The 57,671-nt window shown below is 60.4% G+C and carries 51 protein-coding genes, 2 tRNA genes and 1 pseudogene (1 of these 54 running past the window's edge); 47 read left to right on the forward strand and 7 right to left on the reverse strand.

Features of this window, described 5'->3' with window-relative positions:
• The 11 genes from ACGHEN_RS04420 to ACGHEN_RS04470 all read left to right on the forward strand — a co-directional run.
• Positions 1–459 carry the end of a nucleotidyltransferase gene (locus ACGHEN_RS04420; protein WP_390397553.1) on the forward strand. It extends 843 nt beyond the left edge of the window, so only the last 459 of its 1,302 coding nucleotides appear in the window; its start codon lies beyond the left edge, outside the window; the stop codon is at positions 457–459.
• 354 nt (positions 460–813) lie between these two features.
• The gene (locus ACGHEN_RS04425) at positions 814–1,086 is read left to right on the forward strand and encodes a hypothetical protein (protein ID WP_271737844.1); all 273 of its coding nucleotides are present in this window, start codon (positions 814–816) and stop codon (positions 1,084–1,086) included.
• 440 nt (positions 1,087–1,526) lie between these two features.
• Complete coding sequence (locus ACGHEN_RS04430) at positions 1,527–2,534, forward strand: retron St85 family effector protein (RefSeq protein ID WP_390397556.1); 1,008 nt, start codon at positions 1,527–1,529, stop codon at positions 2,532–2,534.
• On the forward strand, positions 2,518–3,459 hold the full coding sequence (locus ACGHEN_RS04435) for a reverse transcriptase domain-containing protein (protein ID WP_390397559.1): 942 nt from the start codon (positions 2,518–2,520) through the stop codon (positions 3,457–3,459). The genes ACGHEN_RS04430 and ACGHEN_RS04435 overlap by 17 nt, the downstream gene beginning before the upstream one ends.
• Before the next feature lie 345 nt (positions 3,460–3,804).
• Positions 3,805–5,022 (forward strand): ATP/GTP-binding protein, encoded by a 1,218-nt coding sequence (locus ACGHEN_RS04440; protein WP_390397561.1) that lies wholly within the window; start codon positions 3,805–3,807, stop codon positions 5,020–5,022.
• A gap of 1 nt (position 5,023) precedes the next feature.
• Positions 5,024–5,689: an RloB family protein gene (locus ACGHEN_RS04445; RefSeq protein WP_349088065.1), complete on the forward strand. Its 666-nt coding sequence runs from the start codon at positions 5,024–5,026 to the stop codon at positions 5,687–5,689.
• Positions 5,690–5,918: 229 nt separating this feature from the next.
• Positions 5,919–6,065 carry a hypothetical protein gene (locus tag ACGHEN_RS04450; protein WP_271730412.1) on the forward strand — a complete coding sequence of 49 codons (147 nt, stop codon included), beginning with the start codon at positions 5,919–5,921 and terminating at the stop codon, positions 6,063–6,065.
• Between the two features lie 534 nt (positions 6,066–6,599).
• Positions 6,600–7,007, forward strand: coding sequence for a hypothetical protein (locus ACGHEN_RS04455; RefSeq protein ID WP_390397563.1), 408 nt, complete (start codon positions 6,600–6,602; stop codon positions 7,005–7,007).
• Positions 7,008–7,046: 39 nt separating this feature from the next.
• A complete protein-coding gene (locus tag ACGHEN_RS04460) occupies positions 7,047–7,439 on the forward strand; it encodes a helix-turn-helix transcriptional regulator (protein ID WP_055251172.1) in 393 nt (130 codons plus the stop codon).
• Complete coding sequence (locus ACGHEN_RS04465; RefSeq protein ID WP_055251170.1) at positions 7,436–7,885, forward strand: hypothetical protein; 450 nt, start codon at positions 7,436–7,438, stop codon at positions 7,883–7,885. Before ACGHEN_RS04460 ends, ACGHEN_RS04465 begins: the two co-directional genes overlap by 4 nt.
• Positions 7,886–8,115: 230 nt before the next feature.
• Positions 8,116–8,214 (forward strand): LacI family DNA-binding transcriptional regulator, encoded by a 99-nt coding sequence (locus ACGHEN_RS04470; RefSeq protein ID WP_226814296.1) that lies wholly within the window; start codon positions 8,116–8,118, stop codon positions 8,212–8,214.
• Positions 8,215–8,737: 523 nt separating this feature from the next.
• Here ACGHEN_RS04470 and ACGHEN_RS04475 read toward each other — a convergent pair.
• Both ACGHEN_RS04475 and ACGHEN_RS04480 read right to left on the reverse strand, forming a co-directional pair.
• Positions 8,738–10,000: an IS30 family transposase gene (locus tag ACGHEN_RS04475; RefSeq protein ID WP_390397345.1), complete on the reverse strand. Its 1,263-nt coding sequence runs from the start codon at positions 9,998–10,000 to the stop codon at positions 8,738–8,740.
• Between the two features lie 371 nt (positions 10,001–10,371).
• On the reverse strand, positions 10,372–11,634 hold the full coding sequence (locus tag ACGHEN_RS04480; protein WP_390397345.1) for an IS30 family transposase: 1,263 nt from the start codon (positions 11,632–11,634) through the stop codon (positions 10,372–10,374).
• A 493-nt stretch (positions 11,635–12,127) separates the two neighbouring features.
• Here ACGHEN_RS04480 and tet(W) point away from each other — a divergent pair.
• The 3 genes and pseudogenes from tet(W) to ACGHEN_RS04495 all read left to right on the forward strand — a co-directional run bounded on the left by tet(W) (position 12,128) and on the right by ACGHEN_RS04495 (position 15,438).
• Positions 12,128–14,048, forward strand: a pseudogene (tet(W), locus tag ACGHEN_RS04485) (tetracycline resistance ribosomal protection protein Tet(W)).
• A 65-nt stretch (positions 14,049–14,113) separates the two neighbouring features.
• The gene (locus ACGHEN_RS04490; RefSeq protein ID WP_390397565.1) at positions 14,114–14,317 is read left to right on the forward strand and encodes a hypothetical protein; all 204 of its coding nucleotides are present in this window, start codon (positions 14,114–14,116) and stop codon (positions 14,315–14,317) included.
• Between the two features lie 128 nt (positions 14,318–14,445).
• The gene (locus ACGHEN_RS04495; protein ID WP_390397568.1) at positions 14,446–15,438 is read left to right on the forward strand and encodes a PLP-dependent transferase; all 993 of its coding nucleotides are present in this window, start codon (positions 14,446–14,448) and stop codon (positions 15,436–15,438) included.
• On the opposite strand, the gene ACGHEN_RS04500 is transcribed toward ACGHEN_RS04495, so the two are convergent.
• The gene (locus ACGHEN_RS04500) at positions 15,428–15,772 is read right to left on the reverse strand and encodes a winged helix-turn-helix domain-containing protein (RefSeq protein WP_390397571.1); all 345 of its coding nucleotides are present in this window, start codon (positions 15,770–15,772) and stop codon (positions 15,428–15,430) included. The two genes, ACGHEN_RS04495 and ACGHEN_RS04500, sit on opposite strands and share 11 nt — an antisense overlap.
• Positions 15,773–15,965: 193 nt before the next feature.
• Between ACGHEN_RS04500 and ACGHEN_RS04505 the strand changes: the two genes are divergently transcribed.
• Entirely contained in the window at positions 15,966–17,477 is a 1,512-nt protein-coding gene (locus ACGHEN_RS04505) for an IMP dehydrogenase (RefSeq protein WP_099431630.1), read from the forward strand.
• 370 nt (positions 17,478–17,847) lie between these two features.
• Positions 17,848–20,424 carry a leucine--tRNA ligase gene (leuS, locus tag ACGHEN_RS04510; protein WP_390397574.1) on the forward strand — a complete coding sequence of 859 codons (2,577 nt, stop codon included), beginning with the start codon at positions 17,848–17,850 and terminating at the stop codon, positions 20,422–20,424.
• Positions 20,425–20,528: 104 nt separating this feature from the next.
• Here leuS and ACGHEN_RS04515 read toward each other — a convergent pair whose 3' ends face one another.
• A complete protein-coding gene (locus tag ACGHEN_RS04515; RefSeq protein WP_390397576.1) occupies positions 20,529–21,101 on the reverse strand; it encodes a hypothetical protein in 573 nt (190 codons plus the stop codon).
• Between the two features lie 369 nt (positions 21,102–21,470).
• On the opposite strand from ACGHEN_RS04515, the gene rimP reads away from it, so the two are divergent.
• From rimP to ffh, 25 genes are all read left to right on the forward strand, one after another.
• Positions 21,471–21,965 (forward strand): ribosome maturation factor RimP, encoded by a 495-nt coding sequence (rimP, locus tag ACGHEN_RS04520; protein WP_390397578.1) that lies wholly within the window; start codon positions 21,471–21,473, stop codon positions 21,963–21,965.
• A 1-nt stretch (position 21,966) separates the two neighbouring features.
• Positions 21,967–23,211 carry a transcription termination factor NusA gene (gene nusA, locus ACGHEN_RS04525; RefSeq protein WP_055251151.1) on the forward strand — a complete coding sequence of 415 codons (1,245 nt, stop codon included), beginning with the start codon at positions 21,967–21,969 and terminating at the stop codon, positions 23,209–23,211.
• Positions 23,212–23,302: 91 nt separating this feature from the next.
• Positions 23,303–25,990, forward strand: coding sequence for a translation initiation factor IF-2 (gene infB, locus ACGHEN_RS04530; protein ID WP_390397581.1), 2,688 nt, complete (start codon positions 23,303–23,305; stop codon positions 25,988–25,990).
• A gap of 11 nt (positions 25,991–26,001) precedes the next feature.
• On the forward strand, positions 26,002–26,412 hold the full coding sequence (gene rbfA, locus ACGHEN_RS04535; protein ID WP_006234038.1) for a 30S ribosome-binding factor RbfA: 411 nt from the start codon (positions 26,002–26,004) through the stop codon (positions 26,410–26,412).
• Positions 26,405–27,448, forward strand: coding sequence for a bifunctional oligoribonuclease/PAP phosphatase NrnA (locus ACGHEN_RS04540; protein ID WP_390397584.1), 1,044 nt, complete (start codon positions 26,405–26,407; stop codon positions 27,446–27,448). Before rbfA ends, ACGHEN_RS04540 begins: the two co-directional genes overlap by 8 nt.
• Before the next feature lie 15 nt (positions 27,449–27,463).
• Positions 27,464–28,396 (forward strand): tRNA pseudouridine(55) synthase TruB, encoded by a 933-nt coding sequence (gene truB, locus ACGHEN_RS04545; RefSeq protein WP_390397587.1) that lies wholly within the window; start codon positions 27,464–27,466, stop codon positions 28,394–28,396.
• Positions 28,393–29,400 (forward strand): riboflavin biosynthesis protein RibF, encoded by a 1,008-nt coding sequence (gene ribF, locus ACGHEN_RS04550; protein ID WP_390397590.1) that lies wholly within the window; start codon positions 28,393–28,395, stop codon positions 29,398–29,400. The genes truB and ribF overlap by 4 nt, the downstream gene beginning before the upstream one ends.
• The gene (gene dnaG / locus ACGHEN_RS04555; RefSeq protein ID WP_390397592.1) at positions 29,393–31,507 is read left to right on the forward strand and encodes a DNA primase; all 2,115 of its coding nucleotides are present in this window, start codon (positions 29,393–29,395) and stop codon (positions 31,505–31,507) included. Before ribF ends, dnaG begins: the two co-directional genes overlap by 8 nt.
• Positions 31,508–31,617: 110 nt before the next feature.
• Positions 31,618–32,964 carry an RNA polymerase sigma factor RpoD gene (gene rpoD, locus ACGHEN_RS04560; RefSeq protein ID WP_118080532.1) on the forward strand — a complete coding sequence of 449 codons (1,347 nt, stop codon included), beginning with the start codon at positions 31,618–31,620 and terminating at the stop codon, positions 32,962–32,964.
• A gap of 160 nt (positions 32,965–33,124) precedes the next feature.
• Positions 33,125–33,199 (forward strand) — tRNA-Asn (locus ACGHEN_RS04565).
• Between the two features lie 32 nt (positions 33,200–33,231).
• Positions 33,232–33,306: transfer RNA gene (locus tag ACGHEN_RS04570), tRNA-Asn, on the forward strand.
• Positions 33,307–33,500: 194 nt separating this feature from the next.
• Complete coding sequence (locus ACGHEN_RS04575; RefSeq protein WP_022093773.1) at positions 33,501–33,857, forward strand: Asp23/Gls24 family envelope stress response protein; 357 nt, start codon at positions 33,501–33,503, stop codon at positions 33,855–33,857.
• A gap of 27 nt (positions 33,858–33,884) precedes the next feature.
• On the forward strand, positions 33,885–35,546 hold the full coding sequence (locus ACGHEN_RS04580) for a DAK2 domain-containing protein (protein WP_390397594.1): 1,662 nt from the start codon (positions 33,885–33,887) through the stop codon (positions 35,544–35,546).
• 10 nt (positions 35,547–35,556) lie between these two features.
• Positions 35,557–37,734 carry an ATP-dependent DNA helicase RecG gene (gene recG / locus ACGHEN_RS04585; RefSeq protein WP_390397596.1) on the forward strand — a complete coding sequence of 726 codons (2,178 nt, stop codon included), beginning with the start codon at positions 35,557–35,559 and terminating at the stop codon, positions 37,732–37,734.
• Positions 37,731–38,375 (forward strand): 16S rRNA (guanine(966)-N(2))-methyltransferase RsmD, encoded by a 645-nt coding sequence (gene rsmD / locus ACGHEN_RS04590; RefSeq protein WP_349089578.1) that lies wholly within the window; start codon positions 37,731–37,733, stop codon positions 38,373–38,375. Before recG ends, rsmD begins: the two co-directional genes overlap by 4 nt.
• Positions 38,368–38,865 (forward strand): pantetheine-phosphate adenylyltransferase, encoded by a 498-nt coding sequence (gene coaD / locus ACGHEN_RS04595; RefSeq protein WP_349089577.1) that lies wholly within the window; start codon positions 38,368–38,370, stop codon positions 38,863–38,865. The genes rsmD and coaD overlap by 8 nt, the downstream gene beginning before the upstream one ends.
• Positions 38,866–38,933: 68 nt before the next feature.
• The gene (locus ACGHEN_RS04600) at positions 38,934–39,431 is read left to right on the forward strand and encodes an ATPase (protein ID WP_390397598.1); all 498 of its coding nucleotides are present in this window, start codon (positions 38,934–38,936) and stop codon (positions 39,429–39,431) included.
• Positions 39,431–39,985 carry a DUF177 domain-containing protein gene (locus ACGHEN_RS04605; RefSeq protein WP_195404673.1) on the forward strand — a complete coding sequence of 185 codons (555 nt, stop codon included), beginning with the start codon at positions 39,431–39,433 and terminating at the stop codon, positions 39,983–39,985. The genes ACGHEN_RS04600 and ACGHEN_RS04605 overlap by 1 nt, the downstream gene beginning before the upstream one ends.
• A 64-nt stretch (positions 39,986–40,049) precedes the next feature.
• Complete coding sequence (gene rpmF / locus ACGHEN_RS04610; protein WP_022094017.1) at positions 40,050–40,229, forward strand: 50S ribosomal protein L32; 180 nt, start codon at positions 40,050–40,052, stop codon at positions 40,227–40,229.
• Positions 40,230–40,317: 88 nt separating this feature from the next.
• Positions 40,318–41,337, forward strand: a complete 1,020-nt coding sequence (gene plsX / locus ACGHEN_RS04615) for a phosphate acyltransferase PlsX (protein ID WP_195404672.1) — start codon at positions 40,318–40,320, stop codon at positions 41,335–41,337.
• A gap of 114 nt (positions 41,338–41,451) precedes the next feature.
• The gene (locus ACGHEN_RS04620) at positions 41,452–41,694 is read left to right on the forward strand and encodes an acyl carrier protein (protein WP_035138134.1); all 243 of its coding nucleotides are present in this window, start codon (positions 41,452–41,454) and stop codon (positions 41,692–41,694) included.
• 3 nt (positions 41,695–41,697) lie between these two features.
• Positions 41,698–42,423, forward strand: coding sequence for a ribonuclease III (gene rnc / locus ACGHEN_RS04625; protein WP_390397601.1), 726 nt, complete (start codon positions 41,698–41,700; stop codon positions 42,421–42,423).
• Between the two features lie 10 nt (positions 42,424–42,433).
• Positions 42,434–45,970, forward strand: coding sequence for a chromosome segregation protein SMC (gene smc, locus ACGHEN_RS04630; RefSeq protein WP_390397604.1), 3,537 nt, complete (start codon positions 42,434–42,436; stop codon positions 45,968–45,970).
• Complete coding sequence (gene ftsY / locus ACGHEN_RS04635; RefSeq protein WP_390397606.1) at positions 45,970–46,887, forward strand: signal recognition particle-docking protein FtsY; 918 nt, start codon at positions 45,970–45,972, stop codon at positions 46,885–46,887. The genes smc and ftsY overlap by 1 nt, the downstream gene beginning before the upstream one ends.
• 10 nt (positions 46,888–46,897) lie before the next feature.
• Positions 46,898–48,382 carry a signal recognition particle protein gene (gene ffh / locus ACGHEN_RS04640; protein ID WP_118328489.1) on the forward strand — a complete coding sequence of 495 codons (1,485 nt, stop codon included), beginning with the start codon at positions 46,898–46,900 and terminating at the stop codon, positions 48,380–48,382.
• A 116-nt stretch (positions 48,383–48,498) separates the two neighbouring features.
• Here the strand turns inward: ffh and ACGHEN_RS04645 are convergent, their stop codons facing one another.
• Positions 48,499–49,263 carry a DUF134 domain-containing protein gene (locus tag ACGHEN_RS04645; RefSeq protein WP_390397608.1) on the reverse strand — a complete coding sequence of 255 codons (765 nt, stop codon included), beginning with the start codon at positions 49,261–49,263 and terminating at the stop codon, positions 48,499–48,501.
• Positions 49,264–49,429: 166 nt separating this feature from the next.
• Here ACGHEN_RS04645 and thyA point away from each other — a divergent pair, with 166 nt between their 5' ends.
• The 4 genes from thyA (at position 49,430) to ACGHEN_RS04665 (ending at position 53,304) form a co-directional block, all read left to right on the forward strand.
• Complete coding sequence (gene thyA / locus ACGHEN_RS04650; RefSeq protein ID WP_390397611.1) at positions 49,430–50,278, forward strand: thymidylate synthase; 849 nt, start codon at positions 49,430–49,432, stop codon at positions 50,276–50,278.
• Positions 50,279–50,287: 9 nt separating this feature from the next.
• The gene (locus tag ACGHEN_RS04655) at positions 50,288–50,806 is read left to right on the forward strand and encodes a dihydrofolate reductase (RefSeq protein WP_390397614.1); all 519 of its coding nucleotides are present in this window, start codon (positions 50,288–50,290) and stop codon (positions 50,804–50,806) included.
• A gap of 109 nt (positions 50,807–50,915) precedes the next feature.
• Entirely contained in the window at positions 50,916–51,830 is a 915-nt protein-coding gene (locus ACGHEN_RS04660; protein WP_390397617.1) for a TrmH family RNA methyltransferase, read from the forward strand.
• Positions 51,831–51,954: 124 nt separating this feature from the next.
• Positions 51,955–53,304, forward strand: a complete 1,350-nt coding sequence (locus ACGHEN_RS04665) for an MATE family efflux transporter (RefSeq protein ID WP_390397620.1) — start codon at positions 51,955–51,957, stop codon at positions 53,302–53,304.
• A gap of 84 nt (positions 53,305–53,388) precedes the next feature.
• On the opposite strand, the gene ACGHEN_RS04670 is transcribed toward ACGHEN_RS04665, so the two are convergent.
• Positions 53,389–53,874, reverse strand: coding sequence for a cob(I)yrinic acid a,c-diamide adenosyltransferase (locus ACGHEN_RS04670; RefSeq protein WP_390397623.1), 486 nt, complete (start codon positions 53,872–53,874; stop codon positions 53,389–53,391).
• Between the two features lie 92 nt (positions 53,875–53,966).
• Between ACGHEN_RS04670 and ftsH the strand changes: the two genes are divergently transcribed.
• Positions 53,967–55,856 (forward strand): ATP-dependent zinc metalloprotease FtsH, encoded by a 1,890-nt coding sequence (gene ftsH / locus ACGHEN_RS04675; protein WP_172674603.1) that lies wholly within the window; start codon positions 53,967–53,969, stop codon positions 55,854–55,856.
• Between the two features lie 81 nt (positions 55,857–55,937).
• Complete coding sequence (locus ACGHEN_RS04680) at positions 55,938–56,393, forward strand: DUF523 domain-containing protein (protein WP_390397626.1); 456 nt, start codon at positions 55,938–55,940, stop codon at positions 56,391–56,393.
• A 50-nt stretch (positions 56,394–56,443) separates the two neighbouring features.
• Here ACGHEN_RS04680 and ACGHEN_RS04685 read toward each other — a convergent pair whose 3' ends face one another.
• Complete coding sequence (locus ACGHEN_RS04685) at positions 56,444–57,526, reverse strand: iron-containing alcohol dehydrogenase family protein (protein WP_390397629.1); 1,083 nt, start codon at positions 57,524–57,526, stop codon at positions 56,444–56,446.
• Positions 57,527–57,671: the final 145 nt, after the last annotated feature.

Below are 57,671 nucleotides of genomic sequence, written 5' to 3' on the forward strand. Positions count from 1 at the left end.
TTTTCCGAAGCTGTTGTCGATGGTTCTTCCGATAGTGAAGAAGCCCAATTTGCTTCCAAGTATGGCGTGGCCATTGATGAGCGATTTGTCGAGGACCAATTTAAGGTTGATATTCGTCGTTCGATGGAAATCGATTGCCAAGTTATACAACATGGTTTTAGGCCCTCATTACTTAGGGATATGTTGTCTAGACATTGTCCTTTACTACGAAAGCGCTCGCTTCATTTCTTTGTTGTCAATGCTGCTTCTTTTAGGGATTGCTCTTTTTACTGGAAAGTTCGCAACCGCGGTGAAGCGGCATTTCAGAGAAACTGCATCCGAGGCGAAATTCAACGTGGCAATAAAGATGGCTTCCATGACGAGAAGACTGATTTTGTTGGCCCACATTATGTCGAGTGCTATGCGGTTAGGAACGGCGTTTGTATAGCACGATCTAGAATTGAAGTTCCTATCAGTTAGCTCAAAGCACGAATTGCGTTCTTTGATCTGGTTTGATTATCGCCCAGCTGGGTCGATAAGCGTCGCTGTAAGATGTTCTCAGTGATATAGCCGTCGTGGACTCTACGTGAGGCGATGACAAAGAAGGGTCGTTGTTCGGTTTTCCGGCAACGGCCCTTTGACGTTTCTGCGACAACTGGATGTTGTCGCGGGCTATCCGCAATCACTTTGCGCCATTTTACGGGGACTATTGTGGAACGAGATTGCTTAATGCTGACCGCGTCTTTTGCGATGTTCTGGAATTTGAGGAAAGGCAGCGCTACGGTTTGCGTCCAATGACGGTTTCTGTGACCGGTTCGATATGTGCCATCGAGCTTGGATGGCTTTCTGGAGAGTACTGTTAATTGGTCCGATTACAAAACGGCAGTATCCTGCCTGCTTGAAAATGATGCCAATGGTGTCAAGCTGGTTAGCAAAAATGATGTGAGTAAAACCCAGATAACCGAGATGACCTCGAAGCTTAAGGAACAAGGCGTTTCCGTTCTTGAGGTCAAGTATGTGCCCGGCGCTTCGGCGACCATCGTGTGCAACGGTGATTCTTCAAAGATTTCGAGTACTGCCGGTAGTGATTGGACGGTTGTTGGCTAGGGAATTTAACTCCGATTTTTGCAAATATTGATATTGCTTTTGTAGACAGGGCGCATAAATGTGATGTTCACTTGATGGTGGAACTTGGCGCAACGTCGCGGCTCTGCTGATGTTTGATTCGGGTTTGGTTTAGGACTGTCGTTATTTGTGGTGACGACAAATATAGCCAAGAGCGAGCGCATATGTCTGCCGTGGGATTTAAAGACGGCCAATATCCAGCCTAAGACACAAATTGATGGTAAAGTTACTGGGGACAAGGTCGCAGCTAGTCATTGATTGCCCCGACTGGAGCGAGTCCTCTGTTAAAGATGGACTGAGACGTTTTTACCAATTCGGGTCCGTGCATATGGTTATTCCGTAGCCACGGACCCGAAACCGTGCCTACGGAATAACCATATGCACGGACTGTGCGGCCTTGTCCTTATTGGAATCGAGGTGCAATGCTCTGCGACTGTATCAGTAAAACTGATTTGAATATCCTGAGAAGTCATCTGAGGGTTTATCGTGACGTTAATAAACTGCCCTTGTTTATCTTTCCCTGCGGCGGTGATCAGAGCCTGCATTCCTCTCGACGATTCTTTAGAGCTTATGTGTCCAACAATCACACCGAGGCTTTAAAAAACGTTTTTTGTCTTACCGCCGAAGACGTAGCGGCGGAAATGGACGGTTCGAGACTTAATTTACTTCAGCAAGAGGCCATGCTTGCCGACATATCTGACTGGATATTGATTTTTGCAGAGAGCTGTGGATCTTTTTGCGAGTTGGGCGCTTTCTCTGCTTTGCCTCATGCTGCTTTGATCACCTCTGTTGCTGTTGGAAAGCAATATAAGGGCTCTCGGAGCTTCTTGATTGATGGGCCAGTGAAAGAAATAGCCACAGGCGACTCTTCGCTTAACAAAGTCTTTTACTTAGACTTAAATAACCCAATGTCTTCGCCTGACTTGTGCCGCTTTGTTTCTGAACTAAGACCCCTCATTGGTGTTAATGCTACTAAGCGGGGCAAGGCTGGCTTAAAGGCCGCTAGAAAGATGATCAATCGAGATGAGTCCAAGATTAACGTGGGCTCGCTCGTCCACGAGTTACTTGATTTGCTTCAAATATTGGGCCCCATGTCAGAGACCGATTTACGAACGATATACTGTGCGGCCAAAGGCTTCCGTGCTAGTAAGCTCAAAATATACTCGCCCATTTTAAATGCGGATATGAAAAATGCCGGCGTTCCGATATCTTGGTCGGATGTTTGCTGCATGATGAGAGCTACCGGTCTTGTTTCTAAAGTGAGATGCAATAGGGGTCCGGATTATCTGATTAAAAGCACGATACACCTCGATTCCTATTTCATGTTTAAGGGAAGCGAAGACCAAGATTTCTCAAACATGAGGGCGCGGGTAATCCTTCGTAAGAGATCAATGGGGTATGGAGGCGTTGCCGGTGTCTATTGCGGATAGAATTTGCTTCGATCTTGGAATGACAAATCGCCAGCTACTGGACCTTGCGAGCTCAACGACAGATAAGTACCACAGTTTTTTAGCCGGTGGAAGAAAGATTGTTGCGCCTCGGCCAGATTTGAAGCTCGTCCAATGTTGGATTTCGGATTATATAAATACTGAGTTTGATATAGATCTTCCTTACGCTACAGCCTACGAAAAGGGCTCAAGCGTCTGCCGTAATGCCGGGCTCCATGCTAAGAGCAGCCATTTTCTTCTGCTTGATATTTGCCATTTCTTTGAGTCCTGCACTCAGCAAATGGTCAGGAATTTGTTTTCAGGGGGAACGTATCGGTCGACAAACGCTGAATCTCGCTCGCGTCTTACTGCAGACGATGTCGATCTTCTCGTAGCTTTATCATGTTATCGGGGTTCTCTTGCAACGGGTTCTCCGTGTTCGCCCTTTATTGCCAATCGCATAATGGCTTCGTTTGATCATGAGATTGCAGCTAGACTAGGCGAAAGATTCGTCTACTCGCGATACTCTGACGACATCTGCATTTCATCAACTGAATGGATAGACTCTGCGGAGATTTCAACTTTTGTTGGTGACCGCCTACGGCTAAAGGGTTTTGATTTGAATAATGACAAAACTCGTTGTTTTGGACGAGGGCACCTACGTAAAATCACGGGCATCTATCTCGACTGCGATGGCGTCCTTCGACTGGGGCCTCAAAGAAAAGCAGAGCTAAAGCGCTCTTTATACCAGGTGCTTATGCGCGAGTGCGATCGTAATCATGCCCATCGCGTTTTAGGCCACTTGAGCTTTTGTAAACAGGTTGAACCGGAGTATTGCAATGCACTTTTAGCTAAGTACGCGAGCTATGGTAAGGCTGTGTCTAGTGGAGGCGTTATGCCAGCGTTAGTGGAGCTCGCCTATGGGTAATTGTTAGGTGACCCTCTGTGGGGGTCACGTGACGGTTGTTTCGGTTAGCTTTTTGAACCACTCTCGAATCGGTTGCATATTCTATATAGCAATATACAAAAGCTCTTTGGGAGCTTTAAGGGTGACGCCTTCTGTTAGAGAGTGTTGCCCTTTTTTCATGCATGTAATGTGTGACGTGCTAGCTAAACGCCATTCCGACAATGGGATGGTCGAGTATGCTCGGTTTGGCACCGTGCGCCTGCTGTCATTGGTGTGGCAAGCACTTGATTTAGACTACTTAAAGTCTATAATCAAAGAAAAACTCTGATATATCTTTTCAAAATAATGAAAGGAATGTTGAGTACCATGCTTTGTCAGTTCACCTTTAAGAACTATCGGTCCTATCGCGACGAGGCTGAGCTTTCCATGCAGGCGATGCCGATGAAGGAGTTTGAGCGTTCCCTCATCGAGTGCTCCGACGGGCAGAGTTTCCTTCCGGTGGCTGCGGTGTACGGGCCCAACGCTGGCGGCAAGTCTAATCTGCTCGAGGCTCTTGACTACGTTCGTTCGGCGGTGGCCAGACCAATTAGACTGCTGTCTGCTAGCGCTGATGCACCAGAGAGTGATCTCCCCTTGATAGCCCGTTGTTCGGCGTTTGAGTTCGATGACGTGTCTGCTGCCGAGCCCACCGAGTTCGAGCTCTATTACCGCGCGGGTGAGCATGAGTACCGCTATGTTCTGTCTGTACACGCCGATGAGATCATGTCCGAAGGGCTGTGGCGGCGTAAATTGGGAGCGTCGCGTACGGCGATGCTGTTCGAGCGCGAGGATACAAAGGTTGAACTCGGCCCCACACTGCGTAAGCTTGTGACGGCTGCGAGGTTCAACCCGAGCCTGCCGTACCTATCGTTCCTTTGCATCAACTTCGATGCGCCGGTGGTCCAGGAGGCGGCCAGCTGGTTTCTCGACGCCGTGTTTCTCAACTACAACAGTTCCTACCTGGAGCGGATGCTCGAGCAAATGCTCGACGAGGGCGACTCGCGCGAGGTCACGCGTTTTTTGCGCGCCGTTGATGTGCGTATTGATGGCTTCAGAGTGGAGAGGGCGCCGGAGTGGCGCGGCCAGCGCGTCTTCGTGAGGCACAAGGTGAGCGGCAAGGCGTACGAGCTGCGTTTATCCGAGGAATCTGCCGGTACCCAGAAGCTCATGGGGTTGGCTGCGTATCTGATGACAGCGCTTGAGCGTGGTGGCACCGTTGTGGTAGACGAGCTCGACGCCAAACTGCACCCGAAGCTTCTTCGCTATGTGATTCTGCTGTTTAAGGATCCTGAGGTCAACAAGAGTGGCGCGCAGCTCATCTTCTCGTCCCAGGATGTGTCAACCATGCGAAACGATGTCTTCCGCCGTGACGAGATATGGTTCGCTGCACGCGGCGAGGGGGAGGCGAGCCAGCTATGGTCGCTCGCCGACATCCACGAGTCAAATGGCAACCTGGTCAGCAAGAACGCGGCATTCGACAAGCAGTACCTGTCTGGCCGCTATGGTGCCGACCCGTATCTCACGCGCATTGAGGAGTGGGATTAGTATGGCCGCGAAAAAGTCGAGGGACTGGCGCAGCGGCAAGCGCGAGGGACGCTCTCGCATGGTACAGATGACGCGCCATCTCGTGGTGACCGAGGGCAAGGAGACTGAGCCTCGCTACTTCGAGGGCGTGCGCGCCGCGTTGGGCGCAGCAAACGAGCGGAAGGTTGCCGTAGTCGTTAAGGGGACTGGCAAACATACTCTCGACCTGCTCGACTTCGCCGTCGAACACTGCCTCTATGCGCCCGAGACGTTCGACCACGTGTGGCTCGTGTATGACAAGGATGACTTCCCTGCGTCCGACTTCGACGCGATGGAACGTAAGTGCAACGAGCTCTCTGATGGTTCGAGGACCTTCCACGCGTTGTGGTCCAACCCCTGTTTCGAGCTGTGGCCGCTTTTGCACTTTCGCTACACGACCGCGCATATGTCCGCGTCCGACTGCCAGCATGCCCTCGCGCAGGAGATGTCGAAGAATTTGGGCATCGAGTACCGCAAGAACCTTGACGGGATGTTTGGGGCAGTGGATGATAGGCGAGGCGAAGCATTGCAGCGTGCTGGGCGCCTCGTCGCGTACCATAGGGAACTGGGTAACATTAAGCCATCTGCGCAAAACCCTTCAACTAAGGTTGGCGAGATATTTGATGTGATTGGGCCGTATCTGGTTTGACGGTCAAGTTCGATCGGGCTTGATGGGACTGGAGATTCATGAAAGATGTTGTTTCGGGCTGCCTGCCGTCTTTAACTGGATTGACCTTTTGGGACCCGATAGGATACTAGGCCGAATCTAGCGGTATTGACGCAGTCAACCTACGGGCTCGCACGTTGCTGCTGCTAGCAGCGGATCGGGTGAGGACTGCTGCTTCTTTGGCCTGTACGCCTCCGATGGCCAGTTTGCCGTGGACGCCTCCTGGGTGGACGCGACCGGCGCCATAGCCGATGCTGCCTGCGAGAGTGGCTCACTTACGTCGGCGCAGTTTGTGACGCCGATGGGCGGGGCCTTTGGTACCGCCTGTGTTATGGATGCCAGCGGGGCCGTTGCTTAGCATGTGGTAATTGAACCCACAGGCGCCCAGCCGCCGGCGGGGAAGACCCAGCCCGGTATCGATGAGCCCACCGGTGGCAATCCCACGGGGGATACAAAGCCCGGTAGCGAAGAAAAGCCCGGTGATGAGACCAAGCCCAGCGAAAACCCGCCCCTCACGCCTGATTCGTCGCCCAAGTCGGACGCCAAGCCCGCGCCCGCGTCCATCAAGACGCCTGCGACCAAGACAACCAAAAAGACCAAGCCCGCAACAACGCAAGCCGCCGCGCTCCCTAAGACCGGCCACGGTGACTGGGCGGTTGCGTGCCTTACTTTCGTCTTCCTAGGTATGTTGTTGGTCCCCATAATAGTTCGGGCACTTCGCGGGGGGCCTTATTTGCCAATGTAGTTTCTGCCGCTTCTGTCCCACATTTCTCTGAGTTAATAATGCAGATTACTTGAACTTGGCTTGGGGCTTGCCCTGTATTTGAATTTGATTAAACTTAACTTATAAGTTAATCATATATGGTTTCATCTGAAGCGGAGGGGGTGGCCTTTGGCTAGTGACTATGAGCTTGTCGAATATGCTGATCCCGAGGGACGACCTTTTTGGGAACTAACCACCTCCCCTGAGAACTCTCAATTTCAGAAGATGATGTCTGATCCTAAAACGAAGTTTACCGCCCGTAAAATGATCAATCAGATTTCAAAAGTCTATGACTACGGGCTAAAGGATGTCAGTGGAACGTCAAAGCTTCGATGTATCGAGCCTAAGATTGGACTATACGAACTCAAGGGTTTTGATGGGGTTAATCGAGAAATGGTCTACGCGATTTGCCAAGGCGTGGACAAGATTGTTTTGCTTTTTTGGTTTAAGGGCCATCAAGGCTCGGGAAATATTTCCAAAGAAATTAAACGCGCAAAACAGTTGGCCCCGATAGCAAAGCAGCTTTTGGAGTCATAGCGTCGGCTTTTTTGCCCGCTTACGAAACGGAGACTTGTAATGGTTAAGGTCGATTTATCAGACTTTTACGCGGAAACGGAAACGAGCGAAACCCGTGCCTATGAGCACGCACTAGATATTGAGTTTATTGTTCATCGCGAGATGCAGCGCTCGGGCTTGAGTAAAAGTGAGCTGGCAAAGCGTATGGGCGTGAGTCTTCAGTCGCTTTCGAAATTGTTGAATTCTCAGCCCAACATGACGCTGAAAACAATCGCAAAGTTTGAGCTTGCGTTGGGTATCAAAATCATTCCTCAGGTCATTTCCAGTTATTCGAATGAGGCGCCGTTTTCTTCGTCTAATAACTCTGTCCGAGAACAATGGTCTTCATTTAACAGCGACTGCTCGGCGAAACGATTGAACTTTGAGATGATTCCGGGAGGTTTGGCTGCATGAGCAAGGATTTCATTGCGCCTATTCAGGTTGTTCATTTGTTTGTTGTCGACTCAACTTTTCATATCGAGAATGAGCCCTCCCAGAATATGGATTTAAAAGTTGACGTTAGTTATCAGGACGTCCATCTATTGAGGAACAAGGCGGGCGAGCGTGCAGACTTAAAGCTGTATGTGTGTGGCAGTCTGATTGATAGGGACGATGCAAAGGAAAAAATGCGCGCTGATGTGACGGTTGCTATTTCGGTGTCAACAAAAATGCCGTTCGACATTTCAGACGATGAAGCGCGCCGTTATCTTCTCTCTAATGCGATTTCCATGGCGTATGGTCACGCTAAGAGCTATCTGATGGTCGTTACTGGACTTTCGCCCATGGGGGCTTTGACGCTGCCGGCAATTCTTCCTTCGGAATTGGCAGCGGACAGCGATGCATCTTTTCAAAGTGAGTAAGTTGTTCTCGAGTTGGATTTTGCCTGCCGCTGTGTGCAAATGTAACGGGGTGCCGAATCGGTAGTCTGACTGATTCGGCATTTATATTTCGAAGTTTCTAGTTGAAGCCCTGCGATGCCCGTGCTGCGACAGCTAAATTGACCGTGACGTCCCGTCTTGCGACACGCATGTAGCTCCGCACGGGTATCATGGTGAAAGCGATTTCAACGACAGGGGTGCTCGTGGTAAAGATGAAAGATGTGGCCGAGCTGGCGGGCGTTTCGAGCGCCGCCGTCTCGCGCTACCTCAATGGTGGGTATATCTCGGCGGACAATGCTCATGTACGGTAAAGAAGCAAGCAACCGAAAACAATAGATAGACCGCCAGCACTACACTATTCCGAACCAAAGACCAAAAGATAAGCATTTTGAGAAAATCTAAACTTTTGGATTTTCCTACAATGCCGACTACGGCGGAATCCCTCCCACTCCTTATATATTTCTTTCTGTATACATTGAATTTGTATTTAGTAAAATGCAGACAACACCACGGATCGGCTTTTGGCTGGACAATTCCAACCAAACACCGCAGCAGACAGTAGAAACCATTCTGAACGTTAGGAAGCCGGTATGATTGTTACATATAAGGGGTTGATTTTCAATCTCAACGCAACAGCCTGAACGGGCTCCGCGTTTCCGCAGCTAGCGCAACGCGGGAATAGCCCCCGGCACCTGGTCGTCGCCTCGTTTCCGCAGGTGGAGAGGCTGTGGAGGCCGGCGTCCCCGTGCCGCCGCCGCATGCTCCGCCAGCCCGCCGCGCAGCCGTTCCGGACTCAGCGCAACGGGCCCTCCGGCCCATGTCCCGGCCCGCCGCCTATCCCGCCAGCGGCCCCTCGCCCCTCGCGGCCCTGGCCCTGTCGATGCAGCCGGGCGTGAGGTCGAGCTCGCCGGGCGCCAGCTCCTCTATCCCGAACGCGTCCATGAGGGCGGAGGCGTCCTCCCCGAGGGCCATCCGCAGCACGCGCGCCGGCGTCAGGAACCCGAGCGCCCCCCTCGGCTCGGAGTTCACCTGCGACATGAGCAGCGCGCAGTCCGCCGCCGTCAGCCGGTCGAACCTGGCCCCTGCGCCCTTGGGCAGCAGCTTCCTGATCTCCACGTGGTTCTTCTCGCACGCGCCCTTCTGCTGGCTCTGCCGGGGGTCGCAGTAGAAGAGCCTGGTCTCGCCGTCCCGCTCGCCGAACAGCGCCGCGATGGCGCCCTCGTCGGCGAACTCGCTCCCGTTGTCGGTGAGCACGGCGCCGAAGGCGCGCCTCGCGCCGTCCTCGCCGAGGACCCCGCGCAGGGAGGAGAGCGCCGCCAGGACCGAGGCGCACGTGCCGTCCGGCAGCGGCAGGGCCAGCTGGAAGCGGCTCGGGCGGTGCAGGAGCGTGAGGAGCCTGGCGGAGTCGCCCCTGGGGCCCTCGACGGTGTCCATCTCCCAGGCCGCGGCGCAGGCGTCCTCGCCGAGCGCGAGGAACGACGCGTGCGACCTGCGCGGCGAGTGGGACGTCGCCCTCCCCGGGGCCCGGCGCGACCTCGGCCTGTAGCCGACCTTGCGCCTGAGCTCCATGTTCGTCATGCCGTCGTAGCCGGCGTCCACCCACCTGTAGACGGTGGAGGCGCTGAGCCCGGGGGTCGTCGCCGCTATCTGCTGCGGGGAGAGCCCGCGCGCGAGCCCGTCCCTGATGGCCGCGAGCTTGGCGGCGGCGCCCTCCTCGGTCTCGTCGATCCCGGACCTGCTCGCCGAGAGCTCGGCGTCGGCCGCCTCCTGCGCCCTCCTTGCGCTGTAGAACACCCTGGGCCTCCTCGAGCAGCCGTAGCCCCTCCTGTGCGAGCAGCCGTTGCAGCACCTCGGCCACGCGGAGAGCCTGGGGCAGGCCCCCGACAGGTCCGCGGGCGCGGGCTCGCCGTAGCGCGAGCGCGGCGCGGTGACGTAGCGGTGCGCCGCCACCTCCCTGGTCACGGTCGATGGCGACCTGCCGAGCTCCGCGGCGATCTCGCGGGCGCTGCGGTTGCGGTCGAGCATCCTCTCGACCGTGTTCCTCTCGTGCCTCGTGAGCCTCCCGTACGACCTTCCGGACGGCTTGGGTCTGGACATGCCGGCCTCCCTCCATCGCGGGCCGGGGGATTCCGGCCCCTCTGGGGTTGCCTACCCGGATTCGCGCCTCAGGACTCAGCGCAACGCGTTGCGCTGAGTCCTGAGGCTGTTGCAATGAAAATGAGAATCAAGGGTTACATATAAGGGGTTGATTTTCAATCTCAACGCAACAGCCTGAACGGGCTCCGCGTTTCCGCAGCTAGCGCAACGCGGGAATAGCCCCCGGCACCTGGTCGTCGCCTCGTTTCCGCAGGTGGAGAGGCTGTGGAGGCCGGCGTCCCCGTGCCGCCGCCGCATGCTCCGCCAGCCCGCCGCGCAGCCGTTCCGGACTCAGCGCAACGGGCCCTCCGGCCCATGTCCCGGCCCGCCGCCTATCCCGCCAGCGGCCCCTCGCCCCTCGCGGCCCTGGCCCTGTCGATGCAGCCGGGCGTGAGGTCGAGCTCGCCGGGCGCCAGCTCCTCTATCCCGAACGCGTCCATGAGGGCGGAGGCGTCCTCCCCGAGGGCCATCCGCAGCACGCGCGCCGGCGTCAGGAACCCGAGCGCCCCCCTCGGCTCGGAGTTCACCTGCGACATGAGCAGCGCGCAGTCCGCCGCCGTCAGCCGGTCGAACCTGGCCCCTGCGCCCTTGGGCAGCAGCTTCCTGATCTCCACGTGGTTCTTCTCGCACGCGCCCTTCTGCTGGCTCTGCCGGGGGTCGCAGTAGAAGAGCCTGGTCTCGCCGTCCCGCTCGCCGAACAGCGCCGCGATGGCGCCCTCGTCGGCGAACTCGCTCCCGTTGTCGGTGAGCACGGCGCCGAAGGCGCGCCTCGCGCCGTCCTCGCCGAGGACCCCGCGCAGGGAGGAGAGCGCCGCCAGGACCGAGGCGCACGTGCCGTCCGGCAGCGGCAGGGCCAGCTGGAAGCGGCTCGGGCGGTGCAGGAGCGTGAGGAGCCTGGCGGAGTCGCCCCTGGGGCCCTCGACGGTGTCCATCTCCCAGGCCGCGGCGCAGGCGTCCTCGCCGAGCGCGAGGAACGACGCGTGCGACCTGCGCGGCGAGTGGGACGTCGCCCTCCCCGGGGCCCGGCGCGACCTCGGCCTGTAGCCGACCTTGCGCCTGAGCTCCATGTTCGTCATGCCGTCGTAGCCGGCGTCCACCCACCTGTAGACGGTGGAGGCGCTGAGCCCGGGGGTCGTCGCCGCTATCTGCTGCGGGGAGAGCCCGCGCGCGAGCCCGTCCCTGATGGCCGCGAGCTTGGCGGCGGCGCCCTCCTCGGTCTCGTCGATCCCGGACCTGCTCGCCGAGAGCTCGGCGTCGGCCGCCTCCTGCGCCCTCCTTGCGCTGTAGAACACCCTGGGCCTCCTCGAGCAGCCGTAGCCCCTCCTGTGCGAGCAGCCGTTGCAGCACCTCGGCCACGCGGAGAGCCTGGGGCAGGCCCCCGACAGGTCCGCGGGCGCGGGCTCGCCGTAGCGCGAGCGCGGCGCGGTGACGTAGCGGTGCGCCGCCACCTCCCTGGTCACGGTCGATGGCGACCTGCCGAGCTCCGCGGCGATCTCGCGGGCGCTGCGGTTGCGGTCGAGCATCCTCTCGACCGTGTTCCTCTCGTGCCTCGTGAGCCTCCCGTACGACCTTCCGGACGGCTTGGGTCTGGACATGCCGGCCTCCCTCCATCGCGGGCCGGGGGATTCCGGCCCCTCTGGGGTTGCCTACCCGGATTCGCGCCTCAGGACTCAGCGCAACGCGTTGCGCTGAGTCCTGAGGCTGTTGCAATGAAAATGAGAATCAAGGGTTACATATAAGGGGAAGAAAAATTTCTTTTAGATACTTGTTTTCCTAAAACTGATGTGATATAATAATTCAAGTTCAGAGAAGGAGTAAAAAATATGCGGCAAGGTATTCTTAAATAAAACTATAATCATAAAGTGGGAACAAAGGATTATGATAGTCCCTTTTGTAGGGGCTTAGTTTTTTGTACCCAATTTAAGAATACTTTTGCCTTATCAATTTTGACATATCCCCAAAAACAGCACTCACAAACAGGTGTATGCTGTATATGTGTATGTCCGCAAATTATCATCCCCAGCGGTAAAAGTATTTTACTGCTGGGGATTTTTATGCCCTTCGGGGCAGTAAAGGGAGGACAATCACATGAAAATAATCAATATTGGAATTCTTGCCCATGTAGACGCTGGAAAGACGACCTTGACGGAGAGCCTGCTATATGCCAGCGGAGCCATTTCAGAACCGGGGAGCGTCGAAAAAGGGACAACGAGGACGGACACCATGTTTTTGGAGCGGCAGCGTGGGATTACCATTCAAGCGGCAGTCACTTCCTTCCAGTGGCACAGATGTAAAGTCAACATTGTGGATACGCCCGGCCACATGGATTTTTTGGCGGAGGTGTACCGCTCTTTGGCTGTTTTAGATGGGGCCATCTTGGTGATCTCCGCTAAAGATGGTGTGCAGGCCCAGACCCGTATTCTGTTCCATGCCCTGCGGAAAATGGACATTCCCACCGTTATCTTTATCAATAAGATCGACCAGGCTGGCGTTGATTTGCAGGGCGTGTATCAGTCTGTTCGGGATAAGCTCTCCGCCGATATTATCATCAAGCAGACGGTGTCGCTGTCCCCGGAAATAGTCCTGGAGGAAAATACCGACATAGAAGCATGGGATGCGGTCATCGAAAATAACGATGAATTATTGGAAAAGTATATCGCAGGAGAACCAATCAGCCGGGAAGAACTTGCGCAGGAGGAACAGCGGCGGGTTCAAGACGCCTCCCTGTTCCCGGTCTATCATGGCAGCGCCAAAAAGGGCCTTGGCATTCAACCGTTGATGGATGCGGTGACAGGGCTGTTCCAACCGATTGGGGAACAGGGGAGCGACGCCCTATGCGGCAGCGTTTTCAAGGTGGAGTATACAGATTGTGGCCAGCGGCTCATCTATTTGCGGCTATACAGCGGAACGCTGCGCCTGCGGGATACGGTGGCTCTGGCCGGGAGAGAAAAAGCTGAAAATCACAGAGATGCGTATTCCATCCAAAGGGGAAATTGTTCGGACAGACGCCGCTTATCCGGGTGAAATTGTTATCCTTCCCAGCGACAGCGTGAGGTTAAACGATGTATTAGGGGACCCAACCCGGCTCCCTCGTAAAAGGTGGCGTGAGGACCCCCTCCCCATGCTGCGGACGTCGATTGCGCCGAAAACGGCAGCGCAAAGAGAACGGCTGCTGGACGCTCTTACGCAACTTGCGGATACTGACCCGCTTTTGCGCTGCGAGGTGGATTCCATCACCCATGAGATCATTCTTTCTTTTTTGGGCCGGGTGCAGTTGGAGGTTGTTTCCGCTTTGCTGTCGGAAAAATACAAGCTTGAAACAGTGGTAAAGGAACCCACCGTCATTTATATGGAGCGGCCGCTCAAAGCAGCCAGCCACACCATCCATATCGAGGTGCCGCCCAACCCGTTTTGGGCATCCATCGGACTGTCTGTTACACCACTCCCGCTTGGCTCCGGTGTACAATACGAGAGCCGGGTTTCGCTGGGATACTTGAACCAGAGTTTTCAAAACGCTGTCAGGGATGGTATCCGTTACGGGCTGGAGCAGGGCTTGTTCGGCTGGAACGTAACGGACTGTAAGATTTGCTTTGAATACGGGCTTTATTACAGTCCGGTCAGCACGCCGGCGGACTTCCGCTCATTGGCCCCGATTGTATTGGAACAGGCATTGAAGGAATCAGGGACGCAACTGCTGGAACCTTATCTCTCCTTCACCCTCTATGCGCCCCGGGAATACCTTTCCAGGGCTTATCATGATGCACCGAAATACTGTGCCACCATCGAAACGGTCCAGGTAAAAAAGGATGAAGTTGTCTTTACTGGCGAGATTCCCGCCCGCTGTATACAGGCATACCGTACTGATCTGGCCTTTTACACCAACGGGCGGAGCGTATGCCTTACAGAACTGAAAGGGTATCAGGCCGCTGTCGGCAAGCCAGTCATCCAGCCCCGCCGTCCAAACAGCCGCCTGGACAAGGTGCGCTATATGTTTCAGAAGATAATGTAACGTCTTGCGCAATGCAAGCGTTCATTGCTGGCTATTGCGAAATATCATTGGACGAGGTTCGCGGCATGGGCGAGGGTGTGCGTCGCGTGAGCGGTTTTGGCGACAACGCATTTTTGCGCGCGCTGACGGACGGCATTCCCACCGTGCATTACGGCTACCTGACCAGCGGCGTCGAGGCGACTAATATGTTGCTCAATACGCTCGATGGCGTGGAGGGGGAGAGCGGTTTAAAGACGCTCAAGCTCGGCCATCAGCTGATGAATGTCTAGGCTTACGTGATCTACCGCGCGCTCAACATTTAGGCGTTCAGTCGCCTATCGGCGCTATACTGCAGCCGTTGCCCACGATGCGGGGAACACCCGCATCGTGGGTTTTTGTTTTGAAGGGACGGTACCGCATGGGCGTACAGCAGCTAGAAGAGGCCTGGGCTTTGAGGACCGGCGCGCGTGAAGCGCGGTTGCTCGCGGCCTCGCATGTGCCAGCAGCGTTGTCGCAATTGGGGATTGTGCGCCCCGGTGACCGCCTGGTTGCGTTTGCCGATGCGTTTGCCTGCGGCTTTGATGGCTGCGATGTTACGCTGGTGGGGGAGCCCGCGGCTGCTGCGTTTGCTGGCGCGTCCGAGGGCTTTGGTGCTTCGTTTGATGTCGAGGGGCCGCACCTGTGGTGGTTCGTCAACTCCATCGGCGGGTTTGGTCTGCGTGTAGCCGATCTGCGCGCCCTGGGACGCGCGGCTCGTGAGGCCCGCGCGCTGCTGGTTGTGGACAACACCGTGGCGTCGGCATTTGGCTGCGATCCACTGCGGCTGGGCGCTGCGCTGTCGCTCGAGGCGCTCGACCGTGTGTGCTCCGGTAAGGCTCCGCGCAAGCTCGTTGCCGCTTCGGTGGCGCGCTCGCAGCTGAAGTGTCATCGTGTGGATGCTGCTGCCGAGTGCGCGCACGCGTTGCTCGAAGGGTGTGGATTGGCCGCGCTCGACTTGTCCTCCGTTGAGTCCGAGGTTCTAGAGCACGGGCTCGAAACGCTCGACACCCGCATGCAGGCGCACTTCGACCGCGCCCGTGCGCTGGCCGAGTATCTTGCTGCCAACGAGATGGTGCGTAACGTGCGCTATCCCGGGCTGACCTCGCATTCCGACCATGCCATCGCGACCGGCATCCTGGAGCATGGTTTTGGCCCGGCAGTAGAGTTTGACCTGATGGACTACACCGCGGGCGAATTCTTCAGCATGCTGCCGGACGAATTCCGCGCATCACCCGCCGGCGGCTCAACAACGCGCCTTTCGGCCCCACGCGGCAAGCAGGGGAGCACTATCCGCCTCTTCGCCGGCACTGATGATCCCCTGGTAGTGGCTGCCACCCTAGACACCGCCCTCCGCAAGTTAGCTACTCTTTGATGCTGGCGATGAGGTCGTTTGCTTTAGTGGCGATGACCTGGTTGATGTCGGCCTGCAGCTCCTCGTAGACCGCTATGGCGCGCTCGCCGGCGGGGGTGAGGGTGGATCCGCGGGCGCCGTCGCGCTCGATGAGCTTGCAGCCCAGCTGCCCCTCGGCCTCGTTCACGATGCGCCAGGCCTTGGAATACGCCATGCCCATGCTCTTGGCGGCGCGGTTGAGCGAGTGCTCCCGGGCGATGCCCTGCAGCAGCAAGACACAACCGTGGCCGAACACGCCCGGCAGATCTTTGTCGCACGCTTGAATGACCAACTTTGCCGTCGTCTTGTACTTCATACGCTCCACGTCTCCCCGCTAAAGTGTTTGCTGGGCAAACGCAAAGCCTGCGTCAAACCCTCGTGTGCTCTTTCTAAACCATGCATTGTAGCAGTCAAAGTGCGTTAAGATACTTCCCCAGTATTGGGCGCCCAAGGTTGGGCTGGGTCCTACGAGGCCTGCAGCCGACCGGTCGCATGGAAAAAGGAGAAACATGGCTACGTTCTTTCCCGGTGAGTCCCACACGTTTTCGGAGTATCTGCTGGTCCCTGGCTACTCGTCCTCGCAGTGCATCCCCAACAACGTCTCTCTCAAGACGCCGCTAACCCGCTTTAAGCGCGGTGAGAAGCCGGCAATCACCCTGAACATCCCCATGGTTTCCGCCATCATGCAATCCGTCTCGGGCGTCGACATGGGTGTCGCGCTCGCTACCGAGGGTGGCCTGTCCTTCATTTACGGTTCCCAGAGCGCCGAGTCCGAGGCCGCTATGGTCAAGGCCGTCAAGGATCACAAGGCCGGCTTCGTTCAGTCCGATTCCACGCTGACCCCCGACATGACCATGGAGCAGGTCATTGAGCTCAAGGAGAAGACCGGTCACTCCACTATGCCGGTCACCGACGACGGCACCCCCAAGGGCAAGCTCCTGGGCATCGTCACCAGCCGCGATTATCGCCCCAGCCGCGATGACCATCAGAAGAAGGTCTCCGAGTTCATGACCCCGCGTGAGCAGCTCATCGTGGGCGACAAGAACATCAGCCTCAAGGTTGCCAACGACGTCATTTGGGACAACAAGCTCAACGCCCTGCCGATCGTCGACGACAACGATCACCTTATGGGCATCGTCTTCCGCAAGGACTACGACAGCCACAAGACCAACCCCAACGAGCTGCTCGATAACGACAAGCGCTACATGGTCGGCGCCGGTATCAACACCCGCGACTATGCCGAGCGCGTGCCGCTGCTCATCGAGGCCGGCGCGGATGTCCTGTGCATCGACTCTTCCGAGGGCTTCAGCGAGTGGCAGAAGCGCACCATCGAGTGGATCCGCGCCAACTACGGCGAGGACGTCAAGGTCGGTGCCGGCAACGTCGTCGACGCCGAGGGCTTCCGCTTCCTGGCCGACTGCGGTGCCGACTTCATCAAGGTCGGTATCGGCGGCGGTTCTATCTGCATCACCCGCGAGACCAAGGGCATCGGCCGTGGCCAGGCCACCGCGCTGATCGATGTCTGCCGCGCTCGCGACGAGTACTACGAGGAGACCGGCGTCTACGTGCCCGTGTGCTCTGACGGCGGTATCGTCTACGACTACCACATGACGCTCGCCCTTGCCATGGGCGCCGACTTTATGATGCTGGGTCGCTACTTCGCCCGCTTTGACGAGAGCCCGACCGAGCGCGTCAATGTGAACGGCCAGTATATGAAGGAGTACTGGGGCGAGGGCTCTGCGCGTGCCCGCAACTGGCAGCGCTACGACCTGGGCGGCGCCGCGAAGCTCAGCTTCGTCGAGGGCGTCGACTCCTACGTCCCGTACGCCGGCTCCCTCAAGGACGGCGTGGGCGGCACGCTCTACAAGGTCAAGTCCACGATGTGCAACTGCGGTGCCCTCTCGATCCCCGAGCTCCAGGAAAAGGCACGCCTGACCCTGGTCAGCTCCACCTCCATCGTCGAAGGCGGAGCCCACGACGTAGTCGTGAAGGATTCTCAGCAGTCTGTGTCTTATCGATAAGCGGCTTTCCCAGGCACCGCACCTTGCTGTTCAAACCGTCGCTTGCGTACCTAAGTACGCGGCGCTCCTCTTTCACGGCAATCTGCGGCACCTGGAAAACCCGACCATGCTTGGGCGGATAACAGATAGCGGTTGATTCGCAACCACGTTATTTAGATAAAGCGAGATGCCTGCAAGTCGCGGGCATCTCGCTTGTCGTATTTGCTATCATCAGTCAAGTTAACCTTAGGGTCGGACGGCTTAGCTTTGTTCGCTACAAGTTCCGCACGCAAAGAAGAGCACTTAATGTGCTCTTCGTCTTGCGCAGGACTGTCCGCAGTAGCGAATAAAGCTAAGCCGACCGACCCCATTAAAGATTAAAGGAGCTGATATGTGCGATTGCACAGATCATAAGGACGAGATCCCTGCCTACGACGCGCAGGCCATTGAGTCCAAGTGGATGAAGGCCTGGGAGGACTCCAACCTCTTTGCCGTCGACACCGACGCCAGCAAGCCCAAGAAGTACGTGCTCGAGATGTTCCCGTATCCGTCGGGCGACCTGCACATGGGCCACGCGCGCAACTATACCATCGGCGATGCCATGGCCCGTCAGGCCCGCATGCGCGGCTACGATGTGCTGCACCCCATCGGCTTTGACGCCTTTGGCCTGCCTGCCGAGAACGCCGCCATCAAGCACAACACGCAGGCTGCTGCTTGGACGTACAAGAACATGGACCAGGCGCTCGCCACGATGAAGCGTATGGGCTTTTCCTACGATCTGGATCGCATGGTCAAGACCTGCAGCCCCGATTATTACCGCTGGGGCCAGTGGATCTTTGAGAAGTTGTGGGAAAAGGGCCTGGTCTACCGTAAGAAGAACCCGGTCAACTGGTGCCCCACCTGCAAGACCGTTCTGGCCAACGAGCAGGTCACCGAGGGCAAGTGTTGGCGCTGCGGCACCGAGCCCGAGAAGCGCGATCTGGAGCAGTGGTACTTCAAGATCACCGAGTACTCCCAAGAGCTACTCGACGATCTGGAGAAGCTCCCCGGCTGGCCCGAGCGCGTCAAGCAGATGCAGGCCAACTGGATCGGTCGCTCCGAGGGCGCCGAGGTCGACTTTACCCTGTGCGACAAGGATGGCGAGCCCATCGAGGGCGACGAGGGCAAGATCACCGTCTTCACCACGCGTGCCGATACGCTCTTCGGTGTCTCCTTCTTTGTCCTGGCCCCCGAGTACGCTCGTCTGCACGAGCTCGTCGAGGGCACGGAGTACGAGGAGGCCGTGACCAAGATCGTCGAGGACTCCAAGCATATCTCCGCCGTCGAGCGTGCCCAGGGCACCCTCGAGAAGCACGGTGCCTTTACCGGCCGCTACGTGGTGAACCCGGTCAACGGCGAGAAGGTCCCCGTGTGGGTTGCCGATTATGTCGTTGCCGACTACGGCACCGGCGCCGTCATGGCCGTTCCCTGCGGCGACCAGCGCGATTTTGAGTTTGCCCGCAAGTACGACCTGCCGATCGTGCCGATCATCCTGGACGATGACGACCGCGCAGCCGTCGAGGCTAACGGTGAGACCATCGATACCTTCCATGCCGAGACCGTCGACTGGGATTGCGCCCACGCTGCCGAGGGCACGCTCGTCCAGTCCGGCAAGTACACCGGGATGCGCGGTGGCAAGCACTCCGAGGGCGAGGCTGCAATCGTGGCCGACCTCGAGGCCATGGGCTGCGGTCGTCGCAAGGTCGAGTTCCGTCTGCGCGACTGGCTCATTTCCCGTCAGCGCTATTGGGGCAACCCCATCCCGGCCATCCACTGCGAGCACTGCGGCATCGTACCCGTGCCCGAGGACCAGCTGCCGGTGACGCTGCCCGAGAATCTTGACCTGGGCGCCGGCGAGACCCTCGCCGAGTGCAAGGAGTTCTACGAGACCACCTGCCCGGTCTGTGGCCGCCCGGCCAAGCGCGAGACCGATACCATGGACACTTTCACCTGCTCCAGCTGGTATTACCTGCGCTATACCGATCCGCACAACACCGAGCTGCCCTTCTCCCGTGAGGCCGCCGACCGTTGGATGCCCGTCGATAACTACATCGGCGGCATCGAGCACGCCATTTTGCACCTGCTCTACAGCCGCTTCTTTACCAAGGCGCTGCGTGACCTGGGACTGCTGAGCGTGGACGAGCCCTTCACCAACCTGCTGTGCCAGGGCATGGTCAAGGACGAGAACGGCGACACCATGTCCAAGTCCAAGGGCAACGTCGTGCCCCCGAGCTCGGTTATCGAGCCCTACGGCGCCGACACCATGCGTCTGGCGATCCTGTTTATCGCCCCGCCCGAGAAGGACTTCGACTGGGATCCCAAGGCCGTCGAGGGCGCCAACCGCTTTATCAAGCGCGCCTGGCGTATCGTGTGGCAGCTCGTCCAGTCGGGTGACGCCAACGTTGCCTTCGACAAGTCCGTGCTCGACGAGACCGCGATGAAGCTCTATCGCGAGCGTCACCGCACCATCGCCAAGTGCACCGAGGACTTCGATCGCGGCCAGTTCAACACCGCGATCTCTGCCGTCATGGAGCTCGTCAACGCGGCAAGCGCCTACCTCAACGCCACCGAGGGCGCTGACCGCGACAAGGCCCTGTGCTACGGCGTGGCCAAGGACATCGTGAGCGTCCTGGCGCCCATCTGCCCGTTCTGGGCCGACGAGCTGTGGCACGAGGCGCTCGGATGCGAGGGCAACGCCTATACCGCCGCCTGGCCCGAGTTTGACCTGGCCGAGTCCATCGAGGACACGGTGCAGATCGTCGTTCAGGTGCTCGGTAAGGTTCGCGGCCGCATCGACGTTGCCCGCGATGCCTCCAACGAGGAGATGCAAGCTGCCGCCGAGGAGGCCGTTGCCAAGTGGCTCGAGGGCAAGACGGTCGTCAAGGCCATCTGCGTGCCCGGCAAGCTGGTCAACCTGGTGGTCAAGTAAGCACTGCGAGCATAACTGACGCATAAAAGACGAGGGGCGATCCGGTTGGGTCGTCCCTCGTTTTGCACTGTGTGCCCCGTTTGGCTGGCGCTTAGCGCCACCCTCTACGGAATGTGTACCAGGTCCCTAAAGTAGACATTGCCCGTCTGCTCCTCGAACATCCAGATATTGAGGTAGATGTCGTTGAGGTCGTTGTTCACGTCAAAGTTCGGGTCGTCGAAGGTGCCTACAAAGGTGAGCATCGCGGTCGCTTCTTCGCCTGCGGCGACGGGCTGGCGCATGCGTACGTCGCAGACGACACCGTTGACGTAGGCATAAGCATCAACATCGCCAAACATCATGTCGACATCGGTGTTGTTTGTCACCGCAAAGATCAACACTGCGTCGCCGTAGCCATCCGTGTCCTTGCCCACGCAGGTAACATGGACGTTCTCGTCTGCCTCTAGGTCGATGGGGAACTGTTCTTGAGGGCCGGGACCCAAACCCTGGGGGTCGACTATATCTTCGTCTATTTTGTCGAAACGCTCCGATGGCGTCGTTTTCTCGATGGCTTTGGTGCTGCCGAGATCCGGCTCACATGGTCCGGTGTTGCCATCGATGTTGCTGCAGCCCGCCAAAGCGAACGAGCAGGCTGCAATGGCGAGCGCGATCGTGCAGAGGGTGCCTAGGCGTTCCATGGATCCTCCTTGCCATAGAGATGCTGGACGGTTGTACGGTCAATGCGTGTGGCAGGCTTTCTCGCTACAGAATGCCTCTCAGCTCTAGTCTGTCCGATGTGCGCCCAGGGATGGAATGCCCATAGGGCCCGATTCGGTCGGCGCGCTGGGACCCATGGCCCGTTTTGGGGCTTTTGGGGAGCACCGCACAGGAGTCCTCGCCTAATTGTCCTATTCTTGTGGAGAAGCTGTGGGCGCGCTGACCTGCGAATTTCTTTGACGCTTGCACGTTTTCGCAGGTATTGGTATAGTTTGCTTGCAAATGAAGTTGTAATTGAAAGAAGTGGGGTTTCGGCCCCGCTTCTTTTTTGTATGGATGGAGGTGCCGCAATGGTCAAGACCAAGACCGAGCAGGCGATCATCGACGCGCTCGAGGCCGTCGCTCCCCAGCACGATGTCGATATTGTCGACGTTGAGCTCGTGGGCGCCACCAAGGCCCCCTGCGTGCGTGTGCGTATCGAGGGTGCCGAGGGTCAGAGCCTGTCGCTCAACGACGTCACGGCCAATACCAAGTGGGTCGGCGACGTGATCGAGGAGCTCGACCCCATTTCTTCGAGCTACACGCTCGAGGTGTCGAGCCCGGGTATGGCGCGCCCGCTGCGCCGTCCGCGCGACTTTGCCCGCTTTGTGGGCGAGGACTGCGAGCTCACCTCCACCGCCACCGAGGGCCGTCGCAAGTACTCCGGCAAGATTGTCGCCGCGACCGAGACGAACGTGACCCTCAAGCTCGAGGACGGCGAGTCCGTCACCCTCGATTTCTCTGATGTTAAAAAGTGCAAGTTGAAGCCCACCTACGACTTCAAGCCCGCGAAGGAAGGAAACTAACATGGCAGCATCCGACATGATGTCCGCCCTGATGGAGCTTTGCCAGGAGAGGCACATCGACCAGCTCTACCTGATCGACCGCCTGGAGCAGTCGCTCGCCAAGAGCTATGCCGAGATCTTGCATCTTGAGTGGGGCGCCAAGGTGACCATCGACCGCACCACCGGCAAGATCTACGTTTACCGTCTGGAGCCGATCGACGATTCCATGGACGAGGAGGGCAACTTCACCGAGTTCGAGGAGATCGACGTCACCCCCAAGAACACGAGCCGCATCGCCGCTCAGCACGCCAAGGCCGAGATCAACGCCATCGTGCGTAACTCCGCCCGCGAGCAGATCTACGAGGAGTTCTCCGGTCGTATCGGTGACCTCATCAGCGGTACCGTGCTGCAGTCCACGCCCGACTTCACGATCGTCAAGATCCGCGATGGCGTCGAGGCCGAGCTGCCGCATTTTGACCAGCGCCGTTACGAGAACGAGCGCAACGAGCGTCCGATGGGCGAGCGCTATCTGCACAACCAGCACATCAAGGCCGTGATCATCGACGTCCGCGATCCCAACTCCAACCTGCAGCCGGTTCGCGGCGAGCACAGCCGTCCGCCGATCGTCATCTCCCGCACCCACCCCGAGCTCATGCGTCGTCTGTTTGAGCAGGAGGTGCCCGAGATCTATGAGGGCACCGTCCAGATTAAGTCGATTGCCCGCGAGCCCGGCCAGCGCTCCAAGGTCGCCGTCCACTCGCTCGACGACCGCCTGGATCCCGTGGGCGCCTGCGTCGGCCCCAAGGGCAGCCGCGTTCGCGCCGTCGTGGGCGAGCTCCGCGGCGAGCGCGTCGACGTCATCCTGTGGGATGCCGATCCGGCCGTCTACGTCGCCAACGCCCTGTCGCCCGCCAAGGTCACCCGCGTCCTCATCGACGAGGAGAAGGCCTACGCCGGCGTCATCGTGCCCGACGACCAGCTTTCGCTCGCAATCGGCAAGGAGGGCCAGAACGCCCGCCTCGCCGCTCGCCTGACCGGCTGGCACATCGACATCAAGTCCGAGACCCTTGCCGCCGACATCCTCAAGAACGTCCCCGTTCACGAGGAGCCCGCCGCCGACCTGATCGGTGACGAGGACGACGACGTCCGTCGCTGCGAGTACGTGTCCGAGGACGGCATTCAGTGCCGCAACCAGGCCCGCCCCGGCTCCCGTTTCTGCGGTGTCCACGACACCGACGCCTTCGATGATGCGGAGGACCTGATCTAGCGCGCGGTCGCGCCGGGCAGGTCCCGGCGCATCTCCCACGCTCGTTCAGTCTCTAGGCACCCAAGGTGCCAGAAAGGGTAGGTGAAGTCATATGGCAAAAGTCCGTGTGTCCACCCTGGCCAAAGAGTTCGGCATGACCTCCAAGGAACTGATGGGTCATCTCGCCGAAATGAAGATTCCCGCTAAGTCCGCTTCCTCCGCGCTGGAGGACGCCTACGTCGCCATGGTCCGCAAGCAGCTCGCCTCGGTGATCGAGGCCCGCGCCAAGGAAGTCGAGGCCGCCAAGCAGGCCGAGGAGGAGGCAGCCGCCGCCGAGGAGGCAGCGCGCGCTGCCGAGGCCGAGCGCGAGCGCATCGCCGCCGAGAAGGCACGCGAGGAGGAGCGCCGCCAGTTCGCAGCCGCCCAGGCTGCCGAGGAGGCCGCCCGCGCCGAGGCCGAGGCCAAGAAGAAGGCCGAGCAGGAGCGCCTTGCCCGCGAGAAGGAGGAGGCTGCCCGCGAGGCCCAGCGCCGCGCCGTCCCCGCTTCCGACTCCGGTTCGCGCTTCCGTTCGCTGCTCGACCAGATTGCCGCACAGGAGACCGTGCTCAAGGAGAAGAAGGACGCCGAGGCGAAGGCCAAGGCCGAGCGCGCCTCCGAGCGCGGCAACCGTCGTGGCGGCAACAACGACCGTCGCGGTAGCCGTCGTAACGATCGCAACGCCTCCGAGAGCCGTCCGCACAGCCATCGCACCAACGCTAGCAACAACGTCGCTGCCGGCATGGACTTCCCCAACCCCGACAAGCAGGGCAAGGGCAAGAAGCGCAAGGGCGGTCACGGCAACGATGAGGACCACTACAGCCGCATGGCTCGCGAGGCCGAAGAGTACAGCCGCGAGAAGGTGCTCGAGGAGGCCCGCGCCGCCGTCGAGGAGGCCTCTCGCGAGTCCACCGGTCGCCGCAAGAAGCGCAAGGAGAAGCGCGAGCGCGAGGCTGCTAAGGCTCAGGAGGAGCGCAAGATTGAGGAGGCGCTGGCCCAGGGCGTGAACCCCGAGGAGCTCGACGCCATCAAGGTCTCCCAGGGCGTTACCGTCCAGGAGCTCGCCGAGGCGCTCGACGTTCCGGCCAACGACATCATCAAGCGCCTGTTCCTGCTGGGCACGCCGCTTACGATGACGCAGTCCATGTCCGACGACCTCGTCGAGCTCGTTGCCGACGACCTGGGCCGTCAGATCAAGATCATCACCCCCGAGGAGGAGAACACCTTCTCGTTCTACGACGATCCCGCCGACCTTAAGCCCCGCGCCCCGGTCGTCACCGTCATGGGTCACGTCGACCACGGCAAGACGAGCCTGCTCGACGCCATCCGCCACACCGGTGTCGCTGCCGGCGAGGCGGGCGGCATCACTCAGGCCATCGGCGCTTCGCAGGTCATGATCAACGACCGCAAGATCACCTTCATCGATACCCCGGGCCACGCCACCTTTACGGCTATGCGTGCCCGCGGCGCCAAGGTGACCGACATCGTCATCCTAATCGTGGCTGCCGACGACGGCGTCATGCCTCAGACCATCGAGTCGATCAATCACGCCAAGGCCGCCGGCGTACCCATCGTCGTCGCCGTCAACAAGATCGATAAGCCGGGCGCCAACCCCGACCGCGTGCGCCAGGAGCTCACCGAGTACGGCATCATCCCCGAGGAGTGGGGCGGACAGAACATGTTCGTCAACATCTCGGCCAAGCAGAAGATCGGTATCGACGACCTGCTCGAGACCGTGCTGCTCCAGGCCGACGTGCTCGAGCTCAAGGCCAACCCCGACACCTTTGCCTCCGGTAACGTCCTCGAGGCTAAGCTCGACAAGGGCCGCGGTTCGGTTGCCACGGTTCTCGTGACACGCGGTACCCTGCACGTGGGCGATACGCTGGTCGCCGGCCTTACCTACGGCCGCGTCCGCGCCATGCTCGATCCTAAGGGCAATGCCGTCACCGAGGCCGGCCCCTCCGACGCCGTCGAGATCCTGGGCCTGCAGTCCGTGCCCAACGCCGGTGACGAGTTCCGCGTGTTCGAGGATGAGCGCGAGGCTCGCGCCCTGGCGGATGAGCGTTCGCTCAAGGCCCGTATCGAGGAGCAGAGCCGCGTGAAGCACGTCACGCTCGAGAACCTCTTCGAGACCATCGCCGATGCCGAGGTCAAGGAGCTCAACCTGATCATCAAGGCCGACGTCCAGGGTTCCATCGAGGCCCTTCAGGACTCGCTCGACAAGATGGATCAGTCCGAGGTCCGCATCAACACGATCCACTCCGCCGTCGGTGCCATCAACGAGACCGACGTCGTCCTGGCCGACGCCTCCAACGCCATCATCATCGGCTTTGGCGTGCGTCCCGACGGCAAGGCCCGCTCCGCAGCCGAGCGCGAGGGCGTCGAGATTCGTTGCTACGACGTTATCTATAAGTGCCTCGAGGAGCTCGACGCTGCCCGCATCGGCATGCTCAAGCCCACCGAGGTCGAGGTCTCCACGGGTACCGCGACCGTCCTGGACACCTTCAAGGTGCCCAAAGTCGGCATCGCCGCCGGTGTCCGCGTCGAGGAGGGCGAGATCGCCGCGACCGATTCCGTGCGCCTGGTGCGTGACGGCATTGTGGTCTTCAACGGCAAGATTGCCTCGATGCGCCACTACAAGGACGAGGCCAAGAGCCTCAAGAGCGGTTCCGAGGGCGGCATTGGCCTGGAGAACTTCCAGGACATCAAGCCCGGCGATCAGATCGAGGGTTACCGCATCGACCAGGTTGCCCGTACCGAGTAGGGGGTAGCGCTATGAAGCAAACGCAGGCAACCCGCCGTTTGGGCGAGCAGCTTCGCGAGAAGCTTGGTTATATCCTGCTCTTTGAGGTTTCCGATCCGCGTCTCGACCTGGTCACCCTGACTGCGGTCGAGGTCGCGGTGGACCGTTCGTTCGCACGCGTGTACGTGTCGTGCGATGCGAGCCGCTACGATGAGGTCATGGAGGCGCTTGCCAGCGCCAAGGGCCGTATTCGCAGCCTGTTGGCTCGCTCGCTCGATTGGCGCGTCACGCCCGAGCTCGATTTTCGCATCGATCGCTCGACCGATGAGGCCGAGCGCATCACGCGTGCGCTGGAAAACGTTCCGGCCACGCTTGCGATCGAAAAGGACGAGGACGGCTACCCCATAGCGGATGCCGCCCAGGAGGCAGCTTTAGATGACTAATTCCGCCGATCTCGCCTCGTGCGAGTCTGCAGATATTAAACGACGCATCCTCGAGCTCATCGAGGGTGCGTCCTCCATTGCGATCTCGGGTCACACCTCTCCCGACGGCGATGCCCTGGGCTCCGTGTTGGGCCTGGGCCTTTCGCTTATGAAGGTGTTCCCCGACAAGGACATCGCCCTGCTGCTGGCAGACGACGATCCCGTTCCGCGCATCTACCGTTTTATGGAGGGCGCCGATCTGCTGGTGCCGGCATCTGCCTACACCGGCAACCCGGACCTGTTCATTTCGGTAGACGTGCCGGTCGTCGAGCGCCTCAATAATTCCGCCGAGGTGTTGCGTCGTTCGGCTCACGTGGCGTGCTTTGACCATCACCCGGCACGCGAGGAGTTTGCCGAGGTCAGCCTTAGGTGTGTCAATGCCGCTGCTTGCGCCATGATCATCGACCGCTTTTTGGCCGATTGCGGTATTACCGCAAGCGACAGCATCGCCACCTGCCTGCTGTGCGGCCTGGTGACCGATACCGGTCGTTTTCAGTATCAGAATGCCGACGCTGCCGCGTTTCATGCCGCCTCGCGCCTGGTGGCGCACGGTGCCGATCCGGCGCGCGTCGCGCTCGAGGTTTACCAGAGCATGCGTGTCGAGTTCTTGCACCTTAAGTCCATCGTCATGGGTCGCATCAAGACGGTCGCGCACGGGCGCGTGGCGTATAGCTATGCGTACGAAAGTGACCTTAAGGAATGCGGCGTCACCTCTGATGAGTGCGACGGTCTGGTCGATGTGGTGCGCTCGGTGATGGGCGTCGAGGTCTGCCTGTTCCTTAAGGGCATCGAGGGCGATACCAAGGTGCGCGGCAACCTGCGCTCCAAGGGCGAACTTGATGTTTCCGAGATTGCGGCCAACTTTGGCGGAGGTGGGCACCACGCTGCCGCCGGCTTTACCAACGCCGGAACGATTTCCGAGACGCTCACCGCGGCACTTCCCATGCTGGCCGAGCTGGTAGGGGAGGATCCCGCTTCGGTGACCGTCGAGCTCTAACTTTTTGGATGGTACATGGCTCGTCGTACACCCTCTCAACTTAATATGCTGCTCGCCGTCGATAAGCCGGTGGGCTGCACGTCCCACGACGTGGTTTCGCAATGCCGGCGCGCCCTCCATGAGCGGCGCGTCGGTCATGCCGGAACGCTCGACCCCATGGCATCGGGTGTCATGGTGGTGGGCGTGGGTCAGGCAACGCGTCTGCTGGGCATGCTCACGCTCGATACCAAAAGCTACGTCGCCGACATTTCGTTTGGCGTCGAGACCAATACCGATGATGCGGAAGGCGAGGCCGTCCGCACGGTGCCCATAGCAGCCGAGCTGCGCGATCCGTCCTATGCCCGCGAGCGCCTGTGCACCATGTTGGGCCCGCAGATGCAGGTGCCGCCGGCGTTTTCGGCCATTTCGGTCAACGGCGTGCGCGCCTATAAGGCTGCGCGCGAGGGCAATGCCGTTGAGTTGCCCCCGCGTCCAGTCGAGGTGTACTCCGCCGACCTGATTGCCGTGGGCGGCGAGGGGGACGCTTGCGTCTGGACCGTGGCATTTTCGGTGAGTAAGGGCACCTATATCCGTGCGCTCGCTCGCGACCTGGGTCGTGCCTGCGACAACGCGGCGCATATTTCCGCACTGCGCCGTACGGCCTCCGGCGTCGTTTCCATCGGTGCCTGCCATGCGGTCGAGGAGCTTTCTGCCGAGTCCGCTGCTGGCTTTGCCCTGGATCCCATTGCGGCGCTGGGCGCCACGCGCGTCGACTTGCCAGGCGCTCTTGCCGATGATCTGCTGTGCGGACGTCGTATTCCTATTGAGCGCGCGCTTGGGGGCTTCGATGCGTCGAAGGCGCCGTTTGCGCTGGTGCTCGATGGCGGGCTCAAGGCGCTCGCCCGTATCGAGGGCGGTCGCTTTGTTATGGAGCACGTCTTTCCGCAGGCGATCGGCGGTGTTCGATGATGCTGACCTCCCACGAGCTCGCGCGTATCTTTTTCGCGGGCGAGTCGGATGAGGCCCGCATCGTCGCCGCCGATGCATTTGAGGATTGCGCGTGCCTGGGCACCGCGTCGATCGCCATCGGCGTGTTCGATGGCGTGCATCGGGGGCATCGCGAACTGATCGACGCGGTCGTTCGCGATGCGCGTAACCACGGCTGCAAGGCTGTTGTGGTCACCTTCGATCCCGACCCGGACGTGGTGGTGAGCTCTTCGCCCGCTCAAAAATTGATGACGACGTCCGACCGTCTTCATGCCCTGGCTCTCACCGGGGCCGATGCGGTCGTGGCCGTTCCCTTTACGCCTGCGGTGGCGGCTCTCGACCACGTGGGTTTTCTTGAGCTACTGTCGCGCGTGGTCGATATCTGCTCGATTCGCGTGGGCAGCGACTTTAGGCTGGGTCGCGGCGGCGCCTCGGGCGTTGCCGAGATGCAGACATGGGGTGCCGAGCACGGCGTTGACGTCTATGGCCACGAGTTGCTGTGCGTCGAGGGGCAGACGATCTGCGCCACCCGTATTCGCCAGGAGCTGCGCCAGGGTCATGTCGAGCTTGCCGCTGAGCTGCTCGGCCGCCCGTACATGCTGCGAGGTATTGTTGCCGGCGGTCGTCACCAGGGTTCCGACATGGGTTTTCCTACGGCAAATATTCAGGTGCCCGAGGGCATTCAGGTGCCTGCCGATGGCGTCTACGAGGGCCTGGTGCTGGTCGACGATACCGTATGGCCTGCCGCTGTCAACGTGGGCCTGCCGCCGACGTATGCCGACGATGCCGCCTCGGCGCATCTCGAGGCCAATTTGATCGGGTATGCGGGCGACCTGTACGGCGCCTCGGTGTCGCTGGCGTTCACGCGTTGGCTGCGCCCGTCGCGCGTGTTCGATTCGCTGGACGAGCTTATCGCGACCGTCGAGGGTAATATTGACGATATCCGTCATCATTTGGGTGAGCAGGGGGTGAGCATCCGTGATTAGCGATGAGGAAAAAGACCAGGTGCGCGCTGCGTCCGATCTGGTTGCCATCGTGCAGGAAACGGTTGAGCTCAAGCCCCGCGGCCATGAGTTTTGGGGTTGCTGCCCCTTCCATGGCGAAAAGACCCCGTCGTTTCACATTATCCCCGCCACGCAGGTGTGGCATTGCTTTGGCTGTGGTGAGGGCGGCGACGTCTTCACCTATATCATGAAGCGCGAGAACCTGAGCTTTCCCGAGTCGATTCGCTACCTGGCCGACCGTGCCGGCATTGAGCTGCACGATACCGGCGCTTATCGCGAGCGCGGCACCAAGCGCGCCCGCATCTATGACCTGTGTGCCGAAACCGCCCAGTTCTACCACACCATGCTCATGCGCGGTAAGGACAGCCGTCCGCGCGAGTATTTCGCCAGCCGCGGTATGGGCGGCGACGTCTGCCGCCGCTACTGCCTGGGCTTTGCGCCGGGTCGCAACGCGCTGGTGTCTCATTTGTCGCAGGCGGGCTTTACCCCGCAGGAGATGATCGACGCCAACGTGGCCGTGAGCCGTGGGCGCGGGCAGCTTGCCGACCGTTTTTACGACCGCGTGATGTTTCCCATCTTTGACGAGCAGGGTCATAACATCGCCTTTGGCGGGCGCATTATGGGCGATGGCCAGCCGAAGTACCTCAACACCGCCGAGACGAGCGTGTTCCATAAAAAGCGAAACCTCTACGGCTTTAACTGGGCCAAGGAGTTTATCGTCGCGCAGGATACCGCTATTGTGGTGGAGGGATATACCGACTGTATCGCCTGCTGGGAGGCGGGGATTAAAAACGTCGTCGCCACGCTGGGCACGGCGCTGACGGAACATCATGTAAAGACGCTCACCCGCTTTGCCAAGCGCATCGTGTATATGTTCGATGGCGACGCCGCCGGTCAAAAGGCCGCTCGCCGCGCGATTCAATTTATCGAGCAGGATTCGATGGACCTGCGCTGCGTGGTGCTTCCCGACGGCAACGACCCCATGGAGTTCATCACCGCGCATGGTGGCGAGGCACTGCAGGCGCGTATCGACGCCGCCGAGCCCCTCATGGACTTTGTATACCGGTCGCTGCAGGAGTCGAGCGACATCACCACGCCGGGCGGTCGTGCCAAGGCGCTTGAGGATGCGCTGACGCTCATCTATCCGCTGCGCGATAGCTATATGATCGATACGTACTTTATCCAGATTGCGGACCTTTTGGGTTTGGATCTGGAGACGGTGCGTTCGAGCTCGGGCCGTGTGTTTCGCGATGTTGCCAAGCGTGAGGACGCCGAGCGTCGTCGCGAGCAGAACTACGAGCGCCAGCGGGCGCAGGCCGAGCGTGCAGGCAGCGCCGGCGGTCGGGCGTCTGGTTCGCAGGGGAGGTCTCGCGGTGCTTGGGCGTCGGGGGTGACGTCGCCGGTGTCCGCACCGGTCGAGGAAGAGCCGTACGACTATGTGCCGCTCGAGGCCTACGGGGCTGCGCCGGTCGAGGTCGTCGGCGATATGCCGCCGATCGATGTGCCGGTTGGGTTGGATGGCGCGGCGCCGGTAGCCGATGCAACGGGCGCGCCCACGGCACCGACGATGCCGATCGTGCTGACCGACCTAGAGCGAAAGTCTTTGGCGGGGGAGCGCGAGCTGTTGACGATGCTCACGAGCTACCCCGACCTGTTCCGCACGTATGCCGACCGCATCTGCTCGATCGAGTGGGTGGATCCGCGTCACGAGTCCATCGCGTGGGCCGTGCTTGCGACGCCGCCGGGCACCGACCCCACGGCGTGCATGGATGCGGCGCGCGCGGTGTGTCCCGAGGCAGCGTCGCTTGTCAGCGCCGGGCGCATTTCGTCGACGAGCAAGCACCCCACCGAGACGAACATCGTGTTTATGCTTGATACCCTTGAGCTCTACACCATCAAGCGCCGCATGCGCGCCGCACAGGCCAAGCTACGTCAGGACCGGTCGCTCGACGATGAGGCGCGCCGTGTGCTGACGATGCAAGCGATGCAAGATTCTCAGCGCCAGCGCGAGCTCCAAAAGTCGATCGGTGGCGTGGCCGATCCGTTCCGTTTGATCGGTTTGGAGACGGCGGGCGCCGACCAGGTCTAGATGTTGTGGTCAACCAGCGTATTCGCGCCTATATCCAGTCTGAATTTTGGGTATAGACGTCAATGTGTGTGCTAAAGTAATGAGTCCTGTGGACTATGAAGGGAGAATCTGTGCCAAAAAAGAGTGAGAGCACGGGTACTGGGCTGGAATCCTACGTTGCAAAGCTCATGGGCAACGGCTCAAACAGGACTTCGGTAACCGAGGACGAGATTCAGGTCGCCCTGAAGGATATCGATGTGTCTGACGAGCAGCTCAACGCGGTGTATTCCGCGCTGCGCAACAGCGGCATCCAGATTATCTCCGCGAGCGGTAACGACGACGCCCCCATGGACGTCGACGATGACGATAACGATAGCGATACCGACGATTTCGATGACGACGAGCACGATTCCGGCTCGCTCGACGATCACGAGCTTAAGATGGCCCGCCAGGCCGACGCCGAGATGGGTTCTTCCAAGAGCAAGAAGAAGCGCACCGTGCGCACGTCCCGTTCGCGTTCGCGCGTTCGTGGCATCGATGCCTCCACGGTGATGCTGACCGGCGACCCGGTTCGTATGTACCTTAAGGAGATCGGTAAGGTCGACCTGCTGACCGCCTCCGAAGAGGTTGACCTGGCCATGAAGATCGAGGCCGGTCTCGATGCCACCGAGAAGCTCGAGGCCGCCGAGGCGGGCGAGATCGAGCTCACCCGCGCCGAGATGCGTCGCCTGACCCGAATCGAGAACGTGGGTCTCGAGGCCAAGCAGGCGCTCATCAGCGCCAACCTGCGCCTGGTCGTCTCCATCGCCAAGCGCTATGTCGGTCGCGGCATGCTGTTCCTGGACCTGATCCAGGAGGGCAACCTCGGTCTGATCCGCGCCGTCGAGAAGTTCGACTACCAGAAGGGCTTTAAGTTCTCCACGTACGCCACGTGGTGGATCCGTCAGGCCATCACGCGTGCTATCGCCGACCAGGCCCGTACCATCCGTATTCCCGTGCACATGGTCGAGACCATCAACAAGCTCGTCCGCGTGCAGCGCCAGCTTCTCCAGGACCTGGGTCGCGACCCGACCCCCGAGGAGATCGGTGCCGAGATGGACATGAGTGCCGACCGCGTCCGCGAGATCCAGAAGATTTCGCAGGAGCCCGTGTCGCTCGAGACCCCCATCGGTGAGGAAGAGGATTCCCAGCTGGGCGACTTCATCGAGGACTCCCAGGCTATCGTTCCGCCCGATGCCGCCAGCTTCTCCATGCTGCAGGAGCAGCTCACCCAGGTGCTCGATTCGCTTGCCGATCGTGAGCGCAAGGTTATCGAGCTGCGCTTTGGCCTTGTCGACGGACATCCCCGTACACTCGAGGAAGTCGGCCGCGAGTTTGGCGTCACGCGCGAGCGTATCCGCCAGATCGAGTCCAAGACCCTGGCCAAGCTCCGTCACCCCAGCCGCTCTAGCAAGCTCAAAGACTATATCGAAAGCTAGTCAAGCAAGAAGCGCCCTCAAGTACATCCGCTTGAGGGCGCTTTCATGTAGTTGTTGGGGACGTCCCCAATGACTAGGTCGGAAAAATTCTCAAAAAAGTTCTTGCCCTAAGCTGATTCGTCCGTATAATAAACTTCGTTGCTTGAGAGCACGCACCTATTCCTCGGTAGCTCAATGGTAGAGCACGCGGCTGTTAACCGCGCTGTTGTAGGTTCGAGTCCTACCCGGGGAGCCAGAATTTCCAGCCCTTTCTGTTGGGCTTTAAATTCCTCGGTAGCTCAATGGTAGAGCACGCGGCTGTTAACCGCGCTGTTGTAGGTTCGAGTCCTACCCGGGGAGCCAGGTTGTAAAACCCGTCGCTTATGCGGCGGGTTTTTTCATGCCGCGATCGCCTGGCGCGAACGTTGCCATATCAACATTTCGTGTCGAGGATGTAATCCCGCGACCCACCACCTCAACATGGCGCGCTCGTTGTAGAATAATGCAATGATTGCTCCCACGAGATGGTGCCGTGAGCACCAGATAAGGAGATTCTTGTGTCTGAGACCATTAACGGCAGCCTGAGCGTCTCGAACGACGTTATTGCCGATATTGCCGGTTATGCCGCGATGACGTGCTATGGCGTCGTCGGTATGGCCGAACAGCTCCAGGGCGCCGAGAGCGTGCGCCTGCTTGCCGGTCAGCGCCTCCGCAAGGGCGTGCTTGTCTCCGCCGACGAGAACGGCCTTACGGTCGATCTTCACGTCGTGCTCGAGAACGGCGTCAACATGAAGTCCGTCTGTCACAATCTTTCGAGCTCCGTTGCCTTCACCCTGCAGGAAATCGCCCAGATCGATCCCGCCAGCCTTAAGATCGGCATCCACATCGACGCGCTCAAGAGCCGTCTGAACTAGCATCCGAAAACGGAGATTCAAATACCCATGATTGCAAAGACCATTCGCACCTGTTTTCCGATCGCTGCGGCTGCCGTTTCCGACAAGGCCGAGGAGATCAACAAGCTCAACGTCTTCCCCGTACCCGACGGCGACACCGGCACCAACATGTCGCTCACGCTCGCCTCGGTGACCAAGGAGCTTTCCGCCCTTCCCGCCGATGCCGATATGGAGGCCATTGCCGGCGCCATTACCCACGGCTCCCTGATGGGTGCCCGCGGCAACTCCGGCGTCATCACCTCGCAGATCCTGCGTGGCGTGGCCGAGGGTCTCGTCTCTGTCGACGAGCCCATTACGTCCGCCAACATCGCCTTCGCTTTCCGTCGCGCCGTCAAGGTCGCCTTCCAGGCCGTTCGCAAGCCCATCGAGGGCACGATCCTCACGGTGCTTCGCGATGTCTCGACCAAGGCCGATGAGTGCGAAAAGAAGAAGTTCTCGGCCGAGGACGCGCTCGACGCCATCGTCGTCGAGGCCTACCAGTCCGTCGCCCGCACGCCCGACCTGCTGCCCGTTCTGAAGGAGAACGGCGTGGTCGACTCCGGCGCCTTTGGCTTTGCCATCTTCCTGGAGAACTTTGTCGCCGCTGCGCTTGGCCGCAGCACCGTTGTCGAGGATTTCTCCGCCACGTTTGATTCCGCTGGCTCTGCCCGCGACGCGGCCCTCGGTCGCGTTGAGATTGAGGCCAACGACGATTGGGAGGGCTCGGAGTTCCGCTACTGCAACGAGTTCCTCTTTAAGGCCGACGCCCCGTTTGACGAGGACGAGTGCCTTAAGTTCCTGGGCTCCATGGGCGACTGCGAGCTGCTCGTGGGTGCCTACCCCGATTACAAGATCCATGTGCACTCCAACACGCCTAACCTGGTGCTCGAGCACATGCTGCAGCTTGGTCAGATCTACGAGGTCTTTATCCACAACATGGAGATGGAGGCCCACGACCGTACCGCCAAGATTCATGAGGACCAGGAAAAGGCCGCCGAGCCCGCCAAGGCGTTGGGCTTTGTCGCCGTTGCCGCCGGTTCGGGCGAGGCCGACATCCTCAAGTCCCTCGGCGTTGACGTGATCGTCTCGGGTGGCCAGACCATGAACCCCTCGACCGCCGACCTGCTGGGCGCGGTGGACCAGGTCAACGCGACCTCGGTCATTATCCTGCCCAATAACGGCAACATCCGCATGGCTGCCGAGGCCGCAGCCTCTGCCTGCACCGACAAGAAGGTCGCCGTCGTTCCCACCAAGACCGTCCCGCAGGCGTTCTCCGCGCTGTTCGCCGTCCTGCCCGATTCCGAGCTCGAGGACGCCGTTGCCGCCATGGTCGACGCCATCAGCGAGGTTCGCGATGGCGAGGTCACCCGTGCCGTGCGCGATTCCAGCGCCTCTGACGGTTCTCCGATTCACTCCGGTGACGTCATGGGTATCATTGCCGGCTCCATCGACGTGGTCGGCTCCGATGTGAAGCAGGTCACGCTCGACTGCATCAACCGTATGCAGGAGGAAGAGGAGGGCGACGCGCTGACGATTCTGGCCGGCGAGGAGCTGTCCGATGAGGCCTTTCAGGAGATCGTCGACGCCATCGAGGAGGCTCAGCCCGATCTGGAGGTCGACGCCCATCGTGGCGAGCAGCCGCTCTATCCCGTGATCTTCTCGATCGAGTAGGCATCTGCCCATGTCCGAGCTGTGCTCCGTGCCGCGCGTCTCGGAGCGCTTTGCCCAGAGCAATGCGCTCGACGAGGATATTGCGCGACTCAAATATGTTTCGGGTAAGCGTGAGGAGGCCCTTCGCCGTTTGGGAATTCAGACGGTGGGGGACCTCCTTCTCCATATCCCTCATCGATACCTGGACTTTACGCGCTCCTGGTCCATCGAGATGGCGCCCATCGGTACCGTGTGCACGATCGTCGCCACGGTTGACCGTATCGTCCAAAAGCAGCCTCGCCCGCGTATGCAGGTGACCGAGGTCTCGCTGGTGGACGAGACGGGCGTGCTGCAAGTCGCCTTTTTCCGTCAGCCCTGGATTGCCCAGCAGTTTAAGCAGGGAGACCGTCTGGCTGTGATGGGTAAGGTCGAGTTTGCCTACGGCTTTAAGCAGATGGCCTCGCCGCATTTCGAAAAGCTCGAGGACGGACGTGCCGCGGGCACCATTCTGCCGGTCCATTACGTGAGTGATGGCGTGAGTCAGGCGTGGATGCGCCGCATCGTAAGCGGCGCGCTTGAGGTTGTCGGCAATCCCTTCGACCCGATTCCCGCACGCTTACGCGTCAAGCGCCGCCTGATGAGCAATGCCCGTGCGCTGCGCTCGATTCACTTTCCCTCGAGTATGGCCGAGCGCGACATCGCGCGGCGGCGTCTTGCCTACGAGGAATGTCTCTGCCTTCAGCTGGCGCTGCGCCTGCGCAACGACGGCGGCTTGGTCGAAGTCGCTCCCTACGCCCACGCCGCGGGTGAGCACCTGGCGGCGCTCAGGGAAGCCCTGCCGTTTTCGCTGAGTGACGAGCAGGAGGCCGCGTTCCGAGACATCCTGCACGATATGTGCGATGGCGGGCGCGTGATGAACCACCTGCTACTGGGCGACGTCGGTACCGGCAAGACGGCCGTCGCCGCCTGCGCGCTGGCTGTCGCGGCCGATTCGGGCACTCAGTCCTGCGTTATGGCGCCTACGGGCGTGCTGGCGCGCCAATATGCCGATAAGACTGGCCCCTTGCTCTCCCAGGCTGGCATGTCTTGGGCACTCCTGACGGGTGCCACGCCGGCGGCCGAGCGCGAGCAGATCCATGCGCAGCTGGAATCGGGCGAGCTCGACGTCCTCTTTGGAACCCACGCGGTCCTTTCGGACAACGTGGCGTTTAAGCATCTGTCGCTTGTCGTCATCGACGAGCAGCACCGCTTTGGTGTGGGCCAGCGCAATGCTCTGCGTGCCAAGGGCCCGGGTGCCGACCTTCTCGTTATGACGGCCACGCCGATCCCGCGCACGTTGGCGCTCTCGGTCTACGGCGACCTGGACACGAGCATCATCCGCCGTCGACCTGTTCCGGGGGCGGGCGTTACGACGCGCGTGCTCACCGAGTCGAGCCGCGATTTGGCCTACGGTGCCATCCGCGAGGCGTATGAAAAGGGTCAGCAGGCTTACGTGATCTGCCCGCTTGTGGAGCCGAGTGACTCGGCCGATGAGCTGGAAGACGTACCCGGTATCGCCCGCGACGACGAGGGCCGCGTGACCGTGCCTGTACCGCTGCACGATACGGCAACCGAGCTCGAACGACTGCGTCTGGCCCTGCCGGGACTTACCATTGAGCGCCTTCATGGCCGCATGCCGGCGGGGGAGAAGGACCGCGTGATCGATGCCTTCAAGCGCGGTGAGATCGACGTGCTCGTCTCGACCACGGTGGTCGAGGTAGGCGTCGACGTGCCCAACGCCACCGTCATGGTCATCGAGAACGGTGAGCGCTTTGGCTTGGCGGCCCTGCACCAGCTGCGCGGCCGCGTGGGCCGCGGCAGCGTGTCGGGCACTTGCCTGGTCATGACGCACTCCAAGGGCAACGGTGGCGCGTCGGCGGCACAAGACCGTCTCCAGTCGCTCGAAAAGACCTCTGACGGCTTTGCGCTCGCCCAGATGGACCTGCGCCTGCGCCACGAGGGCGAGATTCTGGGCTACCGCCAGCACGGCGGCGTGACCCTGCGCTTTGTGGACCTGGACGCCGACGAGGATCTTATCGAATGGGCCCATTTGGACGCGGTCGAGCTCTTGCGGTATGCTTGCAACCTTGACTCCGTGGCGACGCGCCCCTTGCGCGACGCGGTCGCCATGCGTTATCGACATATCTTTAAGGAGGTCAGCGGAGGATGAGAATCATCGGCGGTGAATGGCGCGGCCGCAAGATCGAAGAGCCGCGTGGGCGCGATGTCACCCGTCCCACGACCGATCGCGTGCGCGAGGCATGCGCGTCCATGGTCATGTCGGCGTTCGACTTCGATCTGGACGAGGTCCGCGTGCTGGACGCCTTTGGCGGCTCCGGCGCCCTGGGAATCGAGATGCTCTCGCGTGGCGCCCGCTCGCTCACCACGTTCGAGATCGATCGCAATGCCGCCCGTCTGATCACCAAGAATATCGAGTCGCTGTGCCGCGACCGCTCGCGTTGGCGTGTCGTTACCGGCGATGTGTTGGCGAGCGCCTCGCGCGGCCGTGTGCCGGGTGGTCCCTTTGACCTGATCTTGCTCGACCCGCCCTATGCCTTTGGCGCCGAGCCGGTCGAGGAGCTGCTGCAAAATCTTTCCCAGCAGGGACTGCTGGCGCCCGGGGCCTTTGCCCTTTTTGAACATGCCGCAGCCGATGCAGGTGCTCATCCGGCTTGTTTCAAGACCGTGCGAGAGAAGCGCTACGGCATTACCTCGGTTGACTTGCTGCGCTGGGTGGCCGAGGACGAAAACGACCATGCTGACGAGAACGAAAATGACGAGGATGTGCCTTCGGAGGACACCCATGAATGACACCATCAACCGCGTAATCGTCCCGGGCACCTTCGATCCCATCACCTTTGGCCATATCGACGTGATCCGCCGAGCTCGCCGTATCTTTCCCAGCGTGATCGTCGCCGTGGCCGAATCGCAGGGTAAAAACGGCGTGGGTACCACCTTTATGCTCGACGAGCGTGTGGCGCTGGCCCGCGAGGCCCTCGGTGATTTGGACGGCGTCGAGGTACTGCCTTTCACCGGCCTGCTGGTCGACTTTGCACGTGAACAGAGGGCTGGTGCCGTCGTTAAGGGTCTGCGCGCCATGACCGACTTTGAGTACGAGTTGCAGCAGGCCGACCTCAACTATCGCCTGGATAGCGAGCTGGAGTCCATCTTTGTCATGAGTGCTCCACAGTACGGGTACATCTCGAGCTCGGTGGTGCGCCAGATTGCGTCGCTTGGCAGCGACGTGTCGACGTTTGTGCCGCCCAACGTGGTCGAAGCACTCAAACATCGCTTTTCGTGACGTTTTTTATTGCCTGGTGGCATGTGGTAAACTAACACGATGATATGTTACCTATGAAAGGAGACCGGATGCCGGGCGAGAATTTTCCTGGCGACAGGATCGTGAGTCTTGTCGACGAGCTCGAGGGGCTCATCGAAGAGGCTAAGACGCCGTTCGGCAAGAACGCCCAGATGAAGGTTATCGACGCCGACGTCTTCTTTAACATCCTCGATGAGATCCGCATGAGCTATCCCGAGGAGTGGCAGAAGTCCCGCCGTATCCTCAAAGAGCGCGAGGAGCTTATGGCCTCCGCCGCCGCTCAGGCCGATTCCATCATTGCCGATGCTCAGCAGCAGGCCCTCACCATTGCCGGTGAGCAGGAAATTGTCCGCCTAGCGCAGCAGCAGGCCGACGACATCCGCGACCGTGTCCAGCAGTACGAGCGCGAGACGCGCTATGCCGCCGAGGATTACGCCGAGCAGGTCTTTACGCACCTCGAGGAGAACCTTAAGAGTCTGACCGGCACCGTCACCCGTTGCCGTCAGCAGCTCAACGAGGGCGCCGCCCAGCAGAACGGTCAGTGGTAATGGCCGAGTTCCCGAGCGTAACCGTCGATCTTTCCGAGCAGCTCGAGTTTCCCGGAGACTCATACCCGCTGACCGGCAAGGTCGATGTCGCCACCTACACGGTGGGCGAGAAGGAGTACCAGCTGCAGGACGGCATTGCCTACGACGTGGTCTTTACCAACGCCGGTACCGGTGTTCTGCTTTCGGGCATGGTCCGCGCTCACGCCACCGGCGAGTGCGATCGCTGCCTGGAGCCCGCCTCGTTTGATATCGCAGGCGAGATCGAGGAGTTCTACCTCTTTGAGGAGCCCGAGGACCCCGAGGCCTACGAAGACGGCTACGAGTTGCTGGGCGAGGATCGCATCGTCGATCTGGGTGAGCCCATCAACGACGCGGTCGTCATGGACACGCCGTTCGTTGTCCTGTGCAAGCCCGATTGCCGCGGCCTTTGCCCCACCTGCGGCAACAATCTCAACGTCGAGCAATGTGAGTGCGCCGCCAAGGCGGAGGCCGAATGGGCCGCTGCCACGGAAAATCCATTTGCAGCATTGAAGAATCTCAAGCTTGACGAGTAAAACTGTGGTAGTATTGATACTTGCGCGTAATCGCCACACTGGATAGTTCATAAGGAAGGTCACTATGCCCGTACCTAAACAAAAGCAGGGTCGTATCCGCACCCATACCCGTCGTTCCGCCAACATGAAGATCTCGGCTGCGGCTCAGTCCACGTGCCCCCGTTGCGGCGCTGTTAAGCTCCCGCACCACGTGTGCCCCAGCTGCGGTTTCTACAAGGACCGAGAGGTTATCGTTACCGAGTAACTGTATACTCTGGATACGATGCCGTTCCAACTGGAACCACAATGGCCGGCTCAATGAGTCGGCCATTTTTGTATAAGGAGCATATGAAATGAGTAACGTTCGCGTTTGTGTAGACGTTGTGGGCGGAGACGAGAGGCCCCAGGTTGTCCTCGACGGTATCGAGGCTGCGCTTGCGGCAGATCCCGAGATTGAGGTCTTGGCCGTCGGTCCCGCTGAAATCGTCAACCCCTTTGCAGCGGCGCATGCCCGCGTGGAGGCCTTGGAGGCCCCCGACGTCATCAGCATGGAGGACGATCCCATCCGCGCCGTGATGACTAAGCGCAAGTCCTCGATCGTGCTTGCATGCCGTGCCATTAAGAAGGGCAATGCGGACGCGTTTTTCTCGGCCGGCTCGACCGGTGCCATGACCGCTGCCGCCACGGCCTACGTCACGCCGTTTAGGTATTTGGCGGAGGGCAAGAAGCAGCCGGTCCGTCCGTGCCTGACTAACGCACTGCCTAATCGCGCCGGCGGCCTGACGGTGCTGTGCGATATGGGCGCCAATCCCGATGTCACGGTGGACGACATGGTGCGTTTCGCCCAGATGGGTGCTGCCTATGCCCGCGTGGTTTTGGACATTGAGCATCCGCGTGTGGGCCTGCTTGCCAACGGCACCGAGGACGAGAAGGGCTCCAACTTTACCAAGGCGTGCTTCCCGGCCATGAAGGCCGCGGTTCCCGGCTTTGTGGGCAACTGCGAGGGCACCGATCTTACGTCGGGCAATTTTGACGTCGTGGTCGCCGACGGTATGTCGGGCAATATTGCGCTCAAGGCCACCGAGGGCGCTGCCAAGTTTTTGCTGCAGGAGCTCAAGGGTGCCTTTATGTCTTCGCTCGGCACCAAGATCGCCGCGCTGCTCATCAAAAAGCAGATGCGCCAGATTAAGGCCAAGCTTTCGGGCGACGCCAAGGGCGGCGCGATTCTGCTGGGCCTGCGCGGCGTCGTGTTGATCGGCCACGGTGCCACGTCGGTCGAGGCCGTCAAGAACGGTACGCTTGCCGCGGCCCAGGCCGTGCGCGCCGGGCTTGTCCAGGACGTTGCCAATTCTATGGACGGTATCGTTTTATAAAGGCCGCGTTACGTGGCTCAACCTGTACCGCGTGGGGTAGAATCGGAGCCGTATTGCAACGCGGCTCCGATTGCCGTGTTGTGTTGTGTTCCATGACATACGAGAGGAAGCGCTATGGATCGCTCCGAAATCTTCGATAAGATCGCCGAAGTCGCCGCTGACGTGCTGGGTGTCGATGTCGCCGACATTAGCGACGAGACCACTTTTGACGATCTCGATGCCGATTCGCTCGAGCGTCTGCAGCTGGTGACGGCCATCGAGGACGAGTTCGACCTCGAGATCGATGACGAGACCCTGCTGTCGCTCAACTCTGTCGCCGACGCTGTCGACGCTATTGAAAACGCCAAGGAGGCCTAAGTCTTGGCTTTGTCTGAACGACTCACGCGCGCCCAGGAGATTCTGGGCCATGAGTTCAATAATAGGGTGCTGCTGCGCGCGGCGCTCACGCATCCCTCGGCCGTCGAGGGTCAGCCGGTCTCTGCCAGCTATGAGCGCCTTGAGTTTTTGGGCGATTCCATTTTGGGCGCCGTGGTGGCCCGTTCGCTCTTTGAGTCCTATCCCGAGTTTGACGAGGGTAAGCTCACGCGCCTGAAGGTGTCCCTTGTCTCGGGCGCCACGCTGTCCGAGGTGTCGCACGAGCTGGGTATCGACGACATCATCATCTTTGGCGCCTCCGAGACCGGTACCGGCGCCCGCGGCCTGCATTCGGCGCTCGAGAACGTCTACGAGTCGCTCGTGGGCGCGCTGTATCTGGATGCCGGCTGGGATGCTGCGGCGGAGTTTATCCATCGTACGCTCAAGCCGCACCTGGCCACCGAGCGTGCCGAGCACCCCGCGAACCCCAAGTCGTTCTTGCAGGAGTGCGTGCAGGCAGACGGCCACGAGCCTCCCGCGTATAAGCTGGTCGGCTCCGAGGGCCCCGCGCATGCGCCCACCTTTACCGCTGTGGTGCTCATCGACGGTATTCGCCAGGGTCGCGGCTCCGGCTCCTCAAAGAAGGAAGCCGAGGGAGCCGCCGCGCTCGAAGCGCTCGACCGCATGGGTTACACCACCAACGGCGTGATTCTGAACAAGAAGCACGTGTAAGCGAGGAACCGTGTATCTCAAGTCCCTCACGCTCAAAGGGTTCAAGTCGTTTGCCGACCGCGCCCATATGACGTTTGAGCCGGGCCTGACCGTCATCGTCGGTCCCAACGGCTCGGGAAAATCGAACATCTCCGACTCGATTCTGTGGGTCCTGGGCGAGCAGAGTGCCAAGCAGCTGCGCGGCCAGGCCATGGAGGATGTCATCTTCTCGGGCTCGTCGGCGCGCAAGCCGGTGGGTGTCGCCGAGGTCACGCTGGTGCTCGATAACTCGGACCATATGCTGCCCGTCGACTTTGACGAGGTCGCCATCACCCGTCGTATGTATCGCTCGGGCGAAAGCGAGTACCTCATCAACTCGAGCCCGTGCCGCCTGATGGACATTCAGGACATCCTGCACGATTCGGGCCTGGGCAAGGATACGCATTCCATCATCAGCCAGGGCAAGCTCGACGCCATTTTGCAGAGCCGCCCCGAGGAGCGCCGCGCCCTGATCGAGGAGGCTGCCGGCATCTCCAAGCACAAGCGCCGAAAGGAGCGTGCGCTCAAAAAGATTAAATCGATGGACGAGCACCTGACCCGTGCCCGCGACATCAATAAGGAGATCGCCCGCCAGCTGCGGCCGCTGGAGCGTCAGGTCGATCGCGCGCGCAAGTACAAAGAGCTGTCCTCGCGTGCGAACGAGCTTACGCAGATGCTGGCCGTCGACGAGCTTCGTTCGCTGCAGTCGCAGTGGAACGACCTGGAGAGCCGCTCCAAGGAGGGCACTGCCGAGCTTGAGCTTGCGCAATACCGCTTGGGCGAAAAAGAGCGCGAGCTCGAGAAGCTCCAAGTCATGCTCGAGGAAAAGGGCCTGTTTGTGGGTGATCTGGGCGAGCAGCGCCGTCATATGCAAGACGTGGTCGGCCGCATCAACTCCGACATGCGCCTACTCGAGGAAAAGGGCCACAACATGGTGTCGCGCCTGTCCGACATGCGCGGCCAGATCTCGAGCTCCGAGCATCAGCGTCGTCGCGTGGTCGAGGAGCTCGAGGATGCGCGTGCCCAGCTTGAGGAAGTGACCGGTGCGCACATGCAGGCCCAGGACGACGTTGACGCCGCCGGTCCTGCCGCCGCCCAGCTCCACGAGCGTCGCGTGGCGCTCGACAATCAGATTTCGCAGCTCACGCGCGAGCAGCGCGATGTGCAGCGTGTGGCCGATAACGCCGCGCTCGAGCTCGCCAAGGTGAAGGACTCGCTGAGCAATGCTGAGGTCGAGGACAACATGTACGCCTCGCGCCTGGAGCAGATCGATGAGCAGCTCGAGGAGGTCACGGCCTCGCTCGAGAGCCGTCGCGACCGCGCTGAGGAACTTGACGGTGCGCTCGATCAGGCCCGCCAGGCCCAGATTGATGCTCGCGAGGCCACCGAGGTCGCCCGTGCGGCGTTGAAGGACTTGCGTAATCGCGAGAGTGAGGCGCGCAACAAGCTGTCCGAGGTGCGCTCGGAGCTTGCCAGCCAAAAAAAGCTCGATGCCCGCATGGCTGATAGCTCGCCGCTGGTGAGCCGTCTGATGGGCGCGCTGGGCGATGATGTCTCGGGTCGTCTGGGCGATGTACTCGAGGCTCCTCGTGAGCTCGAGGGCCTGGTTGAGCAGCTGCTTGCCGGCGATATCGATGCCCTGCTGTTTGATGACGCCGCCACGCTTGAGCGTGCCGGTCGTGCGGCTCTGGACCAAAAGAAGGCCTCGGGCGAGGCACTGCTGGTGGCGAGCAGTGCGAGCAGCTCTGCTGCTGCTAAGGGTGCTGCCGGTTCTCGTCTGGTCGATCGCCTGTCCGTGCGCGCCGGGTATGGCCCGGTTGTCGAGGCCCTGCTCGGCGGCTATTACGTGGTCGATGACTTGGCTGCCGCGCTGACGGCACCAGTCGTTGACGGCGTGACCTATGTGACTCCCGATGGCGCCCGCGTGAGCTGTGGCGGCCTGGTGCGCGTGGGGCTCGATGCCGGCGAGGCCTCGGGTGCCCTGGAGCGCAAGCGTCGTATTCGTGAGCTGGAGGGCCTGGAGCCTGATCTGGCTGCCGTGTTTGAGCATGTGTCGGATCAGGTCGTCGAGGCCAATGCGGCCGCCGAGGAGGCGCGTGCCGCCGAGGGCGATGCCGCCGGCGAGATCGCCCGTCTTGAGGGCGAGCGCCGCTCGCTGCTCTCCGAGATCGGCCGCCTGGAGCAAAGCGCCAACAATGCCGAGGTCGAGCGCGTGCGCATCTCCAAGCGCCGCGAGCAGGCCGCCGAGGCCGTTCGCGCTGCGCGCCCGCGCGTTGACGAGCTCACCCGTTCGCGTGACGAGGCCCGTGCGCAGGCAAGCGACTTGGGTCTCCAGATTGCCGAAGCCAACGACGAGCTCGATCGCGTGCGCCGTGACGATTCCGAGGCAGCCGGCAAGCTCGCCGATGCCAAGGTGCGCCTGGCCCAGACGAGCGAGCGTCTGCGTTCGCTGAAGGGCCGTGTGCCCGACCTGGAGCATCGCCTGGAGGGCATCGACCGCCGTATCCGCGGAACACGCCAAGCCTCGCGCTCACTCGAGCTGCTGCGCTTGCGCGTCGATCCCATGCACGAGCGCTATTCGGCCCTGCTGGAGCGCGCGTCGGATTGGGCCGCGCGCCTGCGTGACCAGGCTTCGCTCGAGGAGGCGGACTCGGCCTCGCTCAAGAAGACCATCGAGGACGCCAAGGCCGAGGTCTCCCGCGCCAAGGAGCGGGTCGATGCCGCCACGGCGACGCAAAATGAGTTCAAGGTCTCCCGCGGCAAGCTCGAGGTGCAGGTAGAGGCGGCCATCAAGGCCATTACCGCCGATGGCACCACGGTGCTCGAGGAAGTGCTCATGCTTCCTGCGCCCACCGACCGCGATGCCGCCGAGCGCGAGCTCAACCAGCTCGTGCGCCAGATCAACAACCTGGGCCCTGTGAACCAGGTTGCCATGGAGGAGTACGAGCAGCTCAAGCGCCGCGCCGATTACATCGAGGAGCAGCTGGCCGATCTTGAGAGCGCACGCAAGGCGCTCACCAAGATCACGGCGGCCATCGACCGTAAGATGCGTAAGGCCTTCCTGGTGACCTTTGAGAAGGTCGATGCGAACTTCCGCGAGATCTTCGCCATGCTGTTCCCGGGTGGCCAGGCGCATCTGGAGATGACCGACCCCGAGCATCCTGCCGAGACGGGCATCGAGGTCGTGGCGCAGCCGCGCGGCAAGCGCATCACCAAGATGATGCTCATGTCGGGCGGCGAGAAGAGCCTGACGGCGCTCGCCTTGCTCTTTGCCGTGTATCGCACGCGTACGGTGCCGTTCTATGTGCTGGACGAGGTCGAGGCGGCGCTCGATGACGCCAACCTGTCCAAGCTCATCGGCGCGCTCGATGTTTTGCGTTCCGATACGCAGCTCTTGGTTATCTCGCATCAGCGCCGTACTATGGAGGACGCTGACGTCCTCTACGGCGTCTCGATGCAAGCCGACGGCGTCAGCCGCGTCGTCTCGCAAAAACTCGATCGCGAAACCGGAAAGGTCGTGAATGCATAATGGGATTCTTCGATGCTCTCTCGCGCGGACTTGAGCGCAGCCGCGAGGCCCTCAACGAGGTCTTTTACTTTGGCGGCGAGGTCGATGAGGATTTTTGGGAGGATCTAGAGGACACCCTCGTCATGGGTGACATGGGCGCCGAGGTCGCGATTAAGGTGTCCGATGACCTGCGCGATACCGCGGCCAAGAAGAACCTCAAGACCGCTCCGCAACTCCGTCGCGCCCTGGCCGAGCAGCTCGAGCAGCATTTTGTGCCCGCCGAGCGCGATCCGTTCTCCGACACGCCGAGTTGCGTGCTGTTTGTGGGTATTAACGGTGCCGGCAAGACCACGACGGTCGGCAAGATCGCGAGCGCTATGGCTGCCCGCGGCAAGAACGTCGTGATCGGTTCGGCCGATACCTTCCGCGCCGCCGCCATCGAGCAGCTCGATGTGTGGGGCCAGCGCGCCGGCGTTCCCGTCATCAAGCGCGACCGCGGCTCCGATCCGGCGAGCGTGTGCTATGACGTGCTCGATGAGGCCGACAAGCGCGGCAGCGACCTGGTGCTTATCGACACTGCCGGCCGTCTGCACACGAGCCCCGAGCTCATGCGCGAGCTTGCCAAGGTGGTCAACGTGACGCGCAAGCGCGCCGCCAATATGGCCGCCGGTCCCATGCCGGTCTCGGTTGTCCTCGTGATCGATGCCGCGACGGGCCAAAACGGCCTGAACCAGGCGCTCGAGTTTAACGAGGCGCTGGGTCTGGACGGTATTATCATGACAAAGCTCGACGGCACGGCAAAGGGCGGTATCGCCATGGCCGTGGCCGAGAAGCTCAAGCTTCCGATCCTGCGCATCGGCGTGGGCGAGCAGGTCGATGACCTGCAGGAGTTCAATGCCAAAGATTTCTGCCGCGCCCTGGTGGGCGAGTCCAACTAAGGAGTAACCAGTGTTTGATTCCCTGAGCGATCGCCTCAACGACACATTTGACCGCCTGCGTGGCAAGGGTAAGCTGACCGAGGCCGACATTACCTCGGCCATGCGCGACATTCGCATGGCGCTGCTCGAGGCCGACGTCAACTTCAAGGTCGTCAAGGAGTTCGTCGCCAAGACCAAGGAGCGTTGCATGACCGCCGAGGTCATGGAGTCGCTGTCGCCGGCACAAAACGTCGTCAAGATCGTGCTCGACGAGCTCACCGAGATGCTCGGCTCCACCGAGAGCAAGCTCGTCTTTAGCAACCGCATTCCCAATGTCATCATGCTCGTGGGCCTGCAAGGTTCCGGTAAGACTACGGCGGCCGTTAAGCTGGCCTATCTGCTCAAGAAGCAGGGTCGCTCGCCGTTGCTCGCCGCGTGCGACGTCTACCGCCCCGCCGCTGCCGATCAGCTGGCCACGCTCGGTGGAGAGATCGGCGTTCCGGTCTTCCGCGGCGACGGCGAGCACCCGGTCGATATCGCCAAGGGTGCCATCCAGGAGGCAGTCGACCACCTGCGTGACGTGGTCATTGTCGATACCGCCGGCCGCCTGCAGATCGACGAGCAGATGATGCAGGAGGCCGTGGATATTAAGAAGGCCGTCAAGCCCGATCAGGTGCTGATGGTCGTCGATGCCATGACCGGCCAGGATATCGTCAACGTCGTCTCGACCTTCGCCGAGCGCACTGACTTTGACGGCGTGATCATCTCTAAGCTCGACGGCGATGCCCGTGGCGGCGGTGCGCTTTCCGTGCGCCAGGTGACCGGCAAGCCCATCAAGTTCGTGAGTATGGGCGAGAAACCCGATTCGCTGGAGCCGTTCTATCCCGATCGCATGGCCAAGCGCATTCTGGGTATGGGCGATGTTGTCGGCATCATCGAGAAAGCCCAGGAGGCGGCCGACGCTGAGCAGCTCGAGGCTGCCGAGCGTATGCTGCGCGAGGGCTTTACCATGAACGACATGCTCGACCAGATGAAGGCCGTCAAGAAGATGGGCGGTATGAAGGGCATCCTGGGTATGCTCCCCGGCGGCCAGCGCGCGCTCAACCAGATGGGCGGCAACCTGGACGAGGGCATCTTCGACAAGAACGAGGCCATCATCATGTCGATGACCAAGGAGGAGCGCCTGCGCCCCTCCATCATCAACGGCCAGCGCCGCGCCCGTATCGCCAAGGGCGCCGGCGTGACTCCCACCGAGGTCAATAGCCTTATGAAGCAGTGGGGCGAGATGAACAAGATGATGGGCCGCATGCGCTCGATGGCCAATCAGGCACAGGCTGGTGGCAAGAAGGGCAAGAAGGGTAAGAAGGGCAAAAAGATGCGCATGCCCAATATTCCCGGTCTGGATGCCATGGGTCTGGGCGGCATGGGCGGCCTGGGCGGCCTGGGAACGGGCGGTCCTAAGTCCGATATGGACCTGCTGCGCCAGATGGAAGCTCAGATGCGCAATAAGAAATAGCGACTGGTTGAGTCGTGTATGGCGAAGGCCGCCTGGATGGTACTCCAGGCGGCCTTCGCCGTTTGTTCGCTGGTTGTCACACACGTGGAAGCGTGCTTGCGCCAGGGCACGTGCCGCTAGTGGCAGCTGCAGCTCTCGTGCCTGTCGTGGTCGTGATGGCCGTGGCAGCCGCAGGAATCGCCGTGCTCATGGGCGTGCTCGTGGTCGTGGCCATGGCAGTCGCAGGTGGCCTCGCCGGTCTGTGCGAGCCTGCCGGCAATGAGGGCCTCGACGCAGGCGTCGCAGCTGCCCTGGGCGCCCGCATAGACCGTGATGCCGGCTTGGGTGAGCGCGTTGATGGCACCGCCGCCGATGCCGCCGCAGATGAGCGTGTCGACGCCACCGTTGGCGAGCAGGCCCGCCAGGGCGCCGTGGCCGGTGCCGCCGGTGCCCACGACCTGCTCGTTGAGCACCTTGCCATCCTGGATGTCGTAGATCTTGAACTGTTCGCTGCGGCCAAAGTGCATAAAGATGTTGCCGTTGTCGTACGTCGTTGCCACCCTCATGGTGCCGACCTCCTTTGCTGGCCATGCGGCCGTCGTCGTGGTGATGGGGGAGTATGCGATATTGCCGCCTTCGATGACGATCGACCGTCCATTGACCAGCGCGTTTGCCACCTTGCGATGTGCGCGGCTGCAGATTGCCGCCACCGTGGCGCGGGCAATGCCCATGCACTGGGCGACTTCCTCCTGATTGAGGCCTTCCAGGTCGCATAGGCGCAGGACCTCGAGCTCGTCGACCGTCATGTCGATGGCATCTCCGCTGGCAAGGCCGTCGGGGGTAAAACCGCGATATTCGGGGATGATCCCTACGCGGCGTAGTTTCTCGCGTCTTCCTGCCATACACCCTCCAAATCTGACATATGTCAACAATAAGATAGCGCGCGAGCGGAACCGTGCAAGGCATTTTTGGCATATGTCCGAAAATGAGGGCTTATGTTTGGGCTGTGGGGTCGCGTGCGCCTGGGCTACAATGAATTTCGCTTATAGGCGACTGACAGGAGGGTCAATGAGCAAGGCTGATCAACAGTTTGTAACCATGTGCCGCGATATCTTGGACCATGGCACTACCACCGAGGGCCAAAAGGTCCGACCGGTGTGGGAGGACGGCACCCCTGCCTATACCATTAAAAACTTTGGCGTTACGGCTCGCTACGACCTGCGTGAGGAGTTTCCCGCGCTCACACTGCGTCGCACGGCGCTTAAGTCTGCCATGGACGAGATTCTGTGGATCTATCAAAAGAAGTCAAATAACGTCCACGACCTCAACAGCCATATTTGGGATGAGTGGGCCGACGAGACTGGTTCCATCGGCAAGGCCTACGGGTACCAGATTGGCCAGAAGAGCCATTATCCCGAGGGCGATTTCGACCAGATGGACCGTGTGCTGTACGACCTTAAGCACACGCCGTACAGCCGTCGCATTATGACGAACACCTATGTGTTTAGCGACCTGTCCGAGATGCACCTGTACCCGTGCGCGTACAGCGTGACCTATAACGTCACGCAGCGCCCGCAGGACGATAAGCCTACACTCAACATGATTCTCAACCAGCGCAGCCAGGACATTTTGGCCGCGAACAACTGGAACGTGTGCCAGTACGCCATTTTGCTGATGATGGTCGCGCAGTCGGTCGATATGATTCCCGGCGAGCTGCTGCATGTGATCGCCGACGCCCATATCTACGACCGTCATGTCGATATCGTCCGCGAGCTTATCGAGCGTCCGCAGTTTGCGGCGCCTAAGGTAACGCTTAACCCCGACGTGCACGATTTCTATGCGTTTACGACCGACGACCTGATTGTGGAGGGCTACGAGCACGGCCCGCAGGTCAAGAACATTCCCATTGCGGTGTAGGTGGCGCTCATGACGTGTAAGCTTTCTGCCATCGTTGCTGTGTGTGACGATTGGGGCATTGGGTGCGAGGGCGACATGGTGGTGTCCAATCGTGCTGACATGCGCCATTTTGTGGCGTGCACCAAAGGTTGCCCGGTCATTATGGGGCGCAAGACCCTGCTGAGTTTTCCCGGCGGGCGTCCGCTCAAGAACCGCCGCAATATCGTGCTTACCCGCGACGAGAGCTTTGCCCCCGAGGGCGTCGACGTGGTGCATAGTATCGACGAGGCGCTCGCCGCGGTTGCCGATGAGCCCGTTGCCTGGGTGATCGGTGGCGGCGAGGTGTATCGGCAGTTTTTGCCGTATTGCGCCGAGGCCGAGGTCACGCACAACCATTGCACTCATGCCGTGGACACGTACTTTCCCGATTTGGACGCCGATCCCGCGTGGGAGATTGCGTGGCGTGGCGGTGTTGCCACGATTGCCTCGGGCGAGGGCGACGAGGGTGTCGATTATGAGTTCGTGACGTATCGTCGCGTTGAGGCGTAAATCGCCTGGCGTGAACGGTATTATCGGGTTGATTGAATGTATGGGGCGGCGCTTAGCGTCGCCTCGTTTGGTATAGATGTGCTGTAAAGAAGGGTGCGGGCAGGCTGCTATGACTGATGCCGTTGAGGTTCTGCGAATTGATTCGCTCGAGGACGAGCGGCTCGATGCCTACGTGCGACTGACCGAGCGCGAGCTGCGCTGCGTGCTGGAGCCGCAAAAGGGCATCTTTATCGCCGAGAGTGCCAAGGTTATTGAGCGCGCGGCGCGTGCCGGATACGAGCCTGTGAGCTTTCTTTTGGGCGAACGCTGGCTCGACCAGATGATGCCGCTGTTTGAGCGCCTGGTTGTGCGCGAGGGCGCAGGTCCGGTTCCTGTGTTCGTGGCCTCCATGGAGCTCATGGAGCAGTTGACGGGCTTTAACGTGACGCGCGGTGCGCTCGCGGCGTTTCGTCGCCCGCGACAGATTCCGGTTGATGAGTTTTTGGGCGGCGTCGTAAAAGCTGCGGGGGAGCGTCCGGTGCGCGTGTGCGTGCTTGAGGGCATTGTCGACCATACCAATGTGGGCGCGATTTTCCGCTCGGCGGCGGCGTTGAATGTCGACGGTATTCTGGTGAGCCCTACGTGTTGTGATCCGCTATATCGTCGTTCTGCCCGTGTGAGCATGGGCACGGTGTTTCAGGTGCCGTGGACGCGTATTGGCAGCGAGGCGCGCGTATGGCCGCACGATGGCCTGGCTGCGCTGCACAATGCCAGGTTTTCCTGTGTCGCCATGGCGTTGACGGATGATTCCGTTTCGCTGGACGATCCCGTGCTGCAGGAGATTGATCGCCTGGCGATCTTTATGGGCACCGAGGGCGCCGGCCTGGGCGCCAAGACTATCGCGGGCTGTGACCGGGCCGTGCGCATTCCGATGGCGCACGGGGTTGATTCGCTTAACGTGGCTGCGGCGAGTGCCGTCGCCTTTTGGCAGCTGTGCCCGCACGTGAGCAACGAGTATCACTACCAGCCGGGGCTGTATCGCTAGGTAGATAGTTCGCACCGGGCTCTGATTCGGGGTGTTTCGGTCGACGCCGGTCGGTGCTAAGCTGGTATTGGCTTTGTCTTAATTTGCTGTTTTGTCGGTTGACGTGCACTTGTGGGGAGGGCGTGTGGCTAAGAAATCTACGTCTATCGATGTAACGCAGGGCGTCATTTGGCAGCAGCTGCTGTCGCTGTGCGTTCCCATCTTCTTTAGTTCGTTTTTTCAGCAGGCATACACGCTTATCGGTACCTATATCGTCGGTCAGTTTGGCGGCAAGCTCGCACTGGGTGGCATTCAAGCCACGATGGTGCTCACCGAGCTCTGCATTGGCTTTTGCGTTGGCGTCGGCGCCGGCTGCGCAGTCATTACTGGTCAGTATTTTGGCCAGCACGATGATGACCGGCTGAGCCGTTCGGTCCATACGGCCATGACGCTCGCGCTGGTGGGCGGTATCGTTTTCTCGATTCTTGGCATAGTGTTCGTTGAGCCCATGCTGGTGCTTATGAACACGCCGCATGAACTATTGGCCGAGGGCGCGGCCTATGCTCGTTGCTATTTTGCCGCCATGGTTGCGGCGCTGCTGCTCAATATGGGAACGGCACTGCTGCGCGCCGTGGGCGACACGCGCGGGCCTGCTGTGATCATCGCTTCCGGCTGCCTTGTTAATGCGGTGCTGGATGTCATCTTCGTTGCCGTGCTTCATATGGAGGCTCTGGGCTGCGGCATCGCGGTGGCGCTGACCATTTGCTCCAACGCCACGATGATCGTGATTCGTATGATGCACGCACCGGGTGCGTGGCGGCTTTCGCTGTCCAAGCTCGGCATTGATCCGGGCATTTGTAAGAGCATGATCTCGTGTGGTCTGCCGCTTGGCTTTCAGTCTGCTGCGTATTCGATTTCCAACGTTTTGATTCAGGTGTCGGTCAACTCGTTTGGCGCCGATGTCACCACGGCTTGGGGTCTTTCGGGCCGCCTGGATGGCATTGTCTGGATGGTTACCGAGGCGCTTGGCGTGTCGATCACCACGTTCTCGGCACAGAACTTTGGCGCGCGCAACTACGAGCGCATGCGAAAGGGCTACCATACGTCGCTCGTGCTGTCGTTTATGCTCATTGGTGGCCTGTCTGCCGTGCTGCTGGTGTTCTCGGGTCCTCTGTCGCGTCTGTTTGTCGACGATGCTTCGATTTCGGCGTACACCACGACGATCCTTCATTTTATCGCGCCGTTCTACGCGATCTTCTCGATTATCGAAAACGCGTCGGGCTCCATTCGCGGTGCCGGCGTTAGCTTGCAGCCCATGCTGCTCACGATTTTTGGCACTGTCGTGCTCAGGGTGATCTGGGTGTTTGCGATTATGCCGTTCGATCCGTCGCTTGAGCACCTGCTGCTGGTTTACCCCGTAACCTGGCTCATCACGGCCACGATGTTTACCATCTACCACCACAGCGGCAACTGGCTCGGCCGCGCCACCGCCTAATGATCCGTAGGGGACGAGGGAAACGGATCATTTCTCTCCGTCGTGATGTTGATGATCTGTTTTCCTCCGTCCCCTTCGGATCAATTAGTATTCGATGCCTTGGCGGGCTAGGAGGCCTTCGTCGAAGTAGTGTTTGACGGGGCGCATTTCGGTTACTAGGTCTGCAAGGTCGGCCAGTGGCAGCAGGCCTCGGCCGGTGAGCACGAGCTCCGTGGTGGCGGGCTTTATCGCGATCAACGATTCGACATCCTCGCGCGTCACAAAGCCCCGTCGCATGGCCTCGCCGAGTTCGTCCAAAATGAGCACGTCGACCTGCGAGATCTGTTCGCGTGCAAGTTCCATGATCTGCTCGGCGCAAGCCTCGGGCGTGTTGCGATCGGCCTGTACAATTCGCAGCCCCAGGCGTGGCGCCGCATCATGCTCGGCGCAGTGCAGCTTCTTGGCAAACTGCAGCATGAGTACGTCGAGCCCATAACCTGTGGCGCGCATCGCCAATCCCAGCGCAGCCGTGGTTTTGCCCTTGCCGTCGCCCGTATAGATCTGAACCTTGCCGACTTCCAGTGATGCCATCTCTGTCCTTTCGTGCCCGGCGTCGGTTTATCGCCGTCCGGGTTGGGTATTCTAGATAGCATTATCAACCCCAGTAGATGGAGTTCAAGCAGATGGAGATGGATGACAACAAACGCAGACGGAATATGATCCTCTACGTGCTCATCGCCTTCGTCGTCTACCTCGTGCTCTCGACCGTTCTGTTCCCCAACATCGGTCACACGCAGCAGATTACGAAGACCGATTACTCGACGTTTGTCAAAGCGCTCGATAAGAAGAGTGTCGACAAGGTCGAGTACAATACCGACGATTACACCATTTATTACACCAAGAAGGGTGAGGACGAGAACATCGCCTACAAGACGACCGGTGTGCCGAATGACGCGGGCTTTACCGATCGTGTGCTTGAATCCGGTGCGTCCCTGGAGTCGGTCGTTCCCGATAAAAACTCGGGTCTGATGACCTACTACCTGCTTACGCTTATTCTTCCCATGGCCATCTTCTTCCTGATCGGTTGGTGGCTCAACCGCCGTATGAAGAAGGCTATGGGCGATGACGGCCCGTCTATGAACTTTGGCGGCGGCTTTGGCGGCGGCGGACTGGGCAAGTCCGGCGCTCGCGTGATTGCCTCCAAGGATGTTGGCGTGACCTTTAAGGACGTCGCCGGCCAGGAAGAGGCCAAGGAGTCCCTCAAGGAGGTCGTCGACTTTCTGGAGAATCCGCAGCGCTACGAGGAGATCGGCGCCAAGCTTCCGCGCGGTGCTCTCCTTGTCGGTCCTCCGGGTACCGGTAAGACCCTGCTCGCCAAGGCTGTTGCCGGCGAGGCGGGCGTGCCGTTCTTTAGCATTTCGGGTTCTGAGTTCGTCGAGATGTTCGTCGGCCGCGGTGCCGCCAAGGTTCGTGACCTGTTTAAGCAGGCCAAGGAAAAGGCCCCGTGTATCGTCTTTATCGATGAGATCGATACCATCGGCAAGAAGCGCGATGGCGGCGGCTTTAGTGGCAACGACGAGCGCGAGCAGACGCTCAACCAGCTGCTGACCGAGATGGACGGCTTCGATAACCACAAGGGCATCGTCGTCCTCGCTGCGACCAACCGTCCCGACAGCCTCGATCCCGCCCTGCTGCGCCCCGGTCGTTTTGACCGCCGCATTCCCGTTGAGCTGCCCGACCTGACTGGCCGCAAGAACATCCTCGAGCTGCATGCCAAGAGCGTGAAGACACAGCCGCCGATTGACCTGACCGCGATTGCCCGCGCCACGCCCGGTGCCTCGGGTGCCGATCTGGCCAACATCATCAACGAGGGCGCCCTGCGTGCCGTTCGCGAGGGCCGCAAGCGCGCCACGCAGGACGATTTTGAGGAGTCGGTGGAGGTCGTCATCGCCGGCCAGCAGCGCAAATCAACGGTGCTGTCCGACCATGAGAAGCAGGTGGTGTCCTACCACGAGATCGGCCATGCTATCGTTGCCGCTCGCCAGAAGGGCTCTGCGCCGGTCACCAAGATCACCATTGTGCCACGCACGAGTGGCGCTCTTGGCTACACCATGCAGGTCGAGGAGGACGAGCGCTTCCTGACCACGCGCCAGGAGGTGCTGGACAAGCTCGCCGTCTACTGTGGTGGACGTGCCGCCGAGGAGCTCATCTTTGGCGAGATGACGACTGGTGCTGCCAACGATATCGAGCAGGCCACCAAGCTCGCCCGCAACATGGTGACGCGTTTTGGTATGTCCGACGAGTTTGGCATGATGGCGCTCGGTACCGTGCAGAACGCGTACCTCAACCAGGATACGTCGCTCACCTGCGCCCCCGGCACGGCCGAGCGCGTGGACGCGATTGTCGCCAAGCTGATCGAGGACGCGCATGATCGCGCCCTGCAGATCCTGAAGGAGAACAAGTTTAAGCTCCATGAGCTGGCTCGTTATCTGTACAAGAAGGAGACGATCACGGGCGAGGAGTTTATGAATCTCCTCACGCGCGAGAATCCGCTGATGCCTAAGCAGCAGTAGCGTTGCATTCGGGTCAGTAAATATCGACGCCCCATTTGAGTGCCTATCTCAAATGGGGCGTTTTGCTTGGGAGGGATATGTATGAAGATCGTGGTGAGTGCCTGTTTGATGGGCGAGGGCTGCAAGTATAACGGGCTCGACAACTACCTTCGCGAGCTGGTCGAGGCTTGCGAGCGCACGGGAACCGAGGTCCTGTTGGTGTGCCCCGAGGTTTTTGGCGGTCTTCCGACGCCGCGCAAGCCGTCCGAGATCGTGAACGGCGAGGTCCGTACCTGCGAGGGCGTGTCCGTTGACCGGGAATTCCGCCTGGGCGCTCAACGTGCGCTCGACATGTGCGAGCAGGCGGGCGGCCCTTCCGAGATTGCTGCGTGCATCTTGCAGGACCGCAGCCCCTCGTGCGGCGCGGGTCGCATCTACGACGGCACCTTTAGCGGTACGCTCACCGCGGGCAACGGCGTTTTCGTCGATCTGTTGCTGCGTCACGGGTACCGTGTGATTCCGGCTAGCGAGTTCGACCCCAAAATACTTGAGCAATAAAAAACCACCACAAAGGTGACTGTCCCCTTTGTGGTGGTTTTGGGTTAGGCCTAGAGCGTGTGGCCGTAAGCGTCGGCGGCCTTGATGGCGGCGGCGAACTTCTCGTCGGTGAAGGGCTCAGGGTTGCCCTGCTTCCACTCGTTGGTGGCATGCGCGTACTCGCACAGGGCTGGGATATCGGACTCGGAAAGCCCGACCTGCTCAAGCGTCACGGGCAGCCCCATCTGCTTGTTAAAGGCAGCGTAGCGCTCAAGGTTCTCGGTCTTTCCCGTATAGGCAAACAGCACGAGCACGCCCAGGCTTACGACCTCGCCGTGCAGGTAGGTGCCCTCACGCGGAATGCTGCAGGTGGCGTTGTAGAACGCGTGCGCCACACTTGAGTTGTAGTAGTAATCGTTCTGGTTGGTCAGGTTCGAGACATAGCCCGTGTTGACCACGATATCGAGCGCGATCTGCTTGACGGCCTCGCTCGACAGGTTCTGGCGCACGTCCTCAAGACCCTGGACGCCATAGGTAAATAGCGGTTCGGAGCAGGTGTGGGCGAGTGCCAGGCCAAGACCGGCGGTGTGCTCCAGGTTGCCGGCGCTCGTGGCGTACTCGACCTCGGGCTGCTTAGACAGGGCATCGCCCACGCCGGCCCAGAAGTATTCTGCCGGTGCCTCGGCGATGATCTTGGGGTTGATGAAGATGTGAGCGGGGCGGTTGGGGTACGAATAGCCCTCGAGCGAGCCGTCGTCGTTGTAGACAACGGCAATGGCGGTCGCGGCGGAGCAGTTGGAGCAAATCGTCGGGACGGTGAAGACGATCTTCTTGAGCTCGATGGCCGCCGTCTTCACGGTATCGAGCGCCTTTCCGCCGCCACAGGCAATGAGCACGTCGGCTTTCTGGCAGGCAGGGGAGTTCACGACCTTGGCGATATTGGCACGCGTACTGTTGGTACCGTAGACGCGCGTCTCCAGAATCTCGACGTCGGTACCTGCCAGCGCAGCTTCGATACCGGGAAGTGCTGCGGCCAGTGCCCGCTTGCCACCGATGATCGCGACCTTTGTCGCGCCGTACTCCGCCAGTGCGCCGGGCAGCTCGTCAAAGCAGTCTTCGCCGACGGTATAGTCGCTCATTCCAATTGTGCGCATAGGTACCTTCTTTCGTGAGATAGAGTGCTTTCAGGTATTTTGCTCCTAGAGAAGGGCTGTAATAGCGAGAAATTTCGAACGTATAAAACCAGTGTTGAGGGTTTTTCGGCGGCGTTGACCGTGCTACCATACACCGCATAAGCGT

Source organism: Collinsella sp. i06-0019-1H4, assembly GCF_042849575.1.
Classification (GTDB): domain Bacteria; phylum Actinomycetota; class Coriobacteriia; order Coriobacteriales; family Coriobacteriaceae; genus Collinsella.

Bases quoted from the DNA above. Each gene is read 5' to 3' on its own strand.
- ACGHEN_RS04605 (WP_195404673.1), top strand. From the start codon at position 39,431: ATGGCCGAGTTCCCGAGCGTAACCGTCGATCTTTCCGAGCAGCTCGAG.
- ACGHEN_RS04495 (WP_390397568.1), top strand. From the start codon at position 14,446: ATGGGCGTACAGCAGCTAGAAGAGGCCTGGGCTTTGAGGACCGGCGCG.
- ACGHEN_RS04580 (WP_390397594.1), top strand. From the start codon at position 33,885: ATGATTGCAAAGACCATTCGCACCTGTTTTCCGATCGCTGCGGCTGCC.
- nusA (WP_055251151.1), top strand. From the start codon at position 21,967: ATGGCAGCATCCGACATGATGTCCGCCCTGATGGAGCTTTGCCAGGAG.
- rimP (WP_390397578.1), top strand. From the start codon at position 21,471: ATGGTCAAGACCAAGACCGAGCAGGCGATCATCGACGCGCTCGAGGCC.
- ACGHEN_RS04655 (WP_390397614.1), top strand. From the start codon at position 50,288: ATGACGTGTAAGCTTTCTGCCATCGTTGCTGTGTGTGACGATTGGGGC.
- recG (WP_390397596.1), top strand. From the start codon at position 35,557: ATGTCCGAGCTGTGCTCCGTGCCGCGCGTCTCGGAGCGCTTTGCCCAG.
- ACGHEN_RS04475 (WP_390397345.1), bottom strand. From the start codon at position 10,000: ATGTCCAGACCCAAGCCGTCCGGAAGGTCGTACGGGAGGCTCACGAGG.
- thyA (WP_390397611.1), top strand. From the start codon at position 49,430: ATGAGCAAGGCTGATCAACAGTTTGTAACCATGTGCCGCGATATCTTG.
- coaD (WP_349089577.1), top strand. From the start codon at position 38,368: ATGAATGACACCATCAACCGCGTAATCGTCCCGGGCACCTTCGATCCC.
- ftsH (WP_172674603.1), top strand. From the start codon at position 53,967: ATGGAGATGGATGACAACAAACGCAGACGGAATATGATCCTCTACGTG.
- plsX (WP_195404672.1), top strand. From the start codon at position 40,318: ATGAGTAACGTTCGCGTTTGTGTAGACGTTGTGGGCGGAGACGAGAGG.
- ACGHEN_RS04480 (WP_390397345.1), bottom strand. From the start codon at position 11,634: ATGTCCAGACCCAAGCCGTCCGGAAGGTCGTACGGGAGGCTCACGAGG.
- truB (WP_390397587.1), top strand. From the start codon at position 27,464: ATGGCTCGTCGTACACCCTCTCAACTTAATATGCTGCTCGCCGTCGAT.
- ACGHEN_RS04500 (WP_390397571.1), bottom strand. From the start codon at position 15,772: ATGAAGTACAAGACGACGGCAAAGTTGGTCATTCAAGCGTGCGACAAA.
- ACGHEN_RS04470 (WP_226814296.1), top strand. From the start codon at position 8,116: ATGAAAGATGTGGCCGAGCTGGCGGGCGTTTCGAGCGCCGCCGTCTCG.
- rbfA (WP_006234038.1), top strand. From the start codon at position 26,002: ATGAAGCAAACGCAGGCAACCCGCCGTTTGGGCGAGCAGCTTCGCGAG.
- rsmD (WP_349089578.1), top strand. From the start codon at position 37,731: ATGAGAATCATCGGCGGTGAATGGCGCGGCCGCAAGATCGAAGAGCCG.
- ACGHEN_RS04460 (WP_055251172.1), top strand. From the start codon at position 7,047: ATGGTTAAGGTCGATTTATCAGACTTTTACGCGGAAACGGAAACGAGC.
- ACGHEN_RS04430 (WP_390397556.1), top strand. From the start codon at position 1,527: ATGCTCTGCGACTGTATCAGTAAAACTGATTTGAATATCCTGAGAAGT.
- ribF (WP_390397590.1), top strand. From the start codon at position 28,393: ATGATGCTGACCTCCCACGAGCTCGCGCGTATCTTTTTCGCGGGCGAG.
- ACGHEN_RS04445 (WP_349088065.1), top strand. From the start codon at position 5,024: ATGGCCGCGAAAAAGTCGAGGGACTGGCGCAGCGGCAAGCGCGAGGGA.
- ftsY (WP_390397606.1), top strand. From the start codon at position 45,970: ATGGGATTCTTCGATGCTCTCTCGCGCGGACTTGAGCGCAGCCGCGAG.
- ACGHEN_RS04645 (WP_390397608.1), bottom strand. From the start codon at position 49,263: ATGGCAGGAAGACGCGAGAAACTACGCCGCGTAGGGATCATCCCCGAA.
- ACGHEN_RS04505 (WP_099431630.1), top strand. From the start codon at position 15,966: ATGGCTACGTTCTTTCCCGGTGAGTCCCACACGTTTTCGGAGTATCTG.
- rpmF (WP_022094017.1), top strand. From the start codon at position 40,050: ATGCCCGTACCTAAACAAAAGCAGGGTCGTATCCGCACCCATACCCGT.
- ACGHEN_RS04670 (WP_390397623.1), bottom strand. From the start codon at position 53,874: ATGGCATCACTGGAAGTCGGCAAGGTTCAGATCTATACGGGCGACGGC.
- ACGHEN_RS04600 (WP_390397598.1), top strand. From the start codon at position 38,934: ATGCCGGGCGAGAATTTTCCTGGCGACAGGATCGTGAGTCTTGTCGAC.
- ACGHEN_RS04490 (WP_390397565.1), top strand. From the start codon at position 14,114: ATGGGCGAGGGTGTGCGTCGCGTGAGCGGTTTTGGCGACAACGCATTT.
- ACGHEN_RS04680 (WP_390397626.1), top strand. From the start codon at position 55,938: ATGAAGATCGTGGTGAGTGCCTGTTTGATGGGCGAGGGCTGCAAGTAT.
- ACGHEN_RS04685 (WP_390397629.1), bottom strand. From the start codon at position 57,526: ATGCGCACAATTGGAATGAGCGACTATACCGTCGGCGAAGACTGCTTT.
- ACGHEN_RS04620 (WP_035138134.1), top strand. From the start codon at position 41,452: ATGGATCGCTCCGAAATCTTCGATAAGATCGCCGAAGTCGCCGCTGAC.
- ACGHEN_RS04540 (WP_390397584.1), top strand. From the start codon at position 26,405: ATGACTAATTCCGCCGATCTCGCCTCGTGCGAGTCTGCAGATATTAAA.
- ACGHEN_RS04440 (WP_390397561.1), top strand. From the start codon at position 3,805: ATGCTTTGTCAGTTCACCTTTAAGAACTATCGGTCCTATCGCGACGAG.
- ACGHEN_RS04515 (WP_390397576.1), bottom strand. From the start codon at position 21,101: ATGGAACGCCTAGGCACCCTCTGCACGATCGCGCTCGCCATTGCAGCC.
- ACGHEN_RS04465 (WP_055251170.1), top strand. From the start codon at position 7,436: ATGAGCAAGGATTTCATTGCGCCTATTCAGGTTGTTCATTTGTTTGTT.
- leuS (WP_390397574.1), top strand. From the start codon at position 17,848: ATGTGCGATTGCACAGATCATAAGGACGAGATCCCTGCCTACGACGCG.
- infB (WP_390397581.1), top strand. From the start codon at position 23,303: ATGGCAAAAGTCCGTGTGTCCACCCTGGCCAAAGAGTTCGGCATGACC.
- ACGHEN_RS04660 (WP_390397617.1), top strand. From the start codon at position 50,916: ATGACTGATGCCGTTGAGGTTCTGCGAATTGATTCGCTCGAGGACGAG.